The organism is Ruegeria sp. BJ6, from assembly GCF_056537885.1.
Genome location: NZ_JBQFSG010000005.1, coordinates 227854 through 275233 on the forward strand (window position 1 = coordinate 227854; position 47380 = coordinate 275233).

Below are 47380 nucleotides of genomic sequence, written 5' to 3' on the forward strand. Positions count from 1 at the left end.
GCGCTTGAAGCGCTTTTCCGGACCGGCCTATAGAATCCCCAACATGATGGTTCTACGCGGATATCTGGCATTTTCTCTGTCTGTGCTGTTGGTTCTGACCGGACAGGGGGTTGCCGCCTCGCGCGGTGTTGGCGAGGCCGTTGGCCAGATGGTGCTGTGCACGGGCACCGGCCCCGTTGTCGTCTATATGGACCAGGACGGTCAGCCGACTCGGCCACCTCATTACTGCCCGGATTATGCGCTCAGCCTTCTGGGTGCCGTTCTGCAGGCCGAGCCATTCCTTCCGACACCACCGGACCGTGCGCTGCCCGGACCGGCCACAGCTGCGCACAATCTTATTTCATTGCCACAGCCGCAGACACCTGCGCGCGCGCCTCCTGCTGACTGAATTTTCTCAATAAATTCAGCCAAATCAAAAAAGGAGAGGCATGATGACCCTCAAATCCACCCTGTTCGCAACCCTTGCAACCCTGACCCTTGCCGGTACCGCACTGGCGGAAGGCGCCATCATGGTCGATGACGCCTATGCGCGCTCGTCCGGCAAAAACGCCAAGGCCGGGGCGGCCTTCATGATGATCATGAACCACGGCGACGCAGATGATCGCCTGATCGGCGTGGAATCGGATGTCGCCGCGCGGGTCGAACTGCACACGCACAAGATCAATGACGACGGCGTAGCCCAGATGGTGCATGTCGAGGAAGGCTTTGCCATTCCCGCAGGTGAATCCCACCCGCTGCAGCGCGGCGGTGATCACGTGATGTTCATGGGGCTGAAGCAGTCCTTCGAACAGGGCGCGACTGTCCCCGTCACTCTGATCTTCGAAAATGCCGGAGAGATCGAGGTTGAGATCCCTGTCGATCTGGAACGGCAGGACAGCGGCGCGCACAGCGGGCACTCGAACTGAAGTTACACCTGCCTTCAGGCCGCTCTGCGGCCCTCATCCATGCGTCAGGCCGGGCAATGCCCGGCCTGTTGTTGCTTTGATGGTCAGCGGTTGGGTGTTTGCACCGCTACCGGTTGATGACGCGCATCGCCAGACGGTCCGCCGCGCGTTTGAAGCGTGCAGTCATGAAAAACATGACGACGGCAAATGCCAACGCGGAAAAGGCGATCGCCCATCCCAGCGCCACAAGGCCGCTACCCGGCCAAAAGATCAGCACCAGCCCGATGACCAGCGCCACGATGCCCGAGTTGCGCACTGTCGCGCGCTCGGGGTCCAGCGTGTGCATCTGCCCCAGCGCCATAAGAGAGCCGATACCGATGATCAGCGCCCACGCGCCCAGCAGGAAAAAGGTAATTCTGGCCACGCCTTCCGGCCAGATCAGCAGAACCAGACCGATCACAACGGCGCCGAGTCCGATACCACCGATCAGCCCGCGGCGACCGAACCCAAGCAAGGTCAGCCCGCCATCCAGTATCAAAAGCACTCCGACCAGCCGCAACAGCAGCGAGATGCTGCCCGTGGGCCAGAAAAGTGCCGCGATACCTACAAGCGCGGCCAGAATTCCGCGCAGCAGGAAAGTCCACCACAAGCCCGCCAGATGTTCACCAAGCGCATCCCGATCTGCCATGTTGCCATCGTCGACGATCTCGCCGTGTCGTGTCTCGTTCTCTGTCATGACGCTCCCCAGCTTGTTGTCTTCACACCATAAACGAGAATTCGGCGCGATGTCTGCAATCTTTCTTTGCCCGCCCGCTAACGGCTGCCAAGCAGTTTGCTGACCCATAGCGGAACGGTTTCGGTGGCCGGGCCAAACCGGGTTTCGTCAAAGCTCGAAACGCCCTGCGAAGGTTCCAGATTCAACTCGATCGTGCGTGCGCCCGCTGCAATGGCCTCGTGGACAAAGGCGGCTGCGGGATAAACCTGCCCCGACGTGCCGATAGCGGCAAAGACCGATGCCCCGGCCAGATGGTCGTAAATCGCATCCATGTGATATGGCATCTCGCCAAACCAGACCACATCCGGCCGCGCGCTGGCATTGGCGCAGGCCGGGCAGGGCTCACCCACCGCCATTTCATCGGGCGATGTCCAGCGATGTCCGCAAGCCCCGCAAAGCGCCCCGGCCAGAGTACCGTGCATGTGGATCACATCCTCGGCCCCGCCCGCCTCGTGCAGGCCGTCTACATTCTGCGTGACGATGATGACCTCGCCCGGCCATTCTCGCTGCAGCCGCGCCAGCGCCTTGTGGGCATCGTTGGGCTGCGCCTTTGCCGCCTGTACGCGCCGGGCATTGTAGAACCCGTGAACCAGCGCTGGGTTGCGCGCGAATCCTTCAGGCGTGGCCACATCTTCGATCCGATGCTGCGCCCACAGCCCGCCCTCGTCGCGGAACGTGCCCAGCCCGCTTTCCGCCGAAATTCCGGCCCCGGTCAGAATGACGATCTTTTCCATTTCCCCTCCGCGCAATACACCAAGCCCATGACCCACCGTATCCTCTTTGTCTGTCTCGGCAACATCTGCCGTTCCCCCGCTGCCGAAGGCGTCTTTCGCGCCCGTGCTCCGCATCACGCCACGGACAGCGCCGGAACCGCTGGCTGGCATGTCGGCAAGCCGCCCTACGGCCCTATGCAGCAGGCCGCGCGCAACCGCGATATCGACCTGAGCGACCTGCGCGCGCGGCAGTTTTCAGCCGCTGATTTCGACCGCTTCGATCTGATTCTGGGGATGGATGCCTCCAACCTCGCCGATATCGAGGCGCTGCGCCCGCCCGGCAGCGAAACCCCGGTGCGCCTGCTGACGGATTTTGCCCCCGAAACTCTGGCTGATCACGTACCCGACCCGTACTACACCCGCGACTTCGACGGTGCACTCGACCTGATCGAAGCAGCCGTCGACGGGCTGCAGGCGCATCTGGACCGCTAGTCGCCGATCACCTTCAAGCGTCCGTTCAGCCAAGGCAGGCGCGCCACCGCCGGGTCAATGATCTGGCTCTGCATCAGGCGCCGCATCATTCCGGCAACGTCGCGCGGCACCTGATCCGGCCAGTCGGACCGGGTGAACAGCGAAATCGTGCGCGAGAATTCCTCGAACGGGGCGGGAAAGGCGTCCAGCTCATCGTGAAACCGCGCTGCCCGCATATAGCCCAGCGGCGTGGTCATCGCCCAGCCCAGCCCGCGGGCCACCATCGCCATCAGCGCAAGGTGAGATCCGATTTCGAACCGCTCCTCGAATTCCATTTGATGCCGGGCCAGATGGGTTTCGATCTGGCGGCTGATCAACTGCTCGCGCGCATAGCGAAGAAACGGCAGGTCCTTGAGCCCGGCGATCACATCGCTCCCGCCCGGCACAACCCCTTTAGGCGCGACCAGAATGAACGGATCGCGGACCAGAGGGTACTCGACCACCCCCTCCAGCACTTCGCCGCTATGGGCCGACACCGCCAGATGCAGCCGCTGCGATTCCAGCGCCTCGAAAATCTCGAGACTGGGCAGGGTGATCAGTTTGAACTTTGACCGGGTCAGGCTGTCGGCCAGCAGGGTGGCCAGACGCGGTGTCAGGTCGTTGTCGAAATCGTCGATCAACCCGATGGATAGCGTGCTCAGATGACCCAGATCCATCACGGCCAGTTCGCTCTGGGCCATCTGCAACTCGGCCAGCACCGTCTGCACGCGGGTAAGAAAGCCGCGCCCGGCCTGCGTCAGCCGCATCGGCCGCCGCCCGTGATCCACAAGCTCGGTGCCCAGAGCGTTTTCCAGATTGCGCAACTGCTGGCTGACCGAAGGCTGGCTCAGCCCGGTGATCTCGGCGGCCTGCGCCACCGATCCGGTCCGCGCCAGGGCCTCGAATACCTCAAGCCCGCGCAGGGTTATCCCTTTCATCACCATTCCGGCACCTTTTCTGCTGCGCCATTTCTGCGGCCAGCCTCACGCAGGGTCAAGCGTTCAGACAAAAAGACCCCGCCCAGGGCACGCGCCCGGGCGGTTCATCCGCTTTACAGATCGAAAGGGCCGGGGATCAGCGGCAGACGGCCTGCGCCAGCTTGCCGAACGCCTGATAACGATCCCACAGCGCATCGTCGCGTGCGGTGGTCGACATCTTGAGCACCTGTGCCTGATGCGGATCGGTGAACCACTTGGCCACGACCTTGCGATCACTGCGCGACAGTGCGTCGTTCGCCACTTTCTGAATGCAACTGCACCGCTGCCGCGTTGCGGCCTCACGATCCGACGCCATACATGCGCGTTTGATCTGCGCCGCGTCTGCGGATTGCGGAGCCACCGCCGTAAACGACGTGGCACATAGTGCGATGATGAGGAACTGTTTCATGCTCATGCCTCGTATTTTGCCTGCCCGGAGAGATCTGGCGCCCCTCTCGGCTGCGCGCGAGTATGAATCAAATGGCGCTCAGGATCAATGGACAAGACCATTTGCACCAAATGCGCCGCTTCCTGCCTCTTTAGGGCAGGCCTTGCTGTTCTTGTCGCCGACGTGATCCGCCCGGCGAGTTGTGGAAAGAACAGGCTGTCCGGATTTTGCAGGGCAGTGAGGGATGAGGTCAAAAGACTCTCGGACGCAGCACCGTTTGCGCGGATAACACTGTGGTGCTCCAGCAAAATATGATGATAACAGGCCATCTTGTGGTCAGACAGGGTCGCGACACCTGCATCCACCAGACTTATTGCCGGCACAAATACTTCGGGGCTGGCATACAGCAATTCAGCAATCGGATGTGAAATCAGCACCCTGTGCTGTTGTGAAATCATCAGCGTTGCAAAGTTCGACAGGACACCCTTTGGGACATCGACCAACCTGAACCGTCCGGCGGTGATGACATCCTGTGATCCTGTCCATTGCACCGGAAGGTACCCGTGATCCTGTGTCCAGACCTTGTCGCCTACTGCCAAAGCCTCGATCGGGATGCTGCCGTTTTCGGTAGCGATCAGGGTTCCCTTGGCATAGCAGATCGGGGTGACATAATCGCCCTCGTCAAAGCTGGGCCCTTCCTGTGTGTCGACGACAGTTAGCGGCACTCCTGGCGGAGGAAATGCGCCCGGACCGCCAATGAACGCGATCCCTTCGACGGTGGCAAAGGACGGAGAGGAGTTGTTCACGTTGAACGCGACGGCCTGCCACGTATTCGTGCCATCCGTCAGGGTAATGCCATATTCGGCCTCAACCCTTGTGCCGCTGGTGAAAAGTGTTCCGTCTATCGTCTGATCGCCGTCCAGGCGCTGATTGCCGTCGTTGTCAGCGAAATCCGTGTCACTTCCGCTGTCAGTTATGAAAACTTCCGTGGCTGCGCGCGAGTCAATCGTAATGGTCTCACCGATCAGGTGTATCCCCGTGCCCTGATTGACGCCGTCCAGCCCTTGCGTGACCGAGATCGTCAGCTGGCTTTCGCCAAGAACAAAGATTGAATAATCGGCCAACGTTTATGCTGCTTTCTTGTTGTTGGTTGGGTCATTTGCCTCCAACATCTTACCCATTCGCAAAAATCGGGTAAATGCCATGGGGCAGAAAGACGTTGGTGCAGCCTTTATTGCAACGCTTCAACGCTTGACGAGGCCCCAAACTCCGGACATATCCCAACCCATGACAGACCTCGCCCATATCCGCAATTTCTCCATCGTCGCGCATATCGACCATGGCAAATCCACCCTTGCTGACCGGCTCATCCAAGAGACCGGAACGGTCAAGGATCGCGACATGAAGGAACAGCTGCTCGACAGCATGGATATCGAGCGCGAGCGTGGCATCACCATCAAGGCCAACACGGTTCGCATCGACTATACCGCCGACAATGGCGAGCAATACGTGCTGAACCTGATTGACACGCCCGGCCACGTCGACTTTGCCTATGAGGTCAGCCGCTCCATGCGCGCGGTCGAAGGTTCGCTGCTGGTCGTCGACTCCACCCAAGGGGTCGAGGCGCAGACGCTGGCCAACGTCTATCAGGCCATCGACGCCGATCATGAGATCGTGCCGGTGCTGAACAAGATCGACCTGCCCGCGTCCGACTGCGACCGCGTGGCGGAACAGATCGAGGACGTGATCGGAATCGACGCGACCGACGCTATTCAGGTCAGCGCCAAGACAGGGCAGGGTATCCACGAAACGCTCGAGGCTATCGTTCAGCAACTGCCAGCACCGCAGGGCAATCTGGATGCGCCGCTCAAGGCGATGCTGGTGGATTCGTGGTACGACGCCTATCTGGGCGTCATCGTTCTGGTTCGCATCATGGACGGCACGCTGAAAAAGGGCATGCGGGTCAAGTTCATGTCGAACAACACCCTGCACCATGTGGACCGCGTCGGCGTCTTCCGCCCCGAGATGGAGATGGTCGACAGCCTCGGTCCCGGTGAGATCGGCTTTCTCACCGCCTCCATCAAACAGGTCCGCGACACCCGCGTCGGTGACACCATCACCAACGACCGCAACGGGACTGAAGTGGCGCTGGACGGCTTCAAACCCGCGCAGCCGGTGGTGTTCTGTGGCCTCTTCCCCGTCGACAGTTCCGAATTCGAAGACCTGCGCGACGCGATCGACAAACTGGCCCTGAACGATGCCAGCTTCAGCTTTGAAATGGAAACCTCCGCCGCGCTTGGCTTTGGCTTCCGCTGCGGCTTCCTTGGCCTTCTGCACCTTGAGGTCATCCGCGACCGCATCGAGCGCGAATATGATATCGAGCTCATCACGACGGCCCCCTCGGTGATCTATCACGTCTACATGAAAGACGGCGAGATGATCGAGCTGCACAACCCCGCCGACATGCCCGACCCATCCAAGGTCGACCATATCGAGGAGCCGCGCATCAAGGCGACCATCCTGGTGCCTGATGAATTCCTCGGCGACGTGCTGAAACTCTGTCAGGACCGCCGCGGCATCCAGCTGGACCTGACCTATGCCGGTTCCCGCGCCATGGTCGTCTATGACCTGCCGCTGAACGAGGTCGTCTTTGACTTCTACGACCGCCTGAAATCGGTGACCAAGGGCTATGCCAGCTTCGACTACCAGATGACCGGCTATACCGAGGATAATCTGGTCAAGATGTCGGTGCTGGTGAATGACGAGCCCGTCGACGCACTGTCCACCATGGTTCACCGCGACCGGGCCGAGATGCGGGGCCGGGCGATGTGCGAAAAGCTCAAGGACCTGATCCCGCGCCACATGTTCAAAATCCCGATCCAGGCAGCCATCGGCGGCAAGGTCATCGCGCGCGAGACCCTGAGCGCCTTACGCAAGGACGTGACCGCGAAATGCTACGGAGGCGACGCCACGCGAAAACGCAAACTGCTGGACAAGCAGAAGGCGGGTAAGAAAAAGATGCGCCAGTTTGGGAAGGTCGATATCCCGCAGGAAGCGTTTATTAGCGCGTTGAAGATGGATAGTTAAATGCATCGCCTGGGTAGGAGAAATTTGATCCTGCGTGATGCAAAGGCGCGTTCAATAATAGTCCATCGTTCTCGGAGTTCGCTCGTTTATTCAGTTTCAGGACTATTTAAAATTTTTGGGCCTTTTTGGTCCGTGATTGCGGCGTTTTTAGCCCTAACAAGTTTGTATGTTTCGTCTTATGCAAGCAATTTAGGTAAGGAGTTATTGCCGTTGCTTGACGCCAGATTTGTTGTCTCGTTGAGTTTCCCATTTGCAATATTTTCCGCTGTTATGCTTTTGATGGCTCGGGCATCACATTTTCTAAATGGTGCGATGGTAAATCTAGTCTATATTGTATTTCCTAAGAAGAGAAATACGATTTCCAATAGGTATCGATTTCTTGAAAGAGCTTCAAAAAATACAAACTCAATTATGGTGTTTATCTTAACAGTTGCTTTCGTATCTGTTTTCTTTATTGATGCTTTTTCTCTAGCTTTTGTGATTATTAATTTCTTCTTCGGTGTGTGTATCGCTTTGAGTGGACTTTACCTTTCTAATTTTACATCGAACTTTAGATTGGGTGAAGTTTCAATATACAACCGTTTTTTCGTTTCCTCACTTAAAAAAAAGGAGGCGTTCCTTGCGCTCAAGTTTAGTGTTCTGTCGATTGCAATTGTTCTGGGGTTCCTATCCATTGGCTTGGGTGAGGCTAGGTTTAGAAGCCAACTAAAGTCCTTTGAGGTTTGTGTCCAAAGTACTGACGGTTATCTTTATGAAGGAAAGCTGCTTGGAATGACAAGTGCAGGTTTTTTTCTGGGCGAGGGAGAAATTAGGGGTTTTATCCCCAAAAGCTCGCTTGATGCGGGCATTTACCAAGTAAGATTTGTTGCTTTGGATAATTACACGTTGTCTCGAGGTAAGTGTGCGAAATAGTAGACACTTGGAATTGACGCCTCGTAGTATTTAGCTTTACAGTCACCCGCCCGGCGGCGGGCCGCGCCGACCGGCCCCCATGGGGCGGCGCGTTTGCGCCGCCGACATGTTATCGGCCATCTCTTGCCAGTTGCATTACGCGCCGGTCAACTCCGCTGAAATACCCCCGGATTTGTGGTATTTTCCTCTCACCATCGTAGGAGGAAATTGCGATGAAACATCTGACTATTGCCGCCGCACTCTGTCTCTTTACCGCTCCTGCCTTTGCCGGGCAGTGCCCCACCGACATTGCCGCCATCGACGCAGCGCTGGCTGCGGGCACCGACCTGACCGACGAACAGGTCGTGCAGGTTCAGGCCTGGCGCGACGAGGGGCAACAACTGCATGACGCGGGCGACCATGACGCGTCCGTTGAGACGCTGGCTCAGGCAAAAGAGATGCTTGGCCTCAACTGATATTGTGATTTTCCAGTGATTAGCGTCCGGGGCAGGCGGGTTGGCCGCCTGCCTCAACTCTAACGCCCAGATTAAACAAATATGAAGTTTCCCTAAGGTAACTTGTAACCCCGCCACCCTCTCCCAATCTGTATGCCACAACGACGGAAGTTCGCTTTTGAGCTCCAAATGGTCGCATTCAGGAGGAGAGCCCATGACCAGATACATGACTGCCGGAGCAGCCGCTTTGGCCACGAGCCTTGCCCTTGGAACCGCTGCACTGGCCGACGCCACGCCCGATCTGCGCGGCACATGGGCTGGCAGCTACACCACTGTATCGCCCTCGCGCACCGCAACCGGTGACGCACCGCGCTTTGGCAATGCCGAGTGGGTGCTGCATATCGAAAGGCAGCAGGACAACGTGTTCTGGGGCCCCAGCAAATGGCGGCGCGCTGCCAATGACGACTGGACCATCTATGACGCCACCGGCACAGTCAGCATGGATGGCTCGGGCAATATCGGCATCGTCGAAAGCTCGGCTGATCCAACAATCGGCGTGAATGCCCTGATCGACGCCCGATACGAAGACGGCAAGATTTTTGCCGATTTCCGTAGCCTGCGGAACGGAACGACTTATAGCACAGTTCTGGAACGTCAGGTGAACTGAAGTGTTTCCGGCCCGGACCGGTGGTAGGGGGTATGTTCTGCCGTTGTCCACAAAATGCGGCAGCCGGTTAAAGGGTACGCCGACCGGGCCGGAACGCTTCTCAATTACGGAACCAGCGTCTCCACAGGGAGGAGACGGGCCGGGCGGCAACCTCACCGCCCTCGACAGGGTCCAGACCGCCACGCGCCAGGATGCGGCGTTCCTCGGCGCGGGTCATCTGGATCTCTCGAACCTTCAGCGCTGCCTCGCGCGCGGTGACATAGGTGCCGTCCGGTCCAGGTTCCAGTCCGGGGATGTTTCGCCCCCGTGACCACCATCCGCGAATGCCGCTCAGCGGGTGTTTCCATCCCACCCTCTCGTCCGAGTCCAGATCCCAAATCCGGTTTGCCTCGGCAATCGACACCAGCGCGGCCAGCGGTTCGCCGTGCCGCGTCACCACGATCACCTCGCGGGGATCCTGCGCGCGGGTGATCAGGTGCCCCAGCTGGGCGCGGGCCTCGGAAATCGTGTAGCGCATCGGTGGTTTTCCTTTTGTACGATTCGGAAGATGGGTGCTGTGATTCTTGTACAAACCGGACAAATTCGCGGCTAACTAGGCGTACGCAGCCTTTGCACCCGCAGAAACGCGGCATTTTCAGGGTGACAGTTCACGTGTGAACTTATCCGCATTCAAACCTTCACGGATGCGCGATTTCTCGGGTTATCCACATCGTTTTCCCGCAGGATATTAACATGTTATCCCCGCCTAAATTTTATGCTGCAGTGCTATTTTCTTGTCCGGTGACGGGTCAGATGCAACAGTCCAAACACCGCAACGGTTCTTAGGAACCAGGGCGGGACGCAAAGGCCAGGGGGTCGAAGCGGGGAGAGGCGGGTCCTAGGATTTGCGTTGAACTGCAAAGACTTACCGGTGACGGGTTAGCCGCAGGCGGGTTTCGTGCTCGCGCCGGGTGACCGGTTTCTCAGAAGGTCAATGCGTGCTGCAAAGTGCTTTAGGGCGCGGCGCGGCAGCTGCGGTTCCCTCGGAGCCGGAGTAACTGGATCGGGTGCCTCAGGGTGTCCCGGACCGGCAAGGCGTCAGGAGTGTCCGCTTGGATACGTGCAAAGACCGCGTCTGCGCACCTGACGCCTTTTCCTTTTGTCGAAGTCGAAATTCACGAAGACCACCACTCACCCTCTCAACGAGGAACGGGGTTCCGTTGCGTTGCAATGGAACCCCGTTTTCAGCGTCAGCTGATGCAATACCGCGTCTATGCACCTGTATGTACAGGATACCGGTGATCGCTCAAAATACAACAAGATATTGAGTTTGTGGTGCTCGCACCCGCAATATAGGCGGGTTAGAACTTGGATTGTACGTCTGTAGCTGCATTCTGGATGGCGTCCCCGGCTTTTTCGATGTCTCGCCCGGCGCCTTTGGCCGTTTCGCAGGCGGCGAGTGCAGTCAGGGCCAGTGCAACAAGAGTAGCGCGGATCATAGTGTATTCCTTCTGTGCTCGACACCGCTCGGGTACCACTATTAGGCGGCACAGGCCAGAGGTTCAAAATGGGATCACGGTCTGCGCATCAAGGGGCCTTATGCTCAGTTCGGCACAAAAGACACTCTGGGACAAGAGCGTTCACGGGCACACGACCCTGTTGTCAATCAACACAGCACTAGCGCGTCATTTGCAATCGACGCGAGCGTTTGGATCAAGATCAGATTGTATTCGTTAGAAGCAACCGTGCATCAGGCCGGTGACACTGGTCCAACATTGCCTTCCCCGAAGCGCAAAATCGTCAACCTAAGCGCCTGAATATTCCCAATAATATTACTGGTCGCCGGACTCACAGAAGAGTTCGTAGACGGTTTCCAGCATGCGGCGGGGGCGATCATCGGCCAGGCGGTAGTAGATCGCCTTTCCTTCCCGACGAGGGACAACCAACCCCTCCAGTCGCAGGCGGGAGAGTTGTTGGGATACCGCCGCCTGCCGTGCCGACAGCAATTCTTCCAGCTCAGTCACGGATTTTTCTCCCGAAACAAGGTGACACAGGATCATGAGCCTCCCCTCGTGGCTGATCGCCTTCAGGAAGTTTGAAGCCCGCGTTGCATTCTCGACCATTTGGTCAAGGCCTGCCGCGTCAATGTCGCTGGAGAATTGGGGGAGTGCCATCTTCTTTTTCCTTGCTTGCCCTGCGGGCGGTCTTTCTGACTGTGCTTATTCGATGAAACCGATCATCTGCGATACACCTTTCAACCACGTATTTCTATATGCATGCATCAAAATGATGTGAAGTTTACAGGGGAATATTCCGGATTTCGTCCCAAACGGCCTCGAATTCCACAGGCACGGCTGCCCGATCGCCTTGCAAATTTCAACCTGACAGGGTGCGCTGGGCGGCACTTCTGCCCCGCTTACGCAACAGATCGTTTCCGACCCCTTGCAGCCCCCCGAGGGCGACACTAAGACTCGTGTAACCTTTCGTCGGGTATTGTCCCGGTCCATCTTGAAAAGCAGGCAGGTTCCGCATGTTCGATCCAGTTGACACCTACATGAACACACTTGTCCCGATGGTGGTCGAACAGACCAGTCGGGGTGAGCGCGCCTATGATATCTTCTCGCGCCTGCTGAAGGAGCGGATTATCTTCATCAACGGTCCGATCCACGACGGTATGAGCCATCTTGTCGTCGCGCAGTTGCTGCACCTTGAGGCAGAGAATCCTAAAAAGGAAATCTCGATCTACATCAACTCGCCCGGTGGCGTTGTGACCAGCGGTTTGTCGATTTACGACACAATGCAGTACATCAAGCCGAAATGTTCAACGCTTGTAATCGGTCAGGCGGCATCGATGGGCTCGGTTCTGCTGGCTGGTGGCGAAACCGGAATGCGGTTTTCACTGCCGAACAGCCGCATCATGGTGCATCAGCCCAGCGGCGGCTATCAGGGTCAGGCCAGCGACATCATGATTCACGCAGCCGAGACGCAAAAGCTCAAGGACCGCCTGTATGACATTTATGTCAAGCACACCGGCCAAAGCAAAAAGTCGGTTGAAAAAGCGCTGGATCGTGACAATTTCATGAGCCCGGAAGAGGCCAAGGAGTGGGGCCATATCGACGAGATCGTCGAAAACCGCACCAAGTTGAGCGCGGACGAGGAATGACGACAAGGCCCGGATACACGCGGTCCGGGCATATTTTGCGATTGTAGCGGCCGGAACGCTGGCCTAAGCTGCGACGACAATCGGCAGAGCGCGGTCCCGGGGAAATGGGGCCGCTCAGACGGAGCCCGAAAGGTAGATCATGGCGACGAATTCAGGCGGTGACGGAAAGAACACGCTCTACTGCAGTTTCTGCGGCAAGAGCCAGCACGAGGTGCGCAAGCTGATTGCGGGTCCGACCGTGTTCATCTGTGACGAATGTGTCGAACTCTGCATGGATATTATCCGCGAGGAAACCAAGGCCAGCGGCCTGAAATCCTCGGACGGAGTGCCGACGCCCAAGGATATCTGCGAGGTGCTGGACGATTATGTGATCGGTCAGGCCACCGCCAAGCGGGTTCTATCGGTTGCTGTGCACAATCACTACAAGCGACTGAACCACGCGCAGAAATCGGGTGGTGATATCGAGCTTGCGAAATCTAACATCCTGCTGATCGGTCCAACAGGTTGCGGCAAGACTCTGCTGGCGCAGACGCTGGCGCGAATTCTGGATGTTCCATTCACCATGGCGGATGCGACCACACTGACCGAAGCCGGTTATGTGGGTGAGGATGTTGAGAACATCATCCTCAAACTGCTGCAGGCCAGCGAGTACAATGTCGAACGCGCGCAGCGCGGCATCGTCTATATCGACGAAGTCGACAAGATTACGCGCAAGTCCGAGAATCCGTCGATCACGCGCGACGTATCGGGTGAGGGTGTTCAGCAGGCGCTGCTGAAGCTGATGGAAGGCACTGTGGCCAGCGTGCCGCCACAAGGCGGGCGCAAGCATCCGCAGCAGGAATTCCTGCAGGTGGATACCACCAATATCCTGTTCATCTGCGGTGGGGCTTTCGCGGGTCTGGACAAGATCATCGCGCAGCGCGGCAAGGGCTCGGCCATGGGCTTTGGCGCCGATGTACGTGACAATGACGAACGTGGCGTGGGTGAGATTTTCAAAGAGCTTGAGCCGGAAGACCTGTTGAAATTCGGTCTTATCCCGGAATTTGTCGGCCGTTTGCCGGTTCTTGCGACGCTGGAAGATCTGGATGAGGATGCGCTTGTAACGATCCTGACAAAACCCAAGAATGCACTGGTCAAGCAGTATCAGCGCTTGTTCGAGCTGGAAGATGCCGAACTGGATTTTACCGATGATGCGCTCAATTCGATTGCCAAAAAGGCCATTGAACGTAAGACAGGCGCCCGCGGATTGCGCTCGATCCTCGAAGACATTCTGCTGGACACCATGTTCGAATTGCCCGGTATGAAGAATGTGACCAAGGTTGTGGTGAACGATGAGGCCGTGACCTCGGAGGCTCAACCGCTGATCATTTATGCGGATGCAGGTAAAGAGTCTGCCTCGGCTGGGTAACGGCGTGGCGGTTGCGCCTTTACTATGATGTTTCAAATAATGGGTCTGTTGCGGGGGCTCTGCCCCGACGCGGCAGACCGCGACTCCCCGAAGCATTTGGGGCCAGATGAGGATACGTATCCCTCGGTCATCTTGATGAAAATTCTTCGGAGCGCGAGGCAAAGCTTCGCATGGTAAATCCCGCATTGGTAAAGTGTGAGCCGAAAATATGAGGTACTAATGACAATCAAGCGTATTTCCTCGGGCGGAGAATTCGAAGCCAAGGTCGGTTATTGCCGGGCGGTTGTAGCTGGTGGCTTTGTTCATGTGGCCGGCACGGTCGGACAGGGTGAGGGTGTCGTTGAACAATGCCGATCTGCGCTTGGTATCATCGAAAAGGCGCTGACCGAGGCAGGCGCGTCCTTTGCGGATGCGGTTCGTGTTACCTACATGCTGCCGGACCGGACCGAGTTTGAGCCCTGCTGGCCTATTCTTGCCGAAACATTTGGCGCTAATCCTCCGGTTACGACCATGATCGAATGCGGCCTGATCGACCCCAAATACCGGATCGAAATCGAAGTCACCGCTGTTTTGCCGGAATAGCCAGTGCGCCCTTGTGGCACTGGACCTTGGACCGGCTTTGGTCCATACCTGCGTTGAAAGAAATGCCGGAGGCAGTCGATGGGAATCCTGAACACTCTATTGCGGGCCGTAACCTGGTGGAACGGGGCGACCCTGAACACGCAGATCTACACTGCGCGCAAGGGAACCAGAGTTGGTGAAGATGATCAGGGCAACGTGTTCTACCGGAACGCCGATGACAGCAAACGTTGGGTGATTTTCAATGGCGAGGCCGAGGCCAGCCGGATTGATCCCGATTGGCATGGCTGGCTGCACCGCACTTGGGACGAGCCGCCGACAGACAAACCGCTGCAGCACAAGTCATGGGAAAAGCCGCATCAGGAAAACCTGACCGGAACGGCCCTTGCCTATGCGCCAGCGGGATCGATCCGGCGCCCCGATCCGGTTGAGCGCTCGGATTACGAGGCGTGGAGTCCGGAATAATCGAGGCAGGCGCATGTCCACTCATAATATGACCGAAATTTTTGTCGGCGGAGCGGTGCTGGCATTTGCTGTGGCGTTTGGTGTCTATGCCAGCCAATCCACCGGCTTGTCGAGCGGCACCAATGGCTATGAACTCGGCGCATCGTTCCGGTCGCTTGAGGGCGTGAATGTAGGGACAGATGTCAGGCTTGCAGGGGTCAAAATCGGTACCGTGACCGGCGTTGATCTGAACCCCGAGACCTATCGCGCCGACACCACGTTTTCTGTCGCGGACGGCATTTTGATTCCCGATGACAGTGCCATTGTGATCTCGTCCGAGGGGCTGCTGGGTGGCAACTTTGTCGAAGTCATGCCCGGCGGATCACCCTTTTACTTCGAGGCCGGTGATGAGATTGAGGATACGCAAGGTGCGGTCAGCCTGATCTCGCTTCTGGTCAAGTTCGTGGCCGGAGACGGGAGCGGCGAATGAAGTATGTGCTTGCCGCAGCGCTGGCCCTGACTGCCAGCACGGCTTTTGCTCAGCAGAATGTCGCATCTGGTTTGGGTGCGATGCTGCGCGGTCTGGACAAAGTCAATGGCCAGACCGTGGATGTGGAGTTGCGGTCCGGTCAGACGGCGGCAGTTTTCGGCCTTGATGTCGCTCTGGGTGATTGCCGGTATCCGGCTGAGAACCCAACAGGTGACGCGTTTGCCTACCTCACGATCTGGGAGCAGGGAAAGTCAGAACAACTGTTCGACGGTTGGATGATTGCGACATCTCCTGCGCTGAATGCACTGGATCATGCGCGCTATGACGTCTGGGTGATCCGCTGTATGACGCCCTGAGGGGTCTGATCCAGCAGCGCGGAAAAATCCGCGCTTTCGTTTATCGCAGCGTCCAGCAGTTTCCGATATTCGGCTCTGGGGATTTCAATTGCCCCCAGCGACGCCAGATGAGCCGTCAGGAATTGCGTATCGAACAGTTTGAAACCGGTTAGCTGTAGCCGATCCACCAGATAGGCCAGAGCGACCTTGGACGCGTCGTTGCGACGGCTGAACATGCTTTCTCCGAAAAAGGCGGCCCCTATAGCGATACCATAGACGCCGCCGACCAGAGCTTCGCCATCATGGACTTCGAGGGAGTGCGCATGACCACGTTCGTGTAACTGAGCGTAGAGGTCCCGCAATTCGGCGTTGATCCAGGTGTCGGCTCGATTGGCACAGCCATCGACAACGTCGGCGAAGTTCCGGTTGATGGTTATTTCAAACCCGCAGTTTCGGATACGACGTGCCAGACTGCGTGAAATATGGAAGCCATCCAGCGGGAATACGCCGCGAAACTTGGGATCGACCCAAAAGAGTTCAGGATCATCACGACCTTCTGCCATCGGGAAAATTCCGATGGAATACCCGTGCAGTAGCAATTCGGGTGACAGGCTCATGCCATTTACCCCGGAACCGGGCGGCAATTGCCCCCCGGTTCCGCAATTTTATTGGGCCATGTTCTCCGCAAGCCAGCGCTCCAGCCAGTGGATGTTGTAGTCACCGCTGTGAATGTCGGGCTCTTGCAGCAGGGCATGGAACAGCGGAACGGTTGTGTCGATGCCGTCCACGATCAGTTCCCCCAAGGCCCGGTTCAAACGCGCCAGCGCCTCGGGCCGGTCACGGCCCTGAACGATCAGCTTGCCGATAAGCGAGTCATAGTAGGGCGGGATCGAATAGCCATCATAAAGTGCTGAATCCATCCGGACGCCCAGACCACCCGGCGCGTGATAGGCCGAGATTTTCCCGGGGCAGGGCGCGAAATTAGGCAGCCGCTCTGCATTGATGCGCACTTCGATGGCGTGACCATTGATAACCAGATCATCCTGGCCGAAGGACATGGGCTCGCCAGCGGCAACCAGAATTTGCTCGCGCACCAGATCGACGCCAAAGATGCCTTCTGTCACCGGGTGTTCCACCTGCAGACGGGTGTTCATCTCGATGAAATAGAACTCGCCGTTTTCGTACAGAAATTCGATGGTTCCGGCACCAATATAGTTGATCTTGGCGACCGCATCCGCACAGACCTTGCCGATCTTGGCCCGCTCTTCAGGGGTAATGCAGGGGCCGGGGGCCTCTTCGAACACCTTCTGGTGGCGGCGTTGCAGCGAACAGTCGCGCTCGCCCAGATGTACGGCCTTGCCCTTGCCATCACCAAAGACCTGAATCTCGATATGGCGCGGCGTGGTCAGGTATTTCTCGATATAAACCTCGTCATTACCAAAGGCGGCTTTGCCCTCGGCGCGCGCGGTCATAAAGGCGCTTTCCATTTCGGCTGCGTTCTGCGCGACTTTCATGCCGCGCCCGCCGCCGCCGGCGGTGGCCTTGATAATAACGGGATATCCGATTTCCTCACCGATGCGCTTGGCCGCAGCCAGATCGGGCACTCCGCCGTCAGAGCCCGGAACACACGGCACACCCAGCGCCTTCATCGTGTCCTTGGCGGTGATCTTGTCACCCATGATGCGGATATGTTCAGCGGTGGGTCCGATGAAGGTGATACCGTGATCTTCGACGATCTGCACGAACTCGGCATTCTCGGACAAAAAGCCATAGCCCGGGTGAATCGCCTGCGCGCCGGTAATTTCACAGGCCGAGATGATTGCAGGGACCGACAAATAGCTTTGCGGGCTGGGCGGGGGGCCAATGCAGACTGATTCGTCCGCCATGCGCACATGCATCGCGTCGCTGTCGGCGGTGGAGTGCACGGCGACCGTCGCAATCCCCATCTCGCGCGCAGCGCGGATCACGCGCAGGGCGATCTCGCCTCGGTTGGCAATCAGGATCTTGTCGAACATGGGCCCGCCTTACTCGATGATGACCAGAGGAGTGCCGAATTCCACGGCGTCGCCGTCGCCCACCAAGATGCGTTTGACGGTACCCGATTTGGGCGCGTGGATGTGGTTCATGGTTTTCATCGCTTCGACGATCAGCAGGGTGTCGCCCTCGGACACGCTGGCACCGACTGAGATAAACGACGGAGCCCCGGGTTCGGGCTGCATGTAAACTGTCCCGACCATCGGAGAGGTCACGGCGCCCGGATGGCTGGCGGGATCCTCTGCGGCGGCGGGTGCTTCGGCCGGTGCGGGTGCAGCTGCTGCGGCAGGAGCTGCGGGTGCCGCTGGTGCCGGAACGGCAACCTGAACCGGTGCGGCCATGGCTTGCGTTGCACGGCTGACGCGAACGTTCAGGCTGTCTTCCTCGCCATATTCGCGTTTGACCTGCAGTTCGGTCAGGTCGTTTTCGCGCAGCAGTTCAGCCAAGGCTTTGATGAACGCCACGTCCGCTTCGTGTCTGGTATCTGTCATGAGTGTCCTCGACGGTTCCCCTATGGCCCGTCTGTTCCTGCGGGCTTTGATCAATTACGCCGCGTTATACGGCATGCAGAGAGCCATGAAAAGCGCCGTCTGGGCCTGATTATCGGGGGGTTATCCAAAGATTGTGCAAGACAGCGGGCCTTACAGCGGCATGCCAGACAATTTTGCCACCAGTTCCGACAGTTTGCGCGCACCGAACTTTTCCAGAAGACGCGCGCGATAGGCTTCGATCGTCCGAAAGCTCAGGTTCAGTTCGGCGCCTATTTCCTTGGCCGAAAGACCGCGACAGGACAAGATGGCGACTTCGCGTTCGCGCGGGGTCAGTTCAACCAATGGACGTTCTTCCGAGATGTCGGAAAAGCTCCAGATTCCGTGCCGGAACGGGTCGTCAGGGGTAAGGGATCGCCCGCGCGCCCGACACCAGAACAGATCACCGTTTCGCCGCCGCATAACCCGCTCGTCGGTATAGTACCCCGTCTCACGCATGACCTGTAATCCACGCGCGCCAATTCTTTCCCAATCGGCAACTGACGGGTAAAGGTGCAGGAGAGGCATGTTGCGATAATCTTCTTCATCTCCGCCGAACGTGCGGGCAAACTGCAGGTTGCAACGCCGGATGACCCGGTTTTCAAGTTCGACAAGTCCGATTGGAGCATATTCGAAGGCTGGATCGCTCATATTTGTATCGTGCAGGGTATTTCTGTGGAATTGAAGGGGTTAAGCGCGGGAACTTGGTGTTTTCGTGCAAGAACAGGGGGAAGGCAATGAATATCGGTCTTTGGCTTGCACGTCAGGCGCAGGTAAATGCGTCACGGGCGGCGTTGTATTCCGGTAAAGAACTGGTGGCGGATTATGGCACTTTTCATGATCGTGCTTTGCGCATTGCCGGATGGCTGGTGGCGCAGGGGGTGCGCCCGGGTGATCGCGTTGCGATATTCATGAAAAATTGCCCGGACTATCTGATCGTCGAATATGGGATCTGGTACGCCGGGGCGGCGGCAGTTCCGATAAATGCCAAGCTTCACGGACGCGAAGTGGCCTATATTCTTGGAAATTCCGGAGCGGGAATAACCTTTACCTCACCCGGTCTGACCGAGGCCCTGTCCGATGCTGATGTGCAGGGGCGGCTGGTCGATATTAATCAGGATGAGTATGCGGTGGCCCTGTCTCATCCACCAATTCCCGATATCGTTTCTCGCGAACCTGACGACCTGGCCTGGCTGTTCTATACCTCAGGTACGACCGGGAAACCCAAGGGCGTCATGATTACTCATCGCATGTTGATCGGGGTTTCATTGGCCTATTGCACCGATGCGGACATGGCCACCGCTGAAGACGCTGTGTTGTATGCGGCGCCAATGAGCCACGGGGCGGGCCTGTACAACATGATCCACGTCCTGAAAGGGGCGCGGCATGTCTGCCCGGTGTCGGGCGGATTCGATGAGGCCGAAATCTTTGATCTTTCGCGACATTTCGGTCGTGTGCAGATGTTTGCGGCGCCGACCATGGTCAAGCGCATGACGGACATCGCTAAGGCGACGGGCGAGAAAGGCGAGGGTTTGCGGACAGTCGTTTATGCGGGTGGACCGATGTATCTGGCCGACATTCAGGACGCTGTGGCCCAGTTCGGCCCGATCTTTGTGCAGATTTACGGTCAGGGCGAATGCCCGATGGGGATCACAGCGCTATCCCGGCATGACGTCACGGATCGTAGCCATCCCCGCTGGAAAGAGCGCCTTGCAAGCGTGGGTCGGGCCCAGTCGGTAGTGGAGGTTCAGATCGGAGATTCAGACGGAACTCCTTTGCCGCCCGGTGAGCATGGCGAGATCATGGTTCGGGGTGAGATCGTTATGCCGGGATACTGGCAAAACCCGAAAGCGACGAAAGAAACTCTGGTCGATGGATGGCTGATGACCGGAGATATGGGATTCATGGATAGTGACGGCTATGTCACGTTGCAGGACCGATCCAAAGATATGATCATTTCGGGCGGATCCAACATCTATCCGCGCGAAGTCGAAGAGATCATCTTGGCTCACCCCGAAGTTTCCGAAGTTTCCGTTGTCGGACGCAAACATCCCGAGTGGGGAGAGGAGGTTGTTGCGTTTGTAGTCGGAGATGCCGAACCGGCGGACCTGGACAGGCTTTGCACGGAAAATATTGCGCGTTTCAAGCGGCCCAAAGCCTATTTCAGGATCGGCGAATTGCCAAAGAACAACTATGGCAAGGTTCTGAAAACAGAGCTGCGGAAAATTCTGGAGGAACAGAAATAGACGATGACAACTTGCTGTGCTGGACGTGTTGTGCGGGTAAAGGCTTGGGTATCAATTGGCATGTAAACAGTGTAAAACTGCTTTGGAAATTTTTGAGTAACCTAATAGATTGGCATAACTATACTGAAAACTCGGATGGGGTGACAACGAATGTCAGGCACTGATGCTCCGAGCACCCTTTGGTAAGGATAGGTGAGTTTTGCGCGAAACGCTGACAGGCAGCCGAATCCGTGAAAGGCGGCGCATCGTTGGTCTTAAACAGGCCGAACTGGCGCGTCTGGCGGGGATATCTGCGTCTTATCTGAACCTGATCGAACACAACCGGCGCCGAATTGGCGGCAAGATTCTGGTGGATATCGCGTCCGCGCTGGCGGTGGAGCCATCTGTTTTGACCCGAGGTGTCGAGGCAACGATGATCGCAGCCTTGCGTGAGGCGGCGGTTGATGCGGTTGGCCTGACGGCCGAAGTGGACGGGCTTGAAGAGTTTGCCGGGCGGTTTCCGGGATGGGCCGGGGTCTTGGCGCAGATGCACCGCCGTGTCGTGTCGCTGGAACGCACCGTCGAAACCCTGTCGGACCGCATGACACACGACCCTTATCTGGCGTCCTCGATGCACGAAGTTCTCTCAACCGCTGCTGCAATCAGGTCGACGGCCGCCATCCTAGCAGAACCCGGTGATATCGAGCCGGAATGGCGAGACAAGTTTCATCGCAACCTGCATCAGGATGCCGAACGTCTAGCTGACAGCTCAAAGGCGCTGGTTAATTACCTTGATGAAAGCGAAACGGCACAGGACCGGCGCGGTGTTCCGCTGGAACAGGTTGAGGCGTTTTTTGCTGACAATGATTACCATTTTCCGTCTCTGGAAACGGAGGGCGACGCCAGCAGCGTCAATCTGGATTTGCTGAGTTCCGGCGCTGCCAAAGCCATCGCACGCCAGATGCTGGCGGTTTACGCTGCCGATGCGCGCACGTTACCGGAAAATGTTCTGGAAAAGGCTGTAGCCAACGGAGAGACCAACCCACTGAAACTCGCGGCCAGATTTTCAACTGATCTGGCTACCGTATTGCGGCGGCTTGCTTTTCTGTCGGACAGGTTGCTTGCCCGGCCGGCGGGACTGGTTGTCTGCGACGCCTCTGGCAGTGTCCTGTTTCGCAAACCCGCACCGGGATTTGCACTGCCGCGTCATGGTGAATCCTGCCCGTTGTGGCCCCTTTTCACCGCGCTGAACAGGCCTTTGGTGCCGATCCGGACAAGAGTCGCTCAACTCGGGCGGACCGCTGCCGAGTTCGAGTGTTTTGCCGTTGCATGGCCGCAATCCGCTTTGGCGTTCGATCAGGACCCGGTTTATCGCTCGGTCATGCTGATCCTGCCGACAGACAGTGCCGAACACGGGCAGGAAACTGCGGTACAGGTTGGGGCAAGTTGCAGGATTTGTCCTAAACAGGACTGCAATGCGCGGCGCGAACCTTCGATTCTGAGCGAAGGTTTTTGACAGTTTCATAACGTCAGGAGTAGTCTGGCCACGACAGGTGGTTGGATCATTGTCCGCCACGGGGGAGGGAAGGACAGGGATGAGCCGCAAGGTTCTGTTGATTGAAGATGAGCCCAACATCACCGAGGCGATACGGTTCCTGCTGACGCGCGAGGGATGGCAGGTTGAAACCCATGCCGAGGGCACGGACGCGGTCGAGGTGATCATGGCTGCAAAGCCCGATCTGGTCATTCTTGATGTGATGCTGCCGGGCAAAAGCGGCATGGATGTCCTGCGCGGTTTGCGGGAGTTTGACGAGATGCAGTCTCTGCCGGTGTTGATGTTGACTGCACGTGGTCAGGCGCGGGATCGGGAGATGGCCGAAATGGCCGGTGTCAGTCGATTCATGACCAAACCATTCTCAAATACCGAAGTCCTGACGGCTGTACGCGATCTGCACGCTCAGGCCTCACGCACGTGACGGCGGGGCGCGACAGAGGATCACAGCCCCCGGTGGCCCGCCCATCGGTTTTTCTGGAGCGACAAAGTTATCGGCGGCGCAGACTGGCGGACGCCGCCCGATTGTTGCCCATTCTGGGCGGCGGGCTGATTGCGATTCCGCTACTTTGGCCGACTGGTGACGACGTGACCGAAGCAGTTTCGATGTCTTCGGCCATTTTCTACATATTTGCCTGTTGGATCGGGTTGATAGCGGTAAGCGTGATATTCGGCATCGCTGCAGGGCGCTTGTCCGGGCGCGATGCCGGTGAGACGGAGCCCGAGTGATGGCAACGCTGAACGTGCTGATCCTGGTGTGTCTGGGCTATGTTGTTTTGCTGTTTGGCGTCGCGTTTGCGGCCGATCGTCTGGCCGCTTCCGGACGCGGGGCCTGGCTGCGGTCGCCTTTGATATATACTCTATCACTCTCGATCTACTGTACGGCCTGGACGTTTTACGGCGCGGTCGGAAATGCCGCGCGGTCCGGGCTGGAATTCGTGACGATCTATATTGGTCCGACACTTGTGATGGTCAGCTGGTGGTGGGGGCTGCGAAAACTGGTGCGGATCGGGCGTAGCCAGCGGGTGACATCCATCGCCGACCTGATCTCGTCCCGCTATGGGAAATCCAACACTCTGGCGGTTTGCGTTACCATATTGGCGGTGCTGGGGGGCACGCCATATATTGCATTGCAACTTCAATCGATAACGCTGTCCTTTTCCATCTTCGCCGAGGCGGACCCATCGGGCCTCTACCGCGAGGGCTCAAGCGTGTTCTGGGTTGCGGCCGGTCTGGCCGTGTTTGCGATTCTGTTTGGGACACGCAATCTTGACGTAAACGAACGGCACCATGGCGTTGTCACGGCCATCGCATTAGAGGCGGTCGTCAAGTTGTTTGCTCTGATCGCCGTCGGCGTGTTTGTGGTTTGGGGTATCGCAGGCGGAATAGCCCCGATGATGGCGCAGATTGATGCGTCGGAGATCGGGCATTGGAGTGTGGATCGGGGGCGTTGGGCGACCTTCACCTTCTTGTCCGCCGCCGCCTTCATCTGTCTGCCGCGGATGTTTCAGGTCATGGTTGTGGAAAACGATGACGAACGCCATCTGAGAACGGCGGCCTGGGCATTCCCGCTCTATCTGCTTTTGATGAGCCTTTTCGTGGTTCCCATCGCGGTTGTCGGGTTGGATTTGCTGCCTGCCGGGTCAAACCCGGACCTTTTTGTTCTGACGGTCCCGTTGTCTCAGGGGAACGACTGGCTGGCCATGCTTTCGTTCATCGGCGGGTTCTCCTCGGCGACCTCGATGGTGATCGTGACGGCGATGGCACTGTCGACCATGGTTTCCAACCACATCGTCATGCCCATATGGCTGAATGCGCAGGAGGGTGTGGCCTCGGTCTCGGGCGATGTCCGCGATATCGTTCTGTTTTCGCGGCGGGTTTCCATCGCGGTTATTATGGCCTTTGGCTATTTCTATTACCGGCTGTCCGGGGGCGGCGCGGCGCTGGCTTCTATCGGGCTGATTGCGTTCGCCGGTGTGTCGCAAATTCTGCCGTCACTGGTGGGCGGGCTGTTCTGGCGGGGCGCAACCAGAACAGGCGCATTGGCCGGGCTGAGCGTGGGATTCTTCCTTTGGGTATACACTCTGTTGCTGCCGGGGATGGGCAGCTTCCTTATGCCCTCGTCAGTTGTCGCCGAGGGGCCATTTGGCATCAGTTGGTTGCGCCCGCAGGCCCTTTTCGGGATTGAAGGCATCGATCCTATGGTGCACTCGGTCATGTGGTCACTTTCCCTGAACACAGTCGCTTTTTGCATCGCTTCATTGGCCAGCTTTCCAAGCCCGCTGGAGCGATTGCAGGGCGCGCAATTCGTCAATGTCTTTGATCATTCTGTTGCACCGCGAGGCTGGACCGGATCGGTTGCTCAAAGTGAAGACCTTATGATCATGACGCAGCGTATACTTGGTGCGCTGCCCGCGCAGGAGTTTTTTCAGGCAGAAGCTGAACGGCAAGGCGGACGTGGTCACCTGCCTGAACCAACGCCAGAGTTTCTGGAGCGGTTGGAGAGAGAACTGAGCGGGTCGGTCGGGGCGGCCACTGCCCATGCGATGATCGGTCAGATCGTCGGTGGATCGTCCGTTTCGGTCGAAGACCTGCTTGCGGTGGCAGATGAATCGGCGCAGTTGCTGGAGTACTCCGGTGAGTTAGAGGCGAAGTCTGCGGAACTCAGCAGAACGGCGCGCAAATTGCGTGAAGCGAATGAAAAGCTGACACAAATTTCGATGCAGAAGGACGCATTTCTCAGTCAGGTCAGCCACGAGCTGCGGACACCCATGACATCCATCCGCGCCTTTTCCGAAATCATGCGGGACACTGAAGGGCTGAGCGCAGAAGAGCAAATCCGGTATGCGGCCATTATCCACGACGAGTCCCTGCGTCTGACGCGTCTGCTGGACGACCTGCTGGACCTCAGTGTTCTGGAAAGCGGACAGGTCAGCTTGAATATGGGTGACGGAAATTTGCAATCCGTTCTTGATCGCGCCGTTTCCAGCGTGCTGGCGGGATCTGACCGGAGTTTGCGAGTCAGGCGCAACCGGACATCTGAACGCATCGCCCTGCATACGGATCTGGACAGGCTGGGGCAGGTGTTTATCAATCTCATCTCGAACGCCCAGAAATATTGTGATGCGCCAGAGCCGGTCCTGACCATCTCGGTGCACGATGTCGGTGGGCAGGCTGTCGTGGATTTTGTTGACAATGGCAGCGGTGTTCCGCCCGAAGCGCAGTCGATGGTGTTTGAAAAGTTCTCACGCGTTGGGTCGGACAAGGCCGGAGGCGCAGGGCTGGGCCTGGCCATTTGCCGTGAGATCATGCAGCGCCTCGGCGGAGAGGTCACCTATTTATCCGGGCAGGGCGGTGGTGCGTTCCGCATCAGTTTGCCATTGGCCTACAAGCAGGCCGCCCAGTGACGCAGGAATAAAGACATTTGTAACCGGTGCCGGACTAACCTGTTTCCGAATGGGACAACGCATATGGTTCGGGATTATGTCGGTGGAAAAAACTGCTGCTTTGACAAACATTCTGGCGCTGGGACAGGGCGACGCGCGCGACAAGCCAAGGTCGATCCTGCGCGCCTTGAGGCTTGGGCTGGCGCGTGCGGCAAGCGAAAGTCTGGATTTGCCCATGTCTGTCATCGGGGCAAAACAGGCCTATCGGCAGCGGGAGGAATTGTCTGACACACTGCAGGACGGCCGATTGCTGCTGGCTTTCTCGACGTCCGAAGGGCGGATTGCAGCGGCCTGTATCGACATTGGTTGCGTGTCTGCGATCCTGCAGAAGCAGACAATCGGTTCAGTGTCGCCCGGTCAGGTGTCCGAACGTGAATTTACAGACACGGATGCAGCTATGGTTGCCCCGGTTATCGAGCTTGCCCTGACACGGGCCGCGGAATTGGCAGGCACAGCCGAAGATGGTGCAACCCTGAAAGGCTGTGCATTTGTCGCGCGATATCGGGATGTAAGGGCGCTGATGCTTGAGCTGGAAGACGATGCTTACAGGATATTTGACCTTACTCTAGAAATTGCCTCGGGCCAGCGACAGGGGCAGCTTTATTTGATCCTGCCGGATCGACCGGCCGCGTCTGAAGATAGCGAAATCGAGGTATCAGGCAACGGGCAGACCCTGGACCATGCGTCTGGAGTTCTGAGGGCCGATCTCACCGCTGTTATCTGCCAAACACAAGTGCCTCTGTCGGCATTTTCCGGGCTAAAGGCGGGTGATGTGCTGCCATTGGCCGGTGTCAGGCTAGACCGGACCGAACTATGGACGATCGAACGCGGCAAGGTTGCCTCTGGCCGTCTGGGGCAGTGCGGAGGAATGCGGGCGGTTCGCGTCAACGAAGACCTTGCCGGGCTGCACCCCGAAAAGCGAACCGAAGGCGGATTTGTCGAAAAGGAGGCCGTTGTCACGCAACACACCGATCCACCTGTCGACGATACCGGCGATATCATCGACCATCAGGATGAGCCTGCCCACTCCGCAGTCCTGCCTGCAGAAGATGATCAGGTGGTGCCCGATAACTTTGATACGGATCACACGGAAAACATGCTGGCGGAAATTACCGAACTTGCAGGTCTGTATGAAGCGGATAGTGAACCCGTCAAACCTACCTGATCAGATCAGTCTGGCCGATTGCGCAGTTGTTCCAAAGCAGGACGCAGGTTGTTCAGATCATAACCTGCTTTACTTGTGACGCTCAGGATTTCCTCGGGCTCCATGCGGTCACATTGTCCAAGCGCCCAGACGACCGAACATCTGGTGCCCGATGCGCAATAGGCCAATACAGGTCCCTCGCAGCTTTCAGCCAAAGCGCGTTGGTGTTCGACATTTTCCGGGGTCATGGTCTGATGGGTCAGTTCCAGAACCTCGTAAGCCATGCCCGCTGCCCGTACGGCGGCACCGATTGAGTCCGACTGTTGATCGACCGGAACTTCGGAGTTCGGGCGGTTGCAAATGACCTTGACGAACCCGGCGGCGGCGATGGATGGGACATCTTCAACCGTGATTTGCGGCGAGACGGCATAGCGGGGTGTGATCTGGCGAATCTCCATGTCAATTCCTTAGGCCGCGCTTGCGATCCTGTCCAGTTGCGTGCCGATTTTTGGGGACACAATCATGCCAGCAATCATTGACCCAAGAAAGATCAGGCCACCGGCGCCGCCATATGTCAAAGAGGCCATTGCGGGGCCGGGGCAAAGTCCAGCCAGCCCCCATCCCATGCCGAACATGACGGATCCGGTCACTAGGCGATGATCCAGTTCGGGGCGGGGATGCGTCGGAAATTCGTCACTCACCAATGGCTTGCGTCCTTGCGTGAGACGCCATGCAAAAAACATTGGAATAATGGCCCCGCCCATTACAAATGCCAGCGTTGGGTCCCAGTTTCCAAAGACATCCAGCCATCCCTGGACTTTTGTTGTGTCGGTCATGCCGGAAATCAGCAGCCCGCTGCCGAAAAGAGAGCCCGAGATCAGTGCCAATAGTATGCGCATCAGACCACTCCCAATAGGTAGCGGAACACAACCAAAGTCATGCCGCCGGCAAGGATATAGAATACGGTGGCCACGATGCCGCGCAGTGAAAATCTCGAGATACCGCAGACCCCGTGCCCGGATGTGCAGCCGTTTGCGATCCGGGTTCCTACGCCCACCAGCAGCCCGGCGGCAATCACTATCGCTACATTGCTTGTCAGGTGCGTCTGAGCCTGCGGCACGACCAGTGGGCGCAGCAGGAAAGGCATTGCGACAACGCCCGCGATAAAGGTAAGCCGTTCGGCAAAATCACTTTTTCCGCTGCCGTCCACAAGCCCTCCGAGTATGCCGCTGGCACCCATGATCCGTCCGTTGCCCAGCAAATAGACGGCCGCGCCGAGACCAATCAGCAAGCCGCCAATCAGGCCTCGTATCCATTCTGGTTCCATACGATCGTGTTCCTTCTTATTCCGTGCGAGCTTCCGGAACTCAGAGCTTGTTCACCGGGAGTTTCAGAAAAACATCACCCTTTTCGTCCGCCGGAGGCATCTGGCCTGCGCGCATGTTGACCTGCAACGACGGGAGGATCAGTCGGGGCATGTCCAGTGTCGCGTCGCGGGCATCCCGCATTTCAACGAACTCTTCGATGCTTCGGCCCTGACCGATATGAACGTTCAGCGCCTTTTGCTCTCCAACCGTTGTTTCCCACGCGTATTCATCGCGCCCCGGCGCCTTATAGTCGTGTCCTACAAAAATCCGTGTTTCATCGGGCAGCGACAGGATTTTCTGAATTGAAGCGTAAAGTTCGGCGGACGAACCGCCCGGAAAGTCACAGCGGGCCGTGCCGAAATCCGGCATGAACAGTGTATCCCCGACAAAAGCCGCGTCGCCGATAACGTATGTCAGACAAGCCGGAGTATGGCCCGGAGTGTGCAGAACGTCACCACGCATCTGACCGATGTGGAAACTGTCGCCTTCGACAAACAACGCGTCGAACTGGCTGCCGTCCCGCTGGAACTCTGTACCTTCGTTAAAAACCTTGCCGAACGTGTCCTGAATGATGGTGATATTCTTGCCGATACCGATCTTACCACCCAGTTTCTCTTGCAGATACGGCGCGGCCGACAAGTGGTCAGCGTGCACGTGGCTTTCCAAAATCCAATGGACTTTCAGGTCATTATTTTGAACGTATTCAATAATTTCATCAGCCGATGACGTGTTGGTCCGGCCAGAGGCGTGGTCAAAATCCAGTACGCTGTCGACAATGGCACAGGCTGTGCCTTCGGGTTCTTGTACGACGTAGGACACCGTAAAGGTCGCATTGTCGAAGAAAGCTTTCACTTTGGGCGTCATGCGTGTCTCCATCATTACTCCGGATATACATATATTAAGAATGGAATGTGATGCAATGACCTTTCCAGTCAGACCGGGTGTGAAGGTTGATATCGGTCAATACCAACTTGTTGGGATTCTGATATAAGAATACTCGAAGCGCGGTGATTTGCCGAATTTGTGTGCAGGTCCGGGCGATTTTCCGCATATCGCGCGGTGAGCAGCGTGTCAGTCTTATTGCCGTTACCTATATCTGTCAGGCTTGCAGAACAGGGGAGGATTCAGATGCTTGCACAGGATCTCAATAGGGAAGTCGAACTTTTGGAGCAAAAGTTGAAAGGCGCTTGCCTTGATACGCGCCTGGAGTTGCAACCTTCGGTCAGCAAAGTGCTTGAAAGGATGCGGGTGAACGGAATTCACATTCCGTCTCGGTTGCGCCGCCTGGATGCCGCGTTGTGCGAAGACGCCATAGAAGCGCAGTTTGACAATTTGCCGGTTTGATAGTTGCGGTTATCCGAACGAAATGCCCAGGATGACCAGCATCAACCCGATCACAGACAGAAAGAGCGAGGCCAGGTTCCACGGCAGGACGCCCTGAACGGCAGCACGCAGTTCGTCGTCCGACAGCCCGGCCTTGCGCGCCTTCATCACCCGCAGGATGCACCAGAGCAATCCGGTGAGACCGGCCAGTGACAGGGCTGCGCCACTCCAGATGATGATTTCGAACATGATGACCTCAGGCTTGTCGTGCGGGCATCTCGCCGCTTAGCGGATTGCTGGCGGTGGTACAAGCCTTGCCCAAGCAATCCGATTGTTGGCTTGCGGCCAACGCGGCAGCGATGTATCCCGCTCATTGCCCCAGAATTTCCCGCGTTGTTTCTCCGCGATTTTGCACCTGAAAGAAATCCCCAGAAGAGGTGAGTCCGACAATGGATCAAAGCAGCCCCGACGACAGCTATAAGGTAACCGCTGGCGAATTGCGCCAATTCATCGAGCGGATCGAGCGTCTTGAACTTGAAAAGAAAGACATCGCCGATCAAATCAAGGAAGTGTACAGCGAATCCAAATCACGCGGTTACGACACCCGTGCACTGCGCAGCATCGTCAGCATCAGAAAGAAAGACAAAGACGATCTGGCCGAACAGGAAGCTGTGATCGAAATGTACAAAGAAGCCTTGGGCATGACCTGATTTCGACTGTACGGTACCCGCGCAAAGGTCGAGCAGACTTCTTTGTTTCGGCTCAAGCGGGTAGCGTTGGTTTGATGAAGTGAACCCCCGGCATCGCCTCAATCTGTGCAATGTCCTGGCTGTACAATTCGGAAAAAGCTTCGACCACATCTTCGGTCCAGTCTGGCAAGCCCAGCTCTTCCTCGAGCATGTCCTCCTGCGCGTGCCGGGCGTACGTATCAGCGATCTGTTCTGTCAGTTCAGGTGTCATCGGACCGGGATTTTGCCGAACAAGTGCAAGCAACTCCTGTTTACCGCTGTCTGACAACAGCGATGCCAGCAAGGAAAACTCGTCGCGTATCGGTGTTCCCGGCTTCAACCCGCCCATTGCACACAGGATTTCGCCCCAGATCAGGGGCGTATCTTCGTTGCACCAAAGTGTGATTTTCACACTTGGTGCCATTTCTCGAACCTGTGTGACCATGTCTGCCCAGCTCAGAGCGCTCAGGTCTGTATCCGCAATGATTTCAGCCCGCTGTTTCTCGGGCAGGGCCATCAGGATCTTGGGAATGAAGCTGCCCGGATTTCGCAGCCCCATGAACCACTCAACCTGGTCATCGCTAAATGTGCTTGTCAAAAACGCCATGCGAGGACCGGCCAACGGATAGAAGCGCCCGTTCCCGATCGCCGCTGAATGTGTGCCAAAGAACTGAACGTGAGAAAGCACTACGCGGTCGGCCTGGTTGCCCTCCAACATGGCTTCGAGCAGGTCATTTTTTACGCTGTTTGGCGGTGCTTCGGAGCCGATCGTGTCAAATGCCTTTCGGAACACTGGTCTGTAGTGGCCTAGTCGCGGAAGGATGACGCCGTGCTTCTGCAACATTTCCTTGTTGGACGTCAGGCATTTCAGGAGGAGCCTTTCGTCAGTCGCGTGAGCACCTGTATGAAATACCAACTGCATTTTCGTCTTCGCTCGCTTATACCGCCGGAATTCGGGTTACTATTTGCGCCACCTGCAGTCAAATATGCGGCGCCGCAAACGAATGGAAGTTGGCAGGCGCAAGTTTGAGATGTGCACTTTAGAGCTGCGAGTCTTTCACGGCGGGGAGTTTCGTCTTTTTTTGTAGCTTTGCGCGGCCAGCCATGGGGCTTTTTAACGAGTTTCGAAGGCGAAAATTAGCGGGTTGCGGGGCAGTTTTTTTTGTCCTATATGCCTGCTCATCCAGTGAGGCGTAGCCAGGAACAGATGGGTAACCGCGTTCCAGATTAAGCCCTGACTTTTGATGCTGAGCAGCACCGCAACCCGATCCAGAGAACGTATGGATCAAGCTATGGCGCTGCAACGAAGCTAGAAAGTGCCCCTATAGCTCAGCTGGTAGAGCAACTGATTTGTAATCAGTAGGTCCGCGGTTCGAGTCCGTGTGGGGGCACCACTCATCCAGTAATGTACATATAAATCATTGATTTAAGTATATTTTGATGTGGTGTATCCTTTTTCTTGCCATCCTTTGTAGAAAAACAGGACAGTCGGCAACTGGACCGTTGTGCATCGTTGCAGCGGGTCAATAGGACATCGAAAATTAGAGAGCACTCGGCGCGCCTGACTGCTTATTAGCGCCGTGCAAATGGAGATAAACGAGTGACAATAAACTTCAGGGCATCTGCGCAGGGATCGTTGGACGGTCTGTGTGGTATCTATGCGATCATCAACGCTTGCGACCTGGTGATGGGCACAGACCTCAAGGACGAGGAAAAAGAGCACCTGTTTTGTAAGCTAACCAACCTTTTGGACGACGGACGACCAATAGGAGATATCATTCATGAGGGGATCGGGTTCAGAAAACTCGGTGAACTCGTCGATGTGGCCAGCCGTACTTTGGCCCTGAAATCCTCTATTCGCATTGAACGCTCTGTTGCGTGGAAACGGGGCAAAGGAACACTCGACGAGTTTTGGCAAGATCTGAGTGAACATGTCGACCCTTCGAATGGTCAAGTCGCCTTGCTGGGTCTTGAAGGCAAGCACAGTCACTGGACTGTCGTTAATGCAGTGTCAAACAAGTCGCTTAATTTAGCGGACTCCGATGGTTTGAAGCGTCTTGCTCGGTCAGCCTGTAGTTTAGACAGTGACAAAACCCACCAACTTTGCCCAACACAAACCTACTTTTTGAAGGCAGTAGCCCCCGCTATTTCACCGGAAACCGCTTGATGATCGATACAGCCTAAATCAGCGCCGAATCCATCAAGAGAAAGTCTTCGAAGCGTGGCAATCAAGATGAATTGGTCATGATGTGATCTGACAATGACCAGGTAAGTGGTGCGACGCGCCGAACTCGTACCCCCTCATTTAAATCGTCATAAGAAATCATGACGCGCCGCAGTTGTTTCGTAGCCTCATCAAATGGCTGAATTGTGTCTGTTTGATGAAGAATGCAGGATTCGAATAAACTCTGGATTTCACGTGATCGGGCAATCTCAATATCGACGGAGTAATTTTACCACGACAAGTACCGGCAGATTGCCTCCCAATCGTGTGCTGGTAAAGAAAGGGCAGGCCTTTGGATGGAGAGCTGCATCACTGTCCATATCGGGCAAGGTTCATGCCAAGAGTTTTTGTTGATCAGTATTAAAGTCGTAGGGCTGAGGCTATTACCGCCGTCTAAATAATATCCAGTAGCACGGGTTTCCACGCGCCGAATAATAAATGTGTTGTCACACACCTTTTGTATTTGATTGCTGCCAAACGAAGCCACGAACCTGCTTTATTTTTCAACGTGTTCCGGATCAAGGACCAGTGGAATTCTGCCTGTAGAGGTGCGCCTTAATGTTGCCGGGGTTGAATGCACGCGTTTCGAAACAGCACAGTTTTGCTGATCCGGTTTAATTGCCGAATGTACCAGACGGTCGCCGATTTCTTTGGCCGTAGCCAGGGGAAACAAATAGCCAAGCCAGCCGAGGCCTGGATCGCGGATGGCTAACAGCCTTTGGTTCTCCCATGGCGGGTCGGGCACCAACCAAGCCGGGTTGGGTGTTGCCACGAGCCGTGAACCTGGGTCCAGAGAAGGGGGGACACGCTCGGCCAATCTGGCCCTGGCGCTTGCGAGTTTGTGAATCAGACGCTCTAATTCGGCAGCATCCAGCAGGATTTCCCCCAGGTGCATTCCTTCAATTTTCAAATCAATCGAGCATACTGACTGATCTTCACTGACTTTTGTCCTTACAGATATCTTTTCCATAATAAATGCTCCTCAGTAACGAGAGATATTTTCAAATCGACAACTCAGTTCATCGCGACGTGGCGCATTGGCTAATTCTGCTCCACGGGCGAAAAAAGGCCCGAGGCGGTCAGGTCGGGAACCCAAGTTTCCCGATCAGGCGCCAGATATCCTGATTGGCAGTTGTGAGTTGTGAAATCGCACCTTCGATCTGTGAGATTGCCGCGTCATCGATTGTGTCTGCCCGCCCGAGTTTGATGTCAGTTTTTCGATCTGCAATTCGCATCAGAATTGTCTTGGGGTTTCCGCTGTCCGGATCAAAGGAGTATATGCAGTGATTGTACTTGTTGCGGACCCCTGAGAGTTTGGACAAGCGGCGGGTTTGTTCCAGGATCGGATCACGGACCGATGGTTGCTGCCCTTCCATTTTTGCCAGCCTTTCGACCAAATCAACACGGGCCCGAGTTGTGTTCAACGTGAGAAAGATGATCACGGCCACATCCTTGTTGGTACCAGATAAACCGGCGATCAGATGGATCAACAGGCTTTCCGTATTGGTCCACATGTAGTTCAGGCGACCAACAAGCAAAATCAACTGGTCGAAACGGTTCTCTACGTCACTGGTCAATGTGCTGTTGCCGTGCCGTCTCCGGTGCGACCTCGAAATAGAAATGCGCCGCGGCGGTCCGATTGTTCACGCCAATCTTTCCCACTACGTTGTGCATGTGCAGCTTTACGGTGTGCTCTGTTATTCCTAGCCTCGATGCGACGATCTTGTTGCTTTCTCCGTGTGACACGAGGCGTAGCACCTGCTTCTCACGACGTGTCAGCTTGTGAAAAAGAGCCTCATTCCGTGTATCAGGGGGTGAAGGTTCCAGCCGCTCTTCCGTTGCAGAACCAGACGCGGCCCTTCCATTGGTGTTCGGATTGACGCATTCGGCGAAGCAGGCAGGCAAGTATTTCTGATCATTCATCAACAGGCGCAGAACGGCCCGCCAGACATCTGGTCCGACATTCATCGGCAAGTATCCGATGTCGCCGTATCTCCGTCTGTCCCAACGTTCGAACAGTGATCTGGCGGCGCTTTCTGATCGGTATGCAAAAGAAAGACATCCCGATCCGGACGCTTTGACATAGTATTGCGGTTTGCTCAGAAGGTCTTCGATCATTGACTGATCTACCACCAGCATCCTGAGCGAAGAGATGTCGACGTCGGTGATGTCAGGAGCCTGCCCCAGACAATCGCAGCGACGCGCTGTTACGCCAAACTCACTCTGGACATTTCTCAGTGTTTGATTGGAAAAAAACAATTCTTTTCCAATGAATAAGACCGGAATATCGTCTTGATGTTCAATTCCATTAGAATTTTCACTTGCCAATGGTAAACTCACGGCTTCCTCCATCTGCAAAGGAATCCGGCACCGGGAACATGGTACCAATGAATATCAGCGCAGAATATTCACGCTGAAAAATGCCTGAATCATCTAATTAATTAGCCTATTAGTATATCCGAAAGTTCCGAAATCTTCAACGGTTTGTTTTTGATCTAGAACCAAACCTATTACTTTTGGGTAGTCTGCCCGAAAATAATTTCATTGCTACCTATCTCAAAGTATTAGGTTTTTGGTGAATTGTGTAATGCCTGTTGAATTTCCCCAATCTATCAGTTCGGACTTTGTACGAATCTCAAAATAATTGTTAATTAACATATATATAGATGGAACTGATCTTTCGATCAGCTAGCCACTGCCGCCTTCAACTGCAACGATAGTAAGGCTTCAATTACAGAAGCATCGTTGAACCTGACGTGCCTGCGGCCGCGTATTAGAGCGAAATTCCCGCACGGACGATTATCGGCTGGGCCGAGATTGGAGGTGACGGAAAACGAACCAGAACATGTTCGTACTTCATGCGAACCTGAAATCGTGTTCGGATGAAGATTTTTCAAACCAAAAACGCTGTATGCCGCCTGTTAGATGAATGGTGGACTGGCGTTATGTAGAATGGAAAATTACAATGAAACGCAATACTAACAACGCCAACGTCACAACCGTAGACGAAATCAAAGTAGAGCATCTGAAAGCTGATTTTGAGACCAAAATTAAGGTCGAAGAAGCCAACGTTGATGCAAACGCGAATTCGCAAGATCAACAGCAAGATCAGACAGTTGATAACGACAACACCGTAGATACGTCAGATTCGCAACATCAGGGTCAGGGCCAGGCTCAGACATCGGATAACGCGAATGAGCAGGGTCAGGATCAGGGTCAGGACCAGGGCCAGGATCAGGCGCAGGGCCAGCAACAGGGTCAGCAGCAGCAAAACGTGAATGGCGGTGACGACAGCAACGACATCGACAACAGCACAGCTGTCAATATTGACTTCGGCGAAGGCGAGTGGATTCCGCGTGATGATGATCAGGTGGATCTGGATCTTGGCGATTCTGCCACTGTCGGTGACGTGATTACCGCAGGGCGCAATCTGGACTACGATCCCGGCGATGACATGAACCTTGACATCACGATGAATGGTGCCGGGAATGACATGGCATCTGTCAACAACCAGGTGGCCAGCCTGTACGACGATGACTATATCGAAGATGCTACTGTTTCAAACGATGGCGACTTTTCCCAGAACGGCAATGCAAACGGCGGTACCGCCAATGCACAAGAGGGAATTGGTACGTCAACCGGTGGCGGCGCCTCAGGCCAAGGTGGCTACTCTTATGGCGGCAACGCCCAGGGTGGCACGACCCAAGGTAGCGCTGCCTGGGCGCAAGGTGGCGACTCGGGTGATGCTGGTTCGGATGCCGACGCAGGTTCCGGTGGTGCATCTGGTGAAGCCGGTAACGCAAGTATTGGCCTAGGCCTGTCCGGTGCAGGTTCTGACGGTGACAGCGACGGCGGAAGAGGTGGCAACAGCACCAGTGATTCAGCGTCCGACAACTCCAACAGTTCAGATACCGATGCTGATGGAACCGGCGGAACCGGCGGCAGCGCAGACTCGCTGGGGCTGGGTATTGGTCTTGGTCTTTCGGGGGCCGGTGCAGACAGCAGCGCCGATGGCGGTGACACCGATACAGATTCGAGTGGCATGGGCTTTGGTGCCGCACATAATGACTCGGCTTCGGACGGAGCAGACGGCGGAAACGGTGATGCAGACAACGATGGTTCTGCCGACAACAGCACCGACAATGATGTATCGGCTGATGATGCGACCGCTGGTAACAACGATGCGGACGGCACTTCCGACTCTACATCTAGCAGCACTGCAGACGGTGATGGTGGAAATGGCGACGGCGGCAATGGCAATGGTGGCAATGGCGACGGCGGCAACGGTAACGGTGGCGATGCCAACGGCGGATTTGCCGGACTTGTAGAAGCGGCCGTTGCAGCACTGTTTGATGAAATCACCGATGATGATGAAGAAGCTGAAGAAGGTGATGATGACGGCGACGCAGACGCAACAACCGGTGGTGGCAACACAGCCGATGCTACCGGCGGCACCGGCGGCACAGGGACTGGTGGAACCGGAACCGGTGGCACCGGAACTGGCGGTAGCGGAACCGGAGGAACAGGCACCGGTGGCAGCTCGGCGGCCAACTCTGACTCGCAGGCCGTAGGTGACCAATCTGCGAGCGGTCCGGACATCGACCAAACCCAGGGTAATGTTGACGGTGCGGCCAATACCGCCCAGGACACAGATGGAACCGGCGGGGCAGGCGGCAGCAATACGACTGACGGCGCGGCCAATGGCACGGGTACCGGTACTTCGACTGCAGACGGCACTGCCGGTGCAGGCGGATCGGGTACATCGAATGCTGACTCGGCCGGTAGTGGCGCGGGTTCTGCGGATGCGGCCAACACTGCCGGTGCCGGTGGCGCGGCAGATGTGTTTGCATCTTCGGATACCGACGGCACGTCGGACAGCATGGCCGAAGCCATCGCCGGGTATGGTGGCGCAGCCAACTCCGACAATGATGCAAGCTCGGCTGGCTCGGGTGATGCGACTGGCGCAGCCAACACTGGCGGCGGCGGAGGCGGCGGCAGCTCGACGTCCACCGGCGGCACCAGCGGCAAGTCGATGACAGATGCCATGTCCGGCGACACCGCAAGCGGCAACGTCAAAGGTGGTCAGGCGTCAGGCGCAAATTCGGGCGATGGTGGAAACGGCGGCCACGGCGGCAACTGGGGGTCCAACAATGGTGGCGACAGCGTCGTGACCGGTGAATCCTATGCGTCCGCAGCAGCGGTGGTCGACACAGATGCCTTCAACCAGACGATCGTCATGGGTGCCAATGTGCTTGGTAACTCGGTCGATACCACCATGGTTGGCGGTTCGATGACGTCGTCTTACGCAAGCGACGACACCGAGGTCTAAAACAATTGCCGGGAACCACCAATACGGGTCCCGACAAGCATTAATGAAAACGCCGAGGCCGTTTGTTGCGGCCTCGGCCCAACTTGACCCAAACCGGAGAATTCAGCCCGGCGCGGGGGACAGGGAAAACCGACATGTCTCTCGATAGTATTACGGAAACAATTGCACATTTTATCGGAACATTTGAGCTCACGGTCGAGCAGGCCAGACTTCGGGATCAGTATGATGAATTTACGGCCTACAGAAAAAAGGCCGAGCTTGATCAGTTAGACGATCCGACCACGATCAAAATAAGCGCCAAGCTGGAACCAGATCCGGTAAAAATTGAACTTACACCTTACCGGTTCCAAGAGCCCCAGAAACTGCCTGACGCGCCCCCTCCGCCCGGTGACGTCAGCTATGGAACTACAATTCAGCTAGGAACGCCGACAGCTCCTGAAACTGTAATACCTCAGGTGGATTTCTTCGGTAATGACATTGCGAGTGCGAATGCCGGGCAGGTGACTTATGTCGAACACACTCCGGAAGGTTCAAGCGAGCTGTTGGGGTCTGTCGTAACCTATACGATGCAATACCTTTTCCTGAGCGACAACGACACGCTTGGACAGGGCGATTTCAGGGATACAGACGTCTTGATTGCCGAGGCCGAGCAGTCTTTGGACGTTGCGCTGTCGCTTCACGCAATGTCAGCACCTTCGTTGTCGGTTTCTGACTATTTGTCGGTCGATAAGGTGGAAGCACTGGCGCAAGAGATGCTTCAGCCTTTGTCCGCTGAAGTTGAAGGTGTGACAATTCATCAATTTCACGGTGCTGATGCGATTGGCGTGATCGTAAACGGCGAATACGTCGATGAAATGCCGGTCTGGAATGACCTACTGCCCGCTTACCACAAGCCGGAAGAAACCTCTGACGAGGATGTCGAGGCGCCCACCCCTTATCCTGATGAATGGGAGCAGGGTGCCGAACCGGTTATCGAGGATGGGCACACAGTCATCACAGGGGGCAACCTGCTGATTAACGAGATCAACGTTACCGTTGGTTGGGTCGATGCCCCCTATATTGCTTTGGGCGGGCAATCGATCAACCTGACCATGTTCAGTCAGGTGGCGGTCGTATCGGATATGGACGAGGGATCGCACGGCTGTGGAAGCGGCACAAACGTCGTTCAGGCAGCTCAGATTGATATGCAGTCAAACCCGGCGGCCTGGATTGCAGATGCACAATCGGATGGTGAACAACCCTCGTTTATTTCGGTCGATTGGATACAGGGAGATCTGGTCGTCGCGAATTTCATCAAACAAGTCATAGATGCAACAGACATCGATCACATAAATACCGAAGTGTCTGCGTCGTCATCGTATTTCGCGATGGGCGATAATCAACTGACCAATCTGGATAATATTATGCAGCTTGGCAGCTATTATGACCTGATCATGATCGGCGGCGACATGATCTCGTTGGATATGTTGTTCCAGACGATTGTTCTGATGGATGATGACGTGGTCGAAGGCGGGATGCCTGGTCCCGGAGGGGCTGGGGACGAGAATCTGGTTATGAACCACGCGACGTTGAATTCGCAGGGTCAGGACACCCACAAGGATATGGACAAGGCCATGGCGGACGTTCTGGCGCTGCCTGAAACAAATCAGGACGCACTGGAAGAGGCCTTGCTCAACGATCCCCTGTTTGCAGGGCTTGAACAAATGCGGGTGCTGAAAGTTGATGGCAGCCTGTTGCAGGTCAACATTTTTGAACAAGTAAGCATGTTGGCCGATCAGGATGATGTGGAGTTGACCGGGGCGGCCGCCGGAGACACGGACGTAATTGCAGGCAGCAATGCAATTCTCAACTCAGCCAGCATCAACAAACTTGGCATCGATTCTGTGGTCATGGCAAATTCCGAAACCTATTCGGATCTGTTGCTGCATCAGGCCAGCCTGATTGACACGCCGGAGGAAGACAACGGTGACGATTTGGTAAACGAGGCCGTCGCCTTCCTGATGGACGATCCGACCGACTCGAATTCGTTGCCCGGATCGCAAGGCCCCGATGATCAGGAAGCTGTCGGAGATAAAACGCTCGTCGAGTCGGATGGCATGCAGAGCATGCTGGCCTGATTTTGGGCGATAAGAATACGAGTGATCATAAGGTTTGAGTATGTCGATCATATTTTCATCGCGCCGCACCCGGTACGCCAGCCCGCTTGACCGGCACGGAGGCGGTCGCCCGTTGCCGCTTAAGCAAAGCGACAAGACTGAACCGATGGGTCCTGAAGGTGCCGGCGAAGCCATAGGTAGGACCGCACTGCGACTTACTGGTGGGATGCGTGTGGAAAATCCGGCCCGAACGGAACCAGGTAAATCATTGGGGCAAGAGGAAAACAAGCCGACAACGGATGCGTGCCCTCAGAACGCAGGCTGCTCGGATGCCGGGCCTGAGCAAGTCTCTGACATTCAGGGTGGGCAGCAATCCGATAAACCCAACTCCAATGACAATATGCAAATCAATCCATCGGAAACGACCAGTTCCACTCGGCGCGTCGAACCTCCTCAACGGCGCGCGCCGCCGCCACCTGCGGCAGAACAAGACATGGCGGGTGACGGCACTGGGGTGGCCAGCGCCAAAGGCCCCAAGCCCGATGCCGATCCGCAACCAAAGGCGCGAGCGACCCCCTCTGCGCCGACGGGGGCTAAGGATCGGGTCGGTACCACGATCGAGGCCAAGGCGAACCAGCCGCTGCCACCGTCAAATTCCGGCGGAGGCGGAGGCAATGGGCCACCCCAAAATTTCCACAGACGAACTCCTCCGGAAGATTTTCAGAAAATCCTGCGCATTTCGATGCGCGCGATCCGGCGCAATCTGAGTTTCGTTCTGGTCCTCACCTGCGCGACCAACATCCTTATATTGGCCATTCCGATCTATCTGTTTCAGATCAGTGACCGGGTACTGACCAGCCGCTCTCTGGATACTCTGATCATGCTGACGGCCATTGTGGCGGGCGCAGTTATCTTTCAATCGGCTTTTGACGCGGTCAGGCGGTTTATGCTGATGCGAACGGCGGTCGAAGTGGCCGCACGATTGGGGGCACCAATCCTAAGCGCCGCAGCTCATGCGTCGCTGCACGGGACCGGGCGCGAATATCAGACGTTGGGAGATTTGCAGCAGGTGCGGGGTTTTCTTGTCTCCAGCACGTTGATTGCTTTTCTTGATGTACCCTTTGCGCCCTTGTTCATTCTGATGATTTTTCTGGTGCATCCCCAACTTGGGATGATCGTTATCGTCACCGCCTTGCTGCTGATGACCATTGCTTTGATCAACCAGAGAATGACGGCCAAACCATTCGCCAAGGCAAACCGGGCACAGTCCATGGCCAACATGCATCTGGATTCGATGTCGCGAAACAGCCAGATCATCAATGCGCTGGCCATGATCCCCGAGGCCGTTCGCATCTGGGGGCGCGACACGGCGACCTCGCTGACATGGCAGGTTCGGGCACAGGACCGGAACGTGATCTTTGCCGCCATATCCCGCGCGGTGCGGTTGCTGACGCAGATCGGCATCCTCGGCTGGGGCGCTTTTCTGGCCCTTCAGGGAGAGATTACAGGGGGCATGGTAATTGCCGCTTCGATCATTGCCGGCCGCGCCTTTGCACCGATCGAGGGATCAATCGAAGGGTGGAATACGTTCCTTCTGACGCGTGGCGCGTATGATCGGATTCGAAACCTTTTGGCGAACTCGGCCTTGCAGCATGAAAAACTGCGCCTGCCGCGGCCCGAGGGGCGGTTGGATGTTGAGCGTCTGCTTTACGTTCCTGGTGGAACCAAACGCGTCGTGCTGAACGGGATTACCTTTTCGATGAACCCCGGCGAGACGCTGGCTATTATCGGTAATTCCGGCGCCGGGAAAACGACCCTTGGGAAGACCTTGGTCGGCTCGATCCTGCCAACGTCCGGCAGTGTCCGGCTGGACCTGATGGACATACGCAACTGGGATCCGCGTCAATTCGGTGAAAGCATTGGCTACCTGCCTCAGGACGTGCAACTGTTTCCCGGCACCATCAAGGACAACATTGGTCGGATGCGCGATGATGCGACAGACGAACAGATACACGATGCAGCTGTTCTGGCCGATGTCCACAATATGATTGCCACACTGCCACAAGGGTATGAAACGGTTGTCGCTGCGGACGGCACCCCACTGTCAGGCGGGCAAAAGCAACGCATCGCTCTGGCGCGTGCATTCTTTGGTAATCCGCAAATGGTGGTGCTGGATGAGCCGAACTCGAACCTGGATGTAGCAGGCGACAAGGCTTTGGCCCGCGCGATCGAGCAGGCAAAAAACAGCAAGATTACCGTGATCGTGATCACTCAGAAGCCGACGCTTCTGAATGTAGTCGACAAGATCATGCTGTTGACGGATGGGCGCGTGGCGCTGTTCGGCGAGCGTGAACAGGTGATGCAGCAACTGAAGGGACCTCGAAACAAGCCTGAACTGCGCGGCTGAGGGAAGCAAATGACTGAACTGGCAAAAATCGAAGACTCGTCGCAGTGGTATGCAGAGGTACCGCGTTCGATCAATCGCCTGATCGTTATAGGAATGGTTATGCTGCTGGTATGTTTCGGTGGTTTTGGTGTGTGGTCGTTCCGTGCTCCGCTTGCCGCTGCAGTTATCGCTCAGGGCAGCTTTGTCGCAACAGGTCGCAACAAGATCGTTCAACACCTTGAGGGGGGGATAATCGAGGAAATCCGCGTTTTGGAAGGACAGGCTGTCGAAAAGGGTCAGGTTCTCATGACGCTGGATCAGACCTCGGCGGAGTCAAATGAGCGCGAGCTGTTTGTTCGCAAGATCCGCCTTCAGGCGATGGCAGAACGGTTGCTTGCCGAGTACCGGGAACAGGACCGTTTGACGTTCTCTAACGAACTGGTTGCAGCTTCGGACGATGCCGAAATCCTGACCATTCTGGACAATCAGATGCTGAGCTTTGAGGTGTCACGCAAGACACTGCTGAACGATATCGCCTTGCTGTCGCGTAATATCGAAGCATTGAAAATCAGGGAAAGCGGGTTCGAGGCACAGCTTGTTTCCATGACCCGGCGTTCCGAAATCCTGCAGGAAGAGTTCGATACCAAAAATGCTCTGTTCGAAAAAGGGCTGGTCAGAAAAGGCGAGTTGAACACCATCAGGAGGGTGCAGGCCGAGGCTGAGGGGCAACTTGCCCGGCTACAGGCCGAGGCGTCGGAAATCAGCCAGATGTTGCTGAAGTACGAGGAACAGATTTCCCGTACCCAATCTGCATATCGAGAAGTTGCGCTTGATGAGCTGAGCGTTATCGAGGCCGATCTGGAAAGTGTACGTGAAAAGGCGCGGCAGGCACGCAGTGTACTTGATCGCGCGGTGGTTCGAGCGCCGGTCGCTGGTACGGTCGTTCGCCTGCATTACCATACATCAGGCGGTGTCATTGAAACGGGTGAGCCCATCGCCGAAATCCTTCCATCTGATGCTCCACTGATCATTGAAGCCCAGATACCGCGGACCGAAATTGACAGTGTCGTCCATGGCCAGAAAGCGACAGTGCGTCTGGTTGCGTTGAACCAACGCACGACGCCGGTACTGAATGGCGAGGTCTTCTATGTTTCTGCAGATGCGCTGATGGAAGAGTCGGCTGGGGTACCCAAAGAGGTTTATCTCGCCCGCATCTCGTTATCTCTGGATGAAATGGATCGGGTTAGCGGTTTTATTCCCACACCGGGAATGCCGGCTGAAATCATGATCCAGACCGAAGAAAGAACATTTGCAGCCTATATCGCCAAGCCGATCGTCGACAGCATGTCACGCGCGTTTCGCGAACACTGACTGCGGTGGACGACCGCGGCTTACCTTCAACTGGTGTCAATCAGCGTCTACACATTCCAAAAGTCGCATGATATTTCTTGGGAAACTGTTCAGGGAATGCTGCATATGACATTGACGGTCAAAGACATGATGGAAGCCGCAAACGCCGTGGTCGAACGCATTGACGTTGCTAGGGCGAAAGAACTGATAGAGCAGGGCGGCCTGCTGCTGGACGTCAGGGACGCGCCCGAGTTGGAGCGCACAGGCCGGGCGGTTGGATCTCATCATATTCCACGTGGCATGCTGGAATTCCGGGCGGATTCCAGCACGCCGTTTCACGATGCCGAACTGCGCAAGGATCGACCCATTGTATTGCATTGTGCGTCGGGTGGGCGTGCGGCTCTTGCAGGCAAATTGCTCAGGGATATGGGATACGAGCAGGTTTACAATCTGGGAGGCATTTCGGATTGGCAGAACGGTGGTGGAGAAATGGTCGCTCCAGTTGATGCCGGGATGTAGGCTGTTGATCTGATGCATGTCAAAGCCAAACATATTCGCGCACTCCAATGTAATGGCCGAAGCTCAACAAAAGGACTACGGCCATGCTACGTTTGGCAGCCATGCTTTATTCACTGATTGCTACCGCAATTGCCGGATCAGCGGTAATCGCGGTTCTGTCCGCAGGGTTGGTATCGGTGTCGGCCATACTTTGGGCCGCCGGTGTTGGGGGGGCTATTGCGGCTCCGGTTTCCTGGCTGGTCGCAAGGCGATTGTATCAGGGCGGGTGACAATCAGGCGTTCAGGAACGTTCTGACCGCCGCCTCGAACTCTCTGGGTTTCTCAGCGTGAAGCCAATGACCTGCGCCCGGTATTTTTGCAAACCGGGCGTTTGGAAACAGCGCGCGGATTCTGGCCCGATGTTCCGGAAGGACATAGTCGGATTCTGCCCCTGACAAAAACAGTGCCGATCCGTGCCACGATGCATCGATATCCGGAAAGCCCATGATTTTGGGCATCTCGGCGGCCAGAACATCCAGATTCAGCCGCCAGCGTTTCCCGGCGACGTCTAGCGATTGGGTGAAAAAGCTCTGCAGCGCCTTCTCGACACCTAATTCAGCAAGTTGCTGTTCTACGTCAGAACGGCGTTCAACCGCGGACATGTCGACCGCGCGCATGGCTTCGATGTATTTGATCTGACTATGGCCATAGGTCACCGGGGCGATGTCGGCTACTACCAGCTTGCGGACAAGTTGCCCGTGTTTCAGAGCCAGCATCATTGATGCCTTGCCCCCCATCGAATGACCGACCACATCCGCGACGCCACCGAGGTTTTCGACCACCTCGGCCAAATCCGAGGCAAGCGCGGCATAGTCATGCGCCTGTGTCCAATCACTGTAGGCGTGATTGCGCATGTCAACGGCGACCACCTGCCGTTCGTCGGACAGCCGTCTTGCAATAACACCCCAATTTCTGGCCGAGCCATACAGCCCATGTGCAATCAGCAAAGGGGGCAGGGAGGTCGGTTCGCCATGAATGATCGTGTTGAGCATGTTTTGGTGATAGCCGGGCCTCGCGGGAACTGCCACCCCCATTGTGGCCGCGCTTTGGCGGGGCTACATTACCCCGTCAGGAGGCGCGAAATGCAGCAGGATACCGAGGTTCAGACCCAGATCGCCGAAACCATCTTGCTGTTGCGCAAGAAACTTGGCGTGCGTGGAAAAACGCTTGCGGCATCCGTCCGCCGGGTAAAGCGACGTTTGCCCCGTCGGGTCTATGCACAGGCGATGACGCTGGCCAATGCCGAGCAGATGGCTGAACACCCGAAACTGCGCATGATTCTGGACACCCCGGGTTTGATCAAGGCATCACACGACGTGCAAACACATCTTAGGGCGATTGACCTTGCGGATCGCAGGTGGGGCTGGTTTCTGGGGATGCTGGGCGGATTAACCTTCAACCTGTTGGTTCTGGCGGTGCTTGTTCTCTTGTTTCTTTGGTGGCGCGGGTTGATCTGACCTTTCGCTTGTTAAACGCCCGGGCTACTTTGAACGCGGTTCAGGCAGAGGGGCGATATGTTATCCAAATCCCAGATACGGCGCGCGGAGTTGCGCGAAAAACTGGTTGAATCAGCTGAATCCCGGATCGCACGCGACGGTTTGGGCGAGCTGAGAGCCCGGGATCTTGCCAAAGACGCCGGTTGTGCTTTGGGTGCAATTTACAATGCGTTCGAAGACCTGAACGCTATTGTCATGGCCGTGAATGGCCGCACCTTTCGCGATTTGGGAGAAGCGGTATCTGGTTCATTCGATGGCGGTGAAGAACCGGTGAAGCGTCTGATTGTCATGAGCAACGCCTATCTGCGGTTCGCCGACGACAATACCAATCTCTGGCGCGCGCTTTTTGACCTGAAAATGTCCGATGATGGGCCGGTGCCCGAATGGTACCGGGACGCCCTGAAAGGGCTGTTTGCCTATATCGCTGAACCTGTTGCCGAATTGTTCCCCGAACTGGACAGGGCCGAGCTGGATCTGATGACCCGTGCCTTGTTTTCTTCGGTGCATGGCATTGTGACTTTGGGGCTGGAAAACCGGATTTCGGGCGTCCCGCCCGAACAGATCGAACGCATGATCGCACAGGTTCTTTCCAGAATTGGAAACAAATAGTTTCCTGAACGGTGTTCAAGAAAAGTATTGAACGGCGTTCATAAAATTGCTACCTCCACTGCATGAACAATGTTCATATTGGAGGAGCCCATGTTTGGCACATTGAAAACCTTGATTGTCGGCGCAAATGTCCGTGCCGAAGAGCAATTACGTGACACCTATTCAATTGAGCTGATCGACCAGAAAATTCGCGAAGCAGAGCAAAACCTGAAAGCCGCGAAATTAAGTCTGGCTAGCTTGATACAGCGGCAGCGAAATGAAACCCGGCAGGTTGACGGGTTGAGGGCGCGCATTGACGATCTGATGCTCCGTGCCAGGCAGGCGCTGGCAGATGAACGGGATGACTTAGCGCAAAGTGCCGCTCAGGCAATTGCCGACCTTGAGAACGAGGTCACCTTGCGCGGTCAAACGGTTGAACGCCTGGATGCCCGTATTTTACAGCTGCGCCAAACGACCGAGGCCGCAAGCCGTCGCATTGTCGACCTGAAGCAAGGCGCCATATCCGCGCGTGCGGTTCGACGCGAACAGGGTTTGCAGCGAAAGCTGAACCGCCATCTTGGTGGCGACAGCCCCATCGATGAGGCCGAAACACTCATCGGCCGGGTTTTGCAGCAGGACGACCCATTCGAGCAGTCCGAGATTTTGCGGGAAATCGACGACGGCCTGAGCCACGCGGGGATCGCATCTCGTCTTGAAGAAGCTGGATATGGGCCAAAAAGCCGTTCGACCGCAAAGGATGTCTTAAGCCGCCTGACGGAACAAAAGAAAGACTGAGCGCAACTGCCTTTCCGAATTACAGAACCAATTAAACAGGAGAATTCAAATGACCGGTCGTAATGAAAACGCCTTGATCCTTATGCTGAACGGTGCCGGGGTGGCTATAGCATATGCGTTGCTTGGTATTTCACTTTATCTTTCCACGGATGTACCGCTGGCGACAAAGGGGTACTGGGGAATGGGCATCATTCTTTTGACACTGAGCCTGATTAACGTTGTCAAATACCGCTTTGACACGCGTTCGGCCGAAGACCGCATTAACCGGATAGAAGAGGCACGCAATGAAAAGTTGCTGGAAGAGGTCCTGACCGACCCAAAATCTGAAATCTAGACGTTCCACCCCAAAGTGCTGGGGAATGAAACTGTTGTGTCTAAACAAGAAACGGCGCCATTGTGGCGCCGTTTGCGTGTCTCAAAGAGGGTGTCTTTACAGGTTCGGGTAGATCGGGAAGCGGGCGCAGAGG

At 56.3% G+C, this 47380-nt stretch carries 54 protein-coding genes and 1 tRNA gene; 33 read left to right on the forward strand and 22 right to left on the reverse strand.

The window, feature by feature from the left end:
• Window positions 1–43 precede the first annotated feature (43 nt).
• Window positions 44–388: a hypothetical protein gene (locus ACR0D6_RS13120; RefSeq protein WP_480765813.1), complete on the forward strand. Its 345-nt coding sequence runs from the start codon at window positions 44–46 to the stop codon at window positions 386–388.
• Between the two features lie 43 nt (window positions 389–431).
• Window positions 432–905, forward strand: a complete 474-nt coding sequence (locus ACR0D6_RS13125) for a copper chaperone PCu(A)C (protein WP_480765814.1) — start codon at window positions 432–434, stop codon at window positions 903–905.
• 106 nt (window positions 906–1011) lie between these two features.
• On the opposite strand, the gene ACR0D6_RS13130 is transcribed toward ACR0D6_RS13125, so the two are convergent.
• Together ACR0D6_RS13130 and ACR0D6_RS13135 are read right to left on the reverse strand one after the other, a co-directional pair.
• Complete coding sequence (locus ACR0D6_RS13130; protein WP_480765815.1) at window positions 1012–1620, reverse strand: HdeD family acid-resistance protein; 609 nt, start codon at window positions 1618–1620, stop codon at window positions 1012–1014.
• A 77-nt stretch (window positions 1621–1697) separates the two neighbouring features.
• A complete protein-coding gene (locus ACR0D6_RS13135; protein ID WP_480765816.1) occupies window positions 1698–2393 on the reverse strand; it encodes an NAD-dependent deacylase in 696 nt (231 codons plus the stop codon).
• A 27-nt stretch (window positions 2394–2420) separates the two neighbouring features.
• On the opposite strand from ACR0D6_RS13135, the gene ACR0D6_RS13140 reads away from it, so the two are divergent.
• A complete protein-coding gene (locus ACR0D6_RS13140; protein ID WP_480765817.1) occupies window positions 2421–2864 on the forward strand; it encodes a low molecular weight protein-tyrosine-phosphatase in 444 nt (147 codons plus the stop codon).
• On the opposite strand, the gene ACR0D6_RS13145 is transcribed toward ACR0D6_RS13140, so the two are convergent.
• The 3 genes from ACR0D6_RS13145 to ACR0D6_RS13155 all read right to left on the reverse strand — a co-directional run bounded on the left by ACR0D6_RS13145 (window position 2861) and on the right by ACR0D6_RS13155 (window position 5371).
• The gene (locus ACR0D6_RS13145) at window positions 2861–3826 is read right to left on the reverse strand and encodes a LysR family transcriptional regulator (RefSeq protein WP_480765818.1); all 966 of its coding nucleotides are present in this window, start codon (window positions 3824–3826) and stop codon (window positions 2861–2863) included. The two genes, ACR0D6_RS13140 and ACR0D6_RS13145, sit on opposite strands and share 4 nt — an antisense overlap.
• 130 nt (window positions 3827–3956) lie before the next feature.
• The gene (locus ACR0D6_RS13150; RefSeq protein WP_170651484.1) at window positions 3957–4268 is read right to left on the reverse strand and encodes a hypothetical protein; all 312 of its coding nucleotides are present in this window, start codon (window positions 4266–4268) and stop codon (window positions 3957–3959) included.
• A 2-nt stretch (window positions 4269–4270) separates the two neighbouring features.
• Complete coding sequence (locus ACR0D6_RS13155; protein ID WP_480765819.1) at window positions 4271–5371, reverse strand: Hint domain-containing protein; 1101 nt, start codon at window positions 5369–5371, stop codon at window positions 4271–4273.
• A 163-nt stretch (window positions 5372–5534) separates the two neighbouring features.
• On the opposite strand from ACR0D6_RS13155, the gene lepA reads away from it, so the two are divergent.
• The 4 genes from lepA to ACR0D6_RS13175 all read left to right on the forward strand — a co-directional run bounded on the left by lepA (window position 5535) and on the right by ACR0D6_RS13175 (window position 9347).
• A complete protein-coding gene (lepA, locus tag ACR0D6_RS13160) occupies window positions 5535–7334 on the forward strand; it encodes a translation elongation factor 4 (protein ID WP_170651486.1) in 1800 nt (599 codons plus the stop codon).
• The gene (locus tag ACR0D6_RS13165) at window positions 7335–8246 is read left to right on the forward strand and encodes a hypothetical protein (protein ID WP_480765820.1); all 912 of its coding nucleotides are present in this window, start codon (window positions 7335–7337) and stop codon (window positions 8244–8246) included.
• Window positions 8247–8458: 212 nt separating this feature from the next.
• The gene (locus ACR0D6_RS13170) at window positions 8459–8701 is read left to right on the forward strand and encodes a hypothetical protein (protein WP_480765821.1); all 243 of its coding nucleotides are present in this window, start codon (window positions 8459–8461) and stop codon (window positions 8699–8701) included.
• 193 nt (window positions 8702–8894) lie between these two features.
• Complete coding sequence (locus tag ACR0D6_RS13175) at window positions 8895–9347, forward strand: hypothetical protein (RefSeq protein ID WP_480765822.1); 453 nt, start codon at window positions 8895–8897, stop codon at window positions 9345–9347.
• 100 nt (window positions 9348–9447) lie between these two features.
• Here ACR0D6_RS13175 and ACR0D6_RS13180 read toward each other — a convergent pair whose 3' ends face one another.
• From ACR0D6_RS13180 to ACR0D6_RS13190, 3 genes are all read right to left on the reverse strand, one after another.
• Window positions 9448–9864: a type II toxin-antitoxin system Phd/YefM family antitoxin gene (locus tag ACR0D6_RS13180; protein ID WP_480765823.1), complete on the reverse strand. Its 417-nt coding sequence runs from the start codon at window positions 9862–9864 to the stop codon at window positions 9448–9450.
• An 823-nt stretch (window positions 9865–10687) separates the two neighbouring features.
• Window positions 10688–10825, reverse strand: a complete 138-nt coding sequence (locus ACR0D6_RS13185; protein WP_170651492.1) for an entericidin A/B family lipoprotein — start codon at window positions 10823–10825, stop codon at window positions 10688–10690.
• A 333-nt stretch (window positions 10826–11158) separates the two neighbouring features.
• A complete protein-coding gene (locus ACR0D6_RS13190) occupies window positions 11159–11500 on the reverse strand; it encodes an ArsR/SmtB family transcription factor (protein ID WP_480765824.1) in 342 nt (113 codons plus the stop codon).
• A 356-nt stretch (window positions 11501–11856) separates the two neighbouring features.
• Between ACR0D6_RS13190 and ACR0D6_RS13195 the strand changes: the two genes are divergently transcribed.
• From ACR0D6_RS13195 to ACR0D6_RS13220, 6 genes are all read left to right on the forward strand, one after another.
• On the forward strand, window positions 11857–12489 hold the full coding sequence (locus ACR0D6_RS13195) for an ATP-dependent Clp protease proteolytic subunit (RefSeq protein ID WP_480451026.1): 633 nt from the start codon (window positions 11857–11859) through the stop codon (window positions 12487–12489).
• Between the two features lie 139 nt (window positions 12490–12628).
• Window positions 12629–13897 (forward strand): ATP-dependent Clp protease ATP-binding subunit ClpX, encoded by a 1269-nt coding sequence (gene clpX / locus ACR0D6_RS13200; RefSeq protein ID WP_170651495.1) that lies wholly within the window; start codon window positions 12629–12631, stop codon window positions 13895–13897.
• A gap of 219 nt (window positions 13898–14116) precedes the next feature.
• Window positions 14117–14479, forward strand: coding sequence for a RidA family protein (locus ACR0D6_RS13205; protein WP_170651496.1), 363 nt, complete (start codon window positions 14117–14119; stop codon window positions 14477–14479).
• Between the two features lie 78 nt (window positions 14480–14557).
• Window positions 14558–14941 (forward strand): NADH:ubiquinone oxidoreductase subunit NDUFA12, encoded by a 384-nt coding sequence (locus tag ACR0D6_RS13210; RefSeq protein WP_170651497.1) that lies wholly within the window; start codon window positions 14558–14560, stop codon window positions 14939–14941.
• Window positions 14942–14954: 13 nt separating this feature from the next.
• Window positions 14955–15410 (forward strand): outer membrane lipid asymmetry maintenance protein MlaD, encoded by a 456-nt coding sequence (mlaD, locus tag ACR0D6_RS13215; protein WP_170651498.1) that lies wholly within the window; start codon window positions 14955–14957, stop codon window positions 15408–15410.
• A complete protein-coding gene (locus ACR0D6_RS13220) occupies window positions 15407–15766 on the forward strand; it encodes a DUF2155 domain-containing protein (RefSeq protein ID WP_170651499.1) in 360 nt (119 codons plus the stop codon). Before mlaD ends, ACR0D6_RS13220 begins: the two co-directional genes overlap by 4 nt.
• Here ACR0D6_RS13220 and aat read toward each other — a convergent pair.
• From aat to ACR0D6_RS13240, 4 genes are all read right to left on the reverse strand, one after another.
• The gene (gene aat / locus ACR0D6_RS13225; protein ID WP_480765825.1) at window positions 15730–16362 is read right to left on the reverse strand and encodes a leucyl/phenylalanyl-tRNA--protein transferase; all 633 of its coding nucleotides are present in this window, start codon (window positions 16360–16362) and stop codon (window positions 15730–15732) included. The two genes, ACR0D6_RS13220 and aat, sit on opposite strands and share 37 nt — an antisense overlap.
• A 48-nt stretch (window positions 16363–16410) precedes the next feature.
• Window positions 16411–17760, reverse strand: a complete 1350-nt coding sequence (gene accC / locus ACR0D6_RS13230) for an acetyl-CoA carboxylase biotin carboxylase subunit (RefSeq protein ID WP_170651501.1) — start codon at window positions 17758–17760, stop codon at window positions 16411–16413.
• Window positions 17761–17769: 9 nt separating this feature from the next.
• On the reverse strand, window positions 17770–18270 hold the full coding sequence (gene accB, locus ACR0D6_RS13235; protein WP_170651502.1) for an acetyl-CoA carboxylase biotin carboxyl carrier protein: 501 nt from the start codon (window positions 18268–18270) through the stop codon (window positions 17770–17772).
• A gap of 150 nt (window positions 18271–18420) precedes the next feature.
• A complete protein-coding gene (locus ACR0D6_RS13240; protein WP_170651503.1) occupies window positions 18421–18957 on the reverse strand; it encodes a LuxR C-terminal-related transcriptional regulator in 537 nt (178 codons plus the stop codon).
• A gap of 86 nt (window positions 18958–19043) precedes the next feature.
• Between ACR0D6_RS13240 and ACR0D6_RS13245 the strand changes: the two genes are divergently transcribed.
• The 6 genes from ACR0D6_RS13245 (at window position 19044) to ACR0D6_RS13270 (ending at window position 26694) form a co-directional block, all read left to right on the forward strand.
• Complete coding sequence (locus ACR0D6_RS13245) at window positions 19044–20552, forward strand: class I adenylate-forming enzyme family protein (RefSeq protein ID WP_480765826.1); 1509 nt, start codon at window positions 19044–19046, stop codon at window positions 20550–20552.
• 199 nt (window positions 20553–20751) lie between these two features.
• On the forward strand, window positions 20752–22047 hold the full coding sequence (locus tag ACR0D6_RS13250; protein ID WP_480765827.1) for a short-chain fatty acyl-CoA regulator family protein: 1296 nt from the start codon (window positions 20752–20754) through the stop codon (window positions 22045–22047).
• Window positions 22048–22126: 79 nt separating this feature from the next.
• Window positions 22127–22507, forward strand: a complete 381-nt coding sequence (locus ACR0D6_RS13255; protein WP_170651506.1) for a response regulator — start codon at window positions 22127–22129, stop codon at window positions 22505–22507.
• Window positions 22508–22539: 32 nt separating this feature from the next.
• Window positions 22540–22812: a hypothetical protein gene (locus tag ACR0D6_RS13260; RefSeq protein WP_480451013.1), complete on the forward strand. Its 273-nt coding sequence runs from the start codon at window positions 22540–22542 to the stop codon at window positions 22810–22812.
• Complete coding sequence (locus tag ACR0D6_RS13265) at window positions 22812–25490, forward strand: ATP-binding protein (protein ID WP_480765828.1); 2679 nt, start codon at window positions 22812–22814, stop codon at window positions 25488–25490. Before ACR0D6_RS13260 ends, ACR0D6_RS13265 begins: the two co-directional genes overlap by 1 nt.
• A gap of 76 nt (window positions 25491–25566) precedes the next feature.
• Window positions 25567–26694 carry a FliM/FliN family flagellar motor C-terminal domain-containing protein gene (locus ACR0D6_RS13270; protein WP_480765829.1) on the forward strand — a complete coding sequence of 376 codons (1128 nt, stop codon included), beginning with the start codon at window positions 25567–25569 and terminating at the stop codon, window positions 26692–26694.
• A gap of 5 nt (window positions 26695–26699) precedes the next feature.
• On the opposite strand, the gene ACR0D6_RS13275 is transcribed toward ACR0D6_RS13270, so the two are convergent.
• The 4 genes from ACR0D6_RS13275 to ACR0D6_RS13290 are packed head-to-tail and all read right to left on the reverse strand — an operon-like array spanning window position 26700 to window position 28904.
• The gene (locus tag ACR0D6_RS13275) at window positions 26700–27131 is read right to left on the reverse strand and encodes a protein tyrosine phosphatase family protein (RefSeq protein WP_480451010.1); all 432 of its coding nucleotides are present in this window, start codon (window positions 27129–27131) and stop codon (window positions 26700–26702) included.
• A 9-nt stretch (window positions 27132–27140) separates the two neighbouring features.
• Window positions 27141–27572, reverse strand: a complete 432-nt coding sequence (locus tag ACR0D6_RS13280) for a DUF6691 family protein (RefSeq protein ID WP_480451009.1) — start codon at window positions 27570–27572, stop codon at window positions 27141–27143.
• Window positions 27572–28000, reverse strand: a complete 429-nt coding sequence (locus ACR0D6_RS13285; protein ID WP_480765830.1) for a YeeE/YedE family protein — start codon at window positions 27998–28000, stop codon at window positions 27572–27574. The genes ACR0D6_RS13280 and ACR0D6_RS13285 overlap by 1 nt, the downstream gene beginning before the upstream one ends.
• Window positions 28001–28040: 40 nt before the next feature.
• Entirely contained in the window at window positions 28041–28904 is an 864-nt protein-coding gene (locus ACR0D6_RS13290; RefSeq protein ID WP_480451006.1) for an MBL fold metallo-hydrolase, read from the reverse strand.
• Between the two features lie 264 nt (window positions 28905–29168).
• Here ACR0D6_RS13290 and ACR0D6_RS13295 point away from each other — a divergent pair, with 264 nt between their 5' ends.
• On the forward strand, window positions 29169–29384 hold the full coding sequence (locus ACR0D6_RS13295; RefSeq protein WP_170651514.1) for a hypothetical protein: 216 nt from the start codon (window positions 29169–29171) through the stop codon (window positions 29382–29384).
• 9 nt (window positions 29385–29393) lie between these two features.
• Here the strand turns inward: ACR0D6_RS13295 and ACR0D6_RS13300 are convergent, their stop codons facing one another.
• Window positions 29394–29612: a hypothetical protein gene (locus ACR0D6_RS13300; RefSeq protein ID WP_170651515.1), complete on the reverse strand. Its 219-nt coding sequence runs from the start codon at window positions 29610–29612 to the stop codon at window positions 29394–29396.
• Window positions 29613–29812: 200 nt separating this feature from the next.
• Between ACR0D6_RS13300 and ACR0D6_RS13305 the strand changes: the two genes are divergently transcribed.
• Entirely contained in the window at window positions 29813–30073 is a 261-nt protein-coding gene (locus ACR0D6_RS13305) for a DUF2312 domain-containing protein (RefSeq protein WP_170651516.1), read from the forward strand.
• A 52-nt stretch (window positions 30074–30125) separates the two neighbouring features.
• Here ACR0D6_RS13305 and ACR0D6_RS13310 read toward each other — a convergent pair whose 3' ends face one another.
• A complete protein-coding gene (locus tag ACR0D6_RS13310; protein WP_480765831.1) occupies window positions 30126–30935 on the reverse strand; it encodes a hypothetical protein in 810 nt (269 codons plus the stop codon).
• 474 nt (window positions 30936–31409) lie between these two features.
• Here ACR0D6_RS13310 and ACR0D6_RS13315 point away from each other — a divergent pair.
• Window positions 31410–31485: transfer RNA gene (locus ACR0D6_RS13315), tRNA-Thr, on the forward strand.
• Window positions 31486–31691: 206 nt separating this feature from the next.
• Window positions 31692–32258: a hypothetical protein gene (locus ACR0D6_RS13320; RefSeq protein WP_480765832.1), complete on the forward strand. Its 567-nt coding sequence runs from the start codon at window positions 31692–31694 to the stop codon at window positions 32256–32258.
• Between the two features lie 553 nt (window positions 32259–32811).
• On the opposite strand, the gene ACR0D6_RS13325 is transcribed toward ACR0D6_RS13320, so the two are convergent.
• From ACR0D6_RS13325 to ACR0D6_RS13335, 3 genes are all read right to left on the reverse strand, one after another.
• Entirely contained in the window at window positions 32812–33285 is a 474-nt protein-coding gene (locus ACR0D6_RS13325; RefSeq protein ID WP_480765833.1) for a hypothetical protein, read from the reverse strand.
• Window positions 33286–33394: 109 nt separating this feature from the next.
• Window positions 33395–33892, reverse strand: a complete 498-nt coding sequence (locus tag ACR0D6_RS13330; RefSeq protein ID WP_170651520.1) for a hypothetical protein — start codon at window positions 33890–33892, stop codon at window positions 33395–33397.
• Window positions 33882–34667 carry a response regulator transcription factor gene (locus ACR0D6_RS13335; protein ID WP_480765834.1) on the reverse strand — a complete coding sequence of 262 codons (786 nt, stop codon included), beginning with the start codon at window positions 34665–34667 and terminating at the stop codon, window positions 33882–33884. The genes ACR0D6_RS13330 and ACR0D6_RS13335 overlap by 11 nt, the downstream gene beginning before the upstream one ends.
• Before the next feature lie 613 nt (window positions 34668–35280).
• On the opposite strand from ACR0D6_RS13335, the gene ACR0D6_RS13340 reads away from it, so the two are divergent.
• The 6 genes from ACR0D6_RS13340 (at window position 35281) to ACR0D6_RS13365 (ending at window position 44264) form a co-directional block, all read left to right on the forward strand.
• Window positions 35281–37644, forward strand: coding sequence for a hypothetical protein (locus tag ACR0D6_RS13340; RefSeq protein ID WP_480765835.1), 2364 nt, complete (start codon window positions 35281–35283; stop codon window positions 37642–37644).
• 134 nt (window positions 37645–37778) lie between these two features.
• The gene (locus tag ACR0D6_RS13345) at window positions 37779–39761 is read left to right on the forward strand and encodes a type I secretion protein (protein ID WP_480765836.1); all 1983 of its coding nucleotides are present in this window, start codon (window positions 37779–37781) and stop codon (window positions 39759–39761) included.
• 40 nt (window positions 39762–39801) lie between these two features.
• Complete coding sequence (locus ACR0D6_RS13350; RefSeq protein WP_480765837.1) at window positions 39802–42147, forward strand: type I secretion system permease/ATPase; 2346 nt, start codon at window positions 39802–39804, stop codon at window positions 42145–42147.
• Between the two features lie 9 nt (window positions 42148–42156).
• On the forward strand, window positions 42157–43497 hold the full coding sequence (locus ACR0D6_RS13355) for an HlyD family type I secretion periplasmic adaptor subunit (protein WP_480765838.1): 1341 nt from the start codon (window positions 42157–42159) through the stop codon (window positions 43495–43497).
• Window positions 43498–43602: 105 nt separating this feature from the next.
• The gene (locus ACR0D6_RS13360; protein ID WP_170652559.1) at window positions 43603–43995 is read left to right on the forward strand and encodes a rhodanese-like domain-containing protein; all 393 of its coding nucleotides are present in this window, start codon (window positions 43603–43605) and stop codon (window positions 43993–43995) included.
• An 83-nt stretch (window positions 43996–44078) separates the two neighbouring features.
• Window positions 44079–44264: a hypothetical protein gene (locus ACR0D6_RS13365; RefSeq protein WP_170651526.1), complete on the forward strand. Its 186-nt coding sequence runs from the start codon at window positions 44079–44081 to the stop codon at window positions 44262–44264.
• Window positions 44265–44267: 3 nt separating this feature from the next.
• Here ACR0D6_RS13365 and ACR0D6_RS13370 read toward each other — a convergent pair whose 3' ends face one another.
• Window positions 44268–45068, reverse strand: a complete 801-nt coding sequence (locus ACR0D6_RS13370) for an alpha/beta fold hydrolase (RefSeq protein ID WP_480765839.1) — start codon at window positions 45066–45068, stop codon at window positions 44268–44270.
• Window positions 45069–45116: 48 nt separating this feature from the next.
• Between ACR0D6_RS13370 and ACR0D6_RS13375 the strand changes: the two genes are divergently transcribed.
• From ACR0D6_RS13375 to ACR0D6_RS13390, 4 genes are all read left to right on the forward strand, one after another.
• Window positions 45117–45491 (forward strand): hypothetical protein, encoded by a 375-nt coding sequence (locus ACR0D6_RS13375; RefSeq protein ID WP_170651528.1) that lies wholly within the window; start codon window positions 45117–45119, stop codon window positions 45489–45491.
• A 57-nt stretch (window positions 45492–45548) separates the two neighbouring features.
• A complete protein-coding gene (locus tag ACR0D6_RS13380; protein ID WP_480450986.1) occupies window positions 45549–46139 on the forward strand; it encodes a TetR/AcrR family transcriptional regulator in 591 nt (196 codons plus the stop codon).
• Between the two features lie 90 nt (window positions 46140–46229).
• Complete coding sequence (locus ACR0D6_RS13385) at window positions 46230–46913, forward strand: PspA/IM30 family protein (RefSeq protein ID WP_480765840.1); 684 nt, start codon at window positions 46230–46232, stop codon at window positions 46911–46913.
• Between the two features lie 49 nt (window positions 46914–46962).
• Complete coding sequence (locus ACR0D6_RS13390) at window positions 46963–47247, forward strand: YiaA/YiaB family inner membrane protein (RefSeq protein ID WP_480450983.1); 285 nt, start codon at window positions 46963–46965, stop codon at window positions 47245–47247.
• The last annotated feature ends 133 nt before the right edge of the window (window positions 47248–47380 follow it).

Coding starts and splice junctions, on each gene's coding strand:
- ACR0D6_RS13190 (WP_480765824.1), bottom strand. CDS start 11,500: ATGGCACTCCCCCAATTCTCCAGCGACATTGACGCGGCAGGCCTTGAC.
- ACR0D6_RS13255 (WP_170651506.1), top strand. CDS start 22,127: ATGAGCCGCAAGGTTCTGTTGATTGAAGATGAGCCCAACATCACCGAG.
- ACR0D6_RS13120 (WP_480765813.1), top strand. CDS start 44: ATGATGGTTCTACGCGGATATCTGGCATTTTCTCTGTCTGTGCTGTTG.
- ACR0D6_RS13285 (WP_480765830.1), bottom strand. CDS start 28,000: ATGGAACCAGAATGGATACGAGGCCTGATTGGCGGCTTGCTGATTGGT.
- ACR0D6_RS13335 (WP_480765834.1), bottom strand. CDS start 34,667: ATGGAGGAAGCCGTGAGTTTACCATTGGCAAGTGAAAATTCTAATGGA.
- ACR0D6_RS13195 (WP_480451026.1), top strand. CDS start 11,857: ATGTTCGATCCAGTTGACACCTACATGAACACACTTGTCCCGATGGTG.
- ACR0D6_RS13280 (WP_480451009.1), bottom strand. CDS start 27,572: ATGCGCATACTATTGGCACTGATCTCGGGCTCTCTTTTCGGCAGCGGG.
- ACR0D6_RS13325 (WP_480765833.1), bottom strand. CDS start 33,285: ATGGAAAAGATATCTGTAAGGACAAAAGTCAGTGAAGATCAGTCAGTA.
- ACR0D6_RS13205 (WP_170651496.1), top strand. CDS start 14,117: ATGACAATCAAGCGTATTTCCTCGGGCGGAGAATTCGAAGCCAAGGTC.
- ACR0D6_RS13145 (WP_480765818.1), bottom strand. CDS start 3,826: ATGGTGATGAAAGGGATAACCCTGCGCGGGCTTGAGGTATTCGAGGCC.
- aat (WP_480765825.1), bottom strand. CDS start 16,362: ATGAGCCTGTCACCCGAATTGCTACTGCACGGGTATTCCATCGGAATT.
- ACR0D6_RS13125 (WP_480765814.1), top strand. CDS start 432: ATGACCCTCAAATCCACCCTGTTCGCAACCCTTGCAACCCTGACCCTT.
- ACR0D6_RS13300 (WP_170651515.1), bottom strand. CDS start 29,612: ATGTTCGAAATCATCATCTGGAGTGGCGCAGCCCTGTCACTGGCCGGT.
- ACR0D6_RS13290 (WP_480451006.1), bottom strand. CDS start 28,904: ATGACGCCCAAAGTGAAAGCTTTCTTCGACAATGCGACCTTTACGGTG.
- ACR0D6_RS13345 (WP_480765836.1), top strand. CDS start 37,779: ATGTCTCTCGATAGTATTACGGAAACAATTGCACATTTTATCGGAACA.
- ACR0D6_RS13220 (WP_170651499.1), top strand. CDS start 15,407: ATGAAGTATGTGCTTGCCGCAGCGCTGGCCCTGACTGCCAGCACGGCT.
- ACR0D6_RS13265 (WP_480765828.1), top strand. CDS start 22,812: ATGGCAACGCTGAACGTGCTGATCCTGGTGTGTCTGGGCTATGTTGTT.
- ACR0D6_RS13310 (WP_480765831.1), bottom strand. CDS start 30,935: ATGTTGCAGAAGCACGGCGTCATCCTTCCGCGACTAGGCCACTACAGA.
- ACR0D6_RS13180 (WP_480765823.1), bottom strand. CDS start 9,864: ATGCGCTACACGATTTCCGAGGCCCGCGCCCAGCTGGGGCACCTGATC.
- ACR0D6_RS13365 (WP_170651526.1), top strand. CDS start 44,079: ATGCTACGTTTGGCAGCCATGCTTTATTCACTGATTGCTACCGCAATT.
- ACR0D6_RS13170 (WP_480765821.1), top strand. CDS start 8,459: ATGAAACATCTGACTATTGCCGCCGCACTCTGTCTCTTTACCGCTCCT.
- ACR0D6_RS13245 (WP_480765826.1), top strand. CDS start 19,044: ATGAATATCGGTCTTTGGCTTGCACGTCAGGCGCAGGTAAATGCGTCA.
- ACR0D6_RS13385 (WP_480765840.1), top strand. CDS start 46,230: ATGTTTGGCACATTGAAAACCTTGATTGTCGGCGCAAATGTCCGTGCC.
- ACR0D6_RS13140 (WP_480765817.1), top strand. CDS start 2,421: ATGACCCACCGTATCCTCTTTGTCTGTCTCGGCAACATCTGCCGTTCC.
- ACR0D6_RS13275 (WP_480451010.1), bottom strand. CDS start 27,131: ATGGAGATTCGCCAGATCACACCCCGCTATGCCGTCTCGCCGCAAATC.
- ACR0D6_RS13305 (WP_170651516.1), top strand. CDS start 29,813: ATGGATCAAAGCAGCCCCGACGACAGCTATAAGGTAACCGCTGGCGAA.
- ACR0D6_RS13240 (WP_170651503.1), bottom strand. CDS start 18,957: ATGAGCGATCCAGCCTTCGAATATGCTCCAATCGGACTTGTCGAACTT.
- ACR0D6_RS13380 (WP_480450986.1), top strand. CDS start 45,549: ATGTTATCCAAATCCCAGATACGGCGCGCGGAGTTGCGCGAAAAACTG.
- mlaD (WP_170651498.1), top strand. CDS start 14,955: ATGTCCACTCATAATATGACCGAAATTTTTGTCGGCGGAGCGGTGCTG.
- ACR0D6_RS13390 (WP_480450983.1), top strand. CDS start 46,963: ATGACCGGTCGTAATGAAAACGCCTTGATCCTTATGCTGAACGGTGCC.
- ACR0D6_RS13350 (WP_480765837.1), top strand. CDS start 39,802: ATGTCGATCATATTTTCATCGCGCCGCACCCGGTACGCCAGCCCGCTT.
- ACR0D6_RS13150 (WP_170651484.1), bottom strand. CDS start 4,268: ATGAAACAGTTCCTCATCATCGCACTATGTGCCACGTCGTTTACGGCG.
- ACR0D6_RS13355 (WP_480765838.1), top strand. CDS start 42,157: ATGACTGAACTGGCAAAAATCGAAGACTCGTCGCAGTGGTATGCAGAG.
- clpX (WP_170651495.1), top strand. CDS start 12,629: ATGGCGACGAATTCAGGCGGTGACGGAAAGAACACGCTCTACTGCAGT.
- ACR0D6_RS13295 (WP_170651514.1), top strand. CDS start 29,169: ATGCTTGCACAGGATCTCAATAGGGAAGTCGAACTTTTGGAGCAAAAG.
- ACR0D6_RS13175 (WP_480765822.1), top strand. CDS start 8,895: ATGACCAGATACATGACTGCCGGAGCAGCCGCTTTGGCCACGAGCCTT.
- ACR0D6_RS13130 (WP_480765815.1), bottom strand. CDS start 1,620: ATGACAGAGAACGAGACACGACACGGCGAGATCGTCGACGATGGCAAC.
- accB (WP_170651502.1), bottom strand. CDS start 18,270: ATGACAGATACCAGACACGAAGCGGACGTGGCGTTCATCAAAGCCTTG.
- ACR0D6_RS13270 (WP_480765829.1), top strand. CDS start 25,567: ATGTCGGTGGAAAAAACTGCTGCTTTGACAAACATTCTGGCGCTGGGA.
- lepA (WP_170651486.1), top strand. CDS start 5,535: ATGACAGACCTCGCCCATATCCGCAATTTCTCCATCGTCGCGCATATC.
- ACR0D6_RS13360 (WP_170652559.1), top strand. CDS start 43,603: ATGACATTGACGGTCAAAGACATGATGGAAGCCGCAAACGCCGTGGTC.
- ACR0D6_RS13370 (WP_480765839.1), bottom strand. CDS start 45,068: ATGGGGGTGGCAGTTCCCGCGAGGCCCGGCTATCACCAAAACATGCTC.
- ACR0D6_RS13135 (WP_480765816.1), bottom strand. CDS start 2,393: ATGGAAAAGATCGTCATTCTGACCGGGGCCGGAATTTCGGCGGAAAGC.
- ACR0D6_RS13375 (WP_170651528.1), top strand. CDS start 45,117: ATGCAGCAGGATACCGAGGTTCAGACCCAGATCGCCGAAACCATCTTG.
- ACR0D6_RS13210 (WP_170651497.1), top strand. CDS start 14,558: ATGGGAATCCTGAACACTCTATTGCGGGCCGTAACCTGGTGGAACGGG.
- ACR0D6_RS13340 (WP_480765835.1), top strand. CDS start 35,281: ATGAAACGCAATACTAACAACGCCAACGTCACAACCGTAGACGAAATC.
- accC (WP_170651501.1), bottom strand. CDS start 17,760: ATGTTCGACAAGATCCTGATTGCCAACCGAGGCGAGATCGCCCTGCGC.
- ACR0D6_RS13165 (WP_480765820.1), top strand. CDS start 7,335: ATGCATCGCCTGGGTAGGAGAAATTTGATCCTGCGTGATGCAAAGGCG.
- ACR0D6_RS13185 (WP_170651492.1), bottom strand. CDS start 10,825: ATGATCCGCGCTACTCTTGTTGCACTGGCCCTGACTGCACTCGCCGCC.